General features: G+C 63.2%; 54 protein-coding genes (2 of these 54 running past the window's edge). 18 read left to right on the forward strand and 36 right to left on the reverse strand.

The window, feature by feature from the left end; translation table 11 throughout:
- Positions 1-955, reverse strand: partial view of a flavin-containing monooxygenase gene (locus CQ13_RS11185; protein ID WP_057842955.1) — the beginning only. 1,724 nt of this gene lie to the left of the window's left edge; only the first 955 of its 2,679 coding nucleotides appear in the window; it begins with the start codon at positions 953-955; its stop codon lies off the left edge, out of view.
- Positions 956-1,417: 462 nt separating this feature from the next.
- On the opposite strand from CQ13_RS11185, the gene CQ13_RS11190 reads away from it, so the two are divergent.
- The 4 genes from CQ13_RS11190 (at position 1,418) to CQ13_RS11200 (ending at position 4,453) form a co-directional block, all read left to right on the forward strand.
- A complete protein-coding gene (locus CQ13_RS11190; protein ID WP_082637417.1) occupies positions 1,418-1,879 on the forward strand; it encodes a hypothetical protein in 462 nt (153 codons plus the stop codon).
- On the forward strand, positions 1,872-3,104 hold the full coding sequence (locus CQ13_RS11195; RefSeq protein ID WP_057842956.1) for an HlyD family secretion protein: 1,233 nt from the start codon (positions 1,872-1,874) through the stop codon (positions 3,102-3,104). Before CQ13_RS11190 ends, CQ13_RS11195 begins: the two co-directional genes overlap by 8 nt.
- Positions 3,105-3,230: 126 nt before the next feature.
- Positions 3,231-3,665, forward strand: coding sequence for a DUF992 domain-containing protein (locus CQ13_RS47085; protein WP_082637418.1), 435 nt, complete (start codon positions 3,231-3,233; stop codon positions 3,663-3,665).
- A 38-nt stretch (positions 3,666-3,703) separates the two neighbouring features.
- Entirely contained in the window at positions 3,704-4,453 is a 750-nt protein-coding gene (locus CQ13_RS11200; RefSeq protein WP_057842957.1) for a carbonic anhydrase family protein, read from the forward strand.
- 65 nt (positions 4,454-4,518) lie between these two features.
- Here the strand turns inward: CQ13_RS11200 and CQ13_RS11205 are convergent, their stop codons facing one another.
- Positions 4,519-5,463 carry a LysR family transcriptional regulator gene (locus CQ13_RS11205; protein ID WP_057842958.1) on the reverse strand — a complete coding sequence of 315 codons (945 nt, stop codon included), beginning with the start codon at positions 5,461-5,463 and terminating at the stop codon, positions 4,519-4,521.
- A 227-nt stretch (positions 5,464-5,690) separates the two neighbouring features.
- On the opposite strand from CQ13_RS11205, the gene CQ13_RS11210 reads away from it, so the two are divergent.
- Positions 5,691-6,668: a Bug family tripartite tricarboxylate transporter substrate binding protein gene (locus CQ13_RS11210; protein WP_057842959.1), complete on the forward strand. Its 978-nt coding sequence runs from the start codon at positions 5,691-5,693 to the stop codon at positions 6,666-6,668.
- Between the two features lie 5 nt (positions 6,669-6,673).
- On the opposite strand, the gene CQ13_RS11215 is transcribed toward CQ13_RS11210, so the two are convergent.
- The 4 genes from CQ13_RS11215 to CQ13_RS11230 are packed head-to-tail and all read right to left on the reverse strand — an operon-like array spanning position 6,674 to position 10,825.
- Positions 6,674-7,864, reverse strand: a complete 1,191-nt coding sequence (locus CQ13_RS11215) for an ABC transporter permease (RefSeq protein ID WP_057842960.1) — start codon at positions 7,862-7,864, stop codon at positions 6,674-6,676.
- 2 nt (positions 7,865-7,866) lie between these two features.
- Positions 7,867-9,027: an ABC transporter permease gene (locus tag CQ13_RS11220; protein WP_057842961.1), complete on the reverse strand. Its 1,161-nt coding sequence runs from the start codon at positions 9,025-9,027 to the stop codon at positions 7,867-7,869.
- Positions 9,024-9,704 (reverse strand): ABC transporter ATP-binding protein, encoded by a 681-nt coding sequence (locus CQ13_RS11225; protein WP_057842962.1) that lies wholly within the window; start codon positions 9,702-9,704, stop codon positions 9,024-9,026. Before CQ13_RS11225 ends, CQ13_RS11220 begins: the two co-directional genes overlap by 4 nt.
- 47 nt (positions 9,705-9,751) lie before the next feature.
- Positions 9,752-10,825, reverse strand: a complete 1,074-nt coding sequence (locus CQ13_RS11230; protein WP_057842963.1) for an efflux RND transporter periplasmic adaptor subunit — start codon at positions 10,823-10,825, stop codon at positions 9,752-9,754.
- A 484-nt stretch (positions 10,826-11,309) separates the two neighbouring features.
- On the opposite strand from CQ13_RS11230, the gene CQ13_RS11235 reads away from it, so the two are divergent.
- Positions 11,310-12,233, forward strand: coding sequence for a DUF2066 domain-containing protein (locus CQ13_RS11235; protein WP_245309134.1), 924 nt, complete (start codon positions 11,310-11,312; stop codon positions 12,231-12,233).
- Between the two features lie 32 nt (positions 12,234-12,265).
- On the opposite strand, the gene CQ13_RS11240 is transcribed toward CQ13_RS11235, so the two are convergent.
- The 22 genes from CQ13_RS11240 to CQ13_RS42845 form a co-directional block, all read right to left on the reverse strand.
- A complete protein-coding gene (locus CQ13_RS11240) occupies positions 12,266-13,279 on the reverse strand; it encodes a zinc-dependent alcohol dehydrogenase family protein (protein WP_057842964.1) in 1,014 nt (337 codons plus the stop codon).
- A 73-nt stretch (positions 13,280-13,352) separates the two neighbouring features.
- Positions 13,353-13,979 carry an FMN-dependent NADH-azoreductase gene (locus CQ13_RS11245; protein ID WP_057842965.1) on the reverse strand — a complete coding sequence of 209 codons (627 nt, stop codon included), beginning with the start codon at positions 13,977-13,979 and terminating at the stop codon, positions 13,353-13,355.
- A gap of 13 nt (positions 13,980-13,992) precedes the next feature.
- On the reverse strand, positions 13,993-15,570 hold the full coding sequence (locus CQ13_RS11250) for an isochorismatase family protein (protein WP_057842966.1): 1,578 nt from the start codon (positions 15,568-15,570) through the stop codon (positions 13,993-13,995).
- Positions 15,571-15,589: 19 nt separating this feature from the next.
- Positions 15,590-16,438 carry an MBL fold metallo-hydrolase gene (locus CQ13_RS11255; RefSeq protein ID WP_057842967.1) on the reverse strand — a complete coding sequence of 283 codons (849 nt, stop codon included), beginning with the start codon at positions 16,436-16,438 and terminating at the stop codon, positions 15,590-15,592.
- Positions 16,439-16,483: 45 nt separating this feature from the next.
- Positions 16,484-17,374: an amidohydrolase family protein gene (locus CQ13_RS11260; protein ID WP_057842968.1), complete on the reverse strand. Its 891-nt coding sequence runs from the start codon at positions 17,372-17,374 to the stop codon at positions 16,484-16,486.
- Positions 17,371-18,489 (reverse strand): vWA domain-containing protein, encoded by a 1,119-nt coding sequence (locus tag CQ13_RS11265; RefSeq protein WP_057842969.1) that lies wholly within the window; start codon positions 18,487-18,489, stop codon positions 17,371-17,373. The genes CQ13_RS11260 and CQ13_RS11265 overlap by 4 nt, the downstream gene beginning before the upstream one ends.
- A complete protein-coding gene (locus CQ13_RS11270) occupies positions 18,486-19,367 on the reverse strand; it encodes an AAA family ATPase (RefSeq protein ID WP_057842970.1) in 882 nt (293 codons plus the stop codon). The genes CQ13_RS11265 and CQ13_RS11270 overlap by 4 nt, the downstream gene beginning before the upstream one ends.
- An 8-nt stretch (positions 19,368-19,375) precedes the next feature.
- A complete protein-coding gene (locus tag CQ13_RS11275) occupies positions 19,376-20,398 on the reverse strand; it encodes a xanthine dehydrogenase family protein molybdopterin-binding subunit (protein WP_057842971.1) in 1,023 nt (340 codons plus the stop codon).
- A gap of 2 nt (positions 20,399-20,400) precedes the next feature.
- Positions 20,401-21,984 carry a xanthine dehydrogenase family protein molybdopterin-binding subunit gene (locus CQ13_RS11280; protein WP_057842972.1) on the reverse strand — a complete coding sequence of 528 codons (1,584 nt, stop codon included), beginning with the start codon at positions 21,982-21,984 and terminating at the stop codon, positions 20,401-20,403.
- Between the two features lie 11 nt (positions 21,985-21,995).
- Complete coding sequence (locus tag CQ13_RS11285) at positions 21,996-22,475, reverse strand: (2Fe-2S)-binding protein (protein ID WP_057842973.1); 480 nt, start codon at positions 22,473-22,475, stop codon at positions 21,996-21,998.
- Between the two features lie 6 nt (positions 22,476-22,481).
- Positions 22,482-23,300, reverse strand: a complete 819-nt coding sequence (locus CQ13_RS11290; RefSeq protein ID WP_057842974.1) for an FAD binding domain-containing protein — start codon at positions 23,298-23,300, stop codon at positions 22,482-22,484.
- Positions 23,301-23,316: 16 nt separating this feature from the next.
- Positions 23,317-23,760 carry an SRPBCC family protein gene (locus CQ13_RS11295; RefSeq protein WP_057842975.1) on the reverse strand — a complete coding sequence of 148 codons (444 nt, stop codon included), beginning with the start codon at positions 23,758-23,760 and terminating at the stop codon, positions 23,317-23,319.
- Position 23,761: 1 nt separating this feature from the next.
- Positions 23,762-24,199, reverse strand: coding sequence for an SRPBCC family protein (locus CQ13_RS11300; protein WP_057842976.1), 438 nt, complete (start codon positions 24,197-24,199; stop codon positions 23,762-23,764).
- Between the two features lie 9 nt (positions 24,200-24,208).
- Positions 24,209-27,115 (reverse strand): flotillin family protein, encoded by a 2,907-nt coding sequence (locus CQ13_RS11305; RefSeq protein WP_057842977.1) that lies wholly within the window; start codon positions 27,113-27,115, stop codon positions 24,209-24,211.
- A gap of 24 nt (positions 27,116-27,139) precedes the next feature.
- Positions 27,140-27,973 carry a phosphoenolpyruvate hydrolase family protein gene (locus CQ13_RS11310; RefSeq protein WP_028347174.1) on the reverse strand — a complete coding sequence of 278 codons (834 nt, stop codon included), beginning with the start codon at positions 27,971-27,973 and terminating at the stop codon, positions 27,140-27,142.
- Between the two features lie 2 nt (positions 27,974-27,975).
- Positions 27,976-30,210 (reverse strand): ABC transporter permease, encoded by a 2,235-nt coding sequence (locus CQ13_RS11315; protein WP_057842978.1) that lies wholly within the window; start codon positions 30,208-30,210, stop codon positions 27,976-27,978.
- Entirely contained in the window at positions 30,203-30,985 is a 783-nt protein-coding gene (locus CQ13_RS11320) for an ABC transporter ATP-binding protein (RefSeq protein ID WP_057842979.1), read from the reverse strand. Before CQ13_RS11320 ends, CQ13_RS11315 begins: the two co-directional genes overlap by 8 nt.
- Positions 30,978-32,060: a branched-chain amino acid ABC transporter permease gene (locus CQ13_RS11325; protein ID WP_057842980.1), complete on the reverse strand. Its 1,083-nt coding sequence runs from the start codon at positions 32,058-32,060 to the stop codon at positions 30,978-30,980. Before CQ13_RS11325 ends, CQ13_RS11320 begins: the two co-directional genes overlap by 8 nt.
- A 1-nt stretch (position 32,061) precedes the next feature.
- On the reverse strand, positions 32,062-33,072 hold the full coding sequence (locus tag CQ13_RS11330; RefSeq protein ID WP_057842981.1) for a branched-chain amino acid ABC transporter permease: 1,011 nt from the start codon (positions 33,070-33,072) through the stop codon (positions 32,062-32,064).
- A gap of 129 nt (positions 33,073-33,201) precedes the next feature.
- Complete coding sequence (locus tag CQ13_RS11335) at positions 33,202-34,029, reverse strand: AraC family transcriptional regulator (RefSeq protein WP_057842982.1); 828 nt, start codon at positions 34,027-34,029, stop codon at positions 33,202-33,204.
- Positions 34,030-34,179: 150 nt separating this feature from the next.
- Entirely contained in the window at positions 34,180-35,430 is a 1,251-nt protein-coding gene (locus CQ13_RS11340) for an ABC transporter substrate-binding protein (protein ID WP_057842983.1), read from the reverse strand.
- Between the two features lie 280 nt (positions 35,431-35,710).
- Positions 35,711-35,869, reverse strand: coding sequence for a hypothetical protein (locus CQ13_RS42845; RefSeq protein ID WP_156433623.1), 159 nt, complete (start codon positions 35,867-35,869; stop codon positions 35,711-35,713).
- A 33-nt stretch (positions 35,870-35,902) separates the two neighbouring features.
- Here CQ13_RS42845 and CQ13_RS11345 point away from each other — a divergent pair, with 33 nt between their 5' ends.
- Positions 35,903-36,670 carry an SDR family oxidoreductase gene (locus CQ13_RS11345; RefSeq protein ID WP_057842984.1) on the forward strand — a complete coding sequence of 256 codons (768 nt, stop codon included), beginning with the start codon at positions 35,903-35,905 and terminating at the stop codon, positions 36,668-36,670.
- 134 nt (positions 36,671-36,804) lie between these two features.
- On the opposite strand, the gene CQ13_RS11350 is transcribed toward CQ13_RS11345, so the two are convergent.
- The 4 genes from CQ13_RS11350 to CQ13_RS11365 form a co-directional block, all read right to left on the reverse strand.
- A complete protein-coding gene (locus CQ13_RS11350; protein WP_057842985.1) occupies positions 36,805-37,779 on the reverse strand; it encodes a TRAP transporter substrate-binding protein in 975 nt (324 codons plus the stop codon).
- 14 nt (positions 37,780-37,793) lie between these two features.
- Entirely contained in the window at positions 37,794-39,101 is a 1,308-nt protein-coding gene (locus CQ13_RS11355; RefSeq protein WP_057842986.1) for a TRAP transporter large permease, read from the reverse strand.
- 1 nt (position 39,102) lies between these two features.
- On the reverse strand, positions 39,103-39,648 hold the full coding sequence (locus CQ13_RS11360) for a TRAP transporter small permease (RefSeq protein ID WP_057842987.1): 546 nt from the start codon (positions 39,646-39,648) through the stop codon (positions 39,103-39,105).
- A 268-nt stretch (positions 39,649-39,916) separates the two neighbouring features.
- Positions 39,917-40,888 carry a LysR substrate-binding domain-containing protein gene (locus CQ13_RS11365; RefSeq protein ID WP_057842988.1) on the reverse strand — a complete coding sequence of 324 codons (972 nt, stop codon included), beginning with the start codon at positions 40,886-40,888 and terminating at the stop codon, positions 39,917-39,919.
- Positions 40,889-41,034: 146 nt separating this feature from the next.
- Here CQ13_RS11365 and CQ13_RS11370 point away from each other — a divergent pair, with 146 nt between their 5' ends.
- From CQ13_RS11370 to cbbX, 7 genes are all read left to right on the forward strand, one after another.
- Positions 41,035-42,072 carry a class 1 fructose-bisphosphatase gene (locus tag CQ13_RS11370; RefSeq protein ID WP_057842989.1) on the forward strand — a complete coding sequence of 346 codons (1,038 nt, stop codon included), beginning with the start codon at positions 41,035-41,037 and terminating at the stop codon, positions 42,070-42,072.
- Between the two features lie 12 nt (positions 42,073-42,084).
- On the forward strand, positions 42,085-42,960 hold the full coding sequence (locus CQ13_RS11375; RefSeq protein WP_057843014.1) for a phosphoribulokinase: 876 nt from the start codon (positions 42,085-42,087) through the stop codon (positions 42,958-42,960).
- Positions 42,957-44,993: a transketolase gene (tkt, locus tag CQ13_RS11380; RefSeq protein WP_057842990.1), complete on the forward strand. Its 2,037-nt coding sequence runs from the start codon at positions 42,957-42,959 to the stop codon at positions 44,991-44,993. Before CQ13_RS11375 ends, tkt begins: the two co-directional genes overlap by 4 nt.
- Positions 44,994-45,026: 33 nt before the next feature.
- Positions 45,027-46,112, forward strand: a complete 1,086-nt coding sequence (gene fba / locus CQ13_RS11385; protein ID WP_057842991.1) for a class II fructose-bisphosphate aldolase — start codon at positions 45,027-45,029, stop codon at positions 46,110-46,112.
- Between the two features lie 55 nt (positions 46,113-46,167).
- Positions 46,168-47,628 carry a form I ribulose bisphosphate carboxylase large subunit gene (locus tag CQ13_RS11390; RefSeq protein ID WP_057843015.1) on the forward strand — a complete coding sequence of 487 codons (1,461 nt, stop codon included), beginning with the start codon at positions 46,168-46,170 and terminating at the stop codon, positions 47,626-47,628.
- Between the two features lie 12 nt (positions 47,629-47,640).
- Positions 47,641-48,060 carry a ribulose bisphosphate carboxylase small subunit gene (locus tag CQ13_RS11395; RefSeq protein ID WP_057842992.1) on the forward strand — a complete coding sequence of 140 codons (420 nt, stop codon included), beginning with the start codon at positions 47,641-47,643 and terminating at the stop codon, positions 48,058-48,060.
- 133 nt (positions 48,061-48,193) lie between these two features.
- Positions 48,194-49,108, forward strand: coding sequence for a CbbX protein (cbbX, locus tag CQ13_RS11400; RefSeq protein ID WP_245309135.1), 915 nt, complete (start codon positions 48,194-48,196; stop codon positions 49,106-49,108).
- Between the two features lie 38 nt (positions 49,109-49,146).
- Here cbbX and CQ13_RS11405 read toward each other — a convergent pair whose 3' ends face one another.
- From CQ13_RS11405 to CQ13_RS11415, 3 genes are read right to left on the reverse strand one after another with little or no spacing between them, the layout of a single operon-like run.
- Positions 49,147-50,145: an SIS domain-containing protein gene (locus CQ13_RS11405; RefSeq protein ID WP_057842993.1), complete on the reverse strand. Its 999-nt coding sequence runs from the start codon at positions 50,143-50,145 to the stop codon at positions 49,147-49,149.
- Between the two features lie 11 nt (positions 50,146-50,156).
- A complete protein-coding gene (locus CQ13_RS11410; RefSeq protein ID WP_057842994.1) occupies positions 50,157-51,113 on the reverse strand; it encodes an N-acetylmuramic acid 6-phosphate etherase in 957 nt (318 codons plus the stop codon).
- A 19-nt stretch (positions 51,114-51,132) separates the two neighbouring features.
- Positions 51,133-52,071 (reverse strand): glucosamine kinase nucleotide-binding domain-containing protein, encoded by a 939-nt coding sequence (locus tag CQ13_RS11415; RefSeq protein WP_057842995.1) that lies wholly within the window; start codon positions 52,069-52,071, stop codon positions 51,133-51,135.
- 115 nt (positions 52,072-52,186) lie between these two features.
- Between CQ13_RS11415 and nagA the strand changes: the two genes are divergently transcribed.
- Both nagA and CQ13_RS11425 read left to right on the forward strand, forming a co-directional pair.
- On the forward strand, positions 52,187-53,368 hold the full coding sequence (nagA, locus tag CQ13_RS11420; protein ID WP_057843017.1) for an N-acetylglucosamine-6-phosphate deacetylase: 1,182 nt from the start codon (positions 52,187-52,189) through the stop codon (positions 53,366-53,368).
- Entirely contained in the window at positions 53,369-54,571 is a 1,203-nt protein-coding gene (locus CQ13_RS11425) for an aspartate kinase (RefSeq protein WP_057842996.1), read from the forward strand.
- A gap of 106 nt (positions 54,572-54,677) precedes the next feature.
- Here the strand turns inward: CQ13_RS11425 and CQ13_RS11430 are convergent, their stop codons facing one another.
- A complete protein-coding gene (locus CQ13_RS11430; protein WP_057842997.1) occupies positions 54,678-55,574 on the reverse strand; it encodes a crotonase/enoyl-CoA hydratase family protein in 897 nt (298 codons plus the stop codon).
- A gap of 149 nt (positions 55,575-55,723) precedes the next feature.
- On the opposite strand from CQ13_RS11430, the gene CQ13_RS11435 reads away from it, so the two are divergent.
- Together CQ13_RS11435 and CQ13_RS11440 are read left to right on the forward strand one after the other, a co-directional pair.
- Positions 55,724-56,305: a TetR family transcriptional regulator gene (locus CQ13_RS11435; RefSeq protein WP_245309138.1), complete on the forward strand. Its 582-nt coding sequence runs from the start codon at positions 55,724-55,726 to the stop codon at positions 56,303-56,305.
- Positions 56,305-57,290, forward strand: partial view of a class I adenylate-forming enzyme family protein gene (locus tag CQ13_RS11440; RefSeq protein ID WP_057842998.1) — the 5' portion only. Its footprint extends 640 nt past the window's final position; only the first 986 of its 1,626 coding nucleotides appear in the window; the start codon lies at positions 56,305-56,307; the stop codon falls past the right edge of the window. Before CQ13_RS11435 ends, CQ13_RS11440 begins: the two co-directional genes overlap by 1 nt.

Here is a 57,290-nt window from a genome sequence, read left to right on the forward strand (position 1 = left end):
TCTCGCGGATCAGGTCGGCGAGCAGCGCATTGCCGTCGACGTCGACGCCCTGGTCGGCCCAGAGCTGGGTCAGGATGTGGACGAGATCGCCGGCGGCCCAGGCCTGCTCGAAGCGCTCGCGGCGCTCGGCATCGCTCAACTGCCAGCTCACCGCCATCTGCTGCGGATAGGGGACGCCCGCGAGCGACCACCGCGCCTGCTCGCGATAGCCGGCGCGGTCGCCCTGCAGCAGCGCGAGGCGGTCCGCCGGCGCAGGGCCGTTGTGGGCGGGAAGGGCGAAATTCGGCGTGCGCTGGAAAACGGTGAGATGCGCGGCCTGCTCGGCGAACAGCGGGATCGACTGGATGCCCGATGATCCCGTGCCGATGACGGCGATGCGCTTGCCGGCGAGCTTGACCTCTTCGTGCGGCCAGCGGCCGGTGAAATAGACCTCGCCCTTAAAATCCTTGACGCCGTCGATCTCCGGCGGCTTGGGCGCAGAGAGGCAGCCGGTCGCCATGATGTAATAGTGACAGGAAATATCAGCGCCATTGCTGGTCGTGAGCCGCCAGCGTTCGGCCGCCTCATCCCAATGCGCTGCTGTAACCTTGGTGCCAAAGCGGATGTCGCGCCGCAATTCATATCGATCGGCGACGAAACCGAGATAGCGCAGGATCTCGGGTTGCGTTGCGTATTTCTCCGACCATTGCCATGCACTCTCCAGCTCGGGATCGAAGGTGTAGCTGTAGTCGATGGTCTGGATGTCGCAGCGTGCGCCGGGGTAGCGGTTCCAGTACCAGGTGCCGCCGACGTCGCCGGCCTCTTCGATCACGACCGCCGTGAAACCCGTCTTGCGCAAGCGATGCAGGAGATAGAGGCCGGCAAACCCGGCGCCGACGACCGCGACATCGACCTGTTGTGTCGTATCGCTGTTCGTCGCTTCAGAAGAACGTGCTGCGACCGCTGCGTCTGGCATGCCACTCCTCCCGTATGTTTTATGGTTTGGAGGCTACTGCTGCGTGTTCAGTTTGTCATCAGGACATATGCAATCATTGGATGTTGATTGCAGATGCGCGTGGAAGAGGCTTCGGTCCGCGACTTTGCAACTGCTTTGTTTGAAGCAACGACTTATCCGTGACGCATGTGGCCATGCGCTTGCGTCGTCCATCCGCGCGGCCGCCGCCGAGGGGCAAATCGCTGTGCATTGTCTCACCCGCAATGCAGCATGGAAAGGGCGGTGTTCACTGTATTGCACCGGCATTAATCCTTTAGCTGCTATCTGAAGCGACGTGGCGACGACGAAATGCACCGGCGATCCTGCCTGGCGGCTGATGAAGCCGCACTGCGTGTTTCTGCCTCCCTCCCTCGAATAAGTTGTGCTATAATAAATTGCACTATTAGGATTGGTTCGACGACAGCGCTTGAGGGGGAGAGTGGCGTGAGCGAGTCAATTCATCCAAGCGCGCCCCATCATCTGCCGGGCTTCATCACTGCTCCGGGTGATACCGACATCCTCATGGTGGTGGTCGGCTTCATTCTGATCGGCGCCGTCCTGATGGTCGGCAATCTCTATCTGCGCTTACATTCGTTGCCGGAGCGAATGGCGCACAAGTCGCAAAAGCTACAATTCGAAATCGTGGCAGTGCTCGGCTTGCTCGCGCTCTTTACGCATAACCACCTCTTTTGGGTGGTCGGGCTATTGCTTGCCATGATTGATTTGCCCGATTTCGGCACGCCGCTTCGCCGGATCGCGGGATCGGTCGAGAAAATCGCGGGCGCTCCATCCGGCGGCGAAGTACCCGAGGTCGCCGACGAAGGCCGCACTCACGCGGATGCTGCTGAGGGATCGGACACGACGAAACCCCGCGCTGCCAAAAGCGAGGTGCCCAGCCATGCTTGAGCTCCTTCTCTGCTCTTTGGTGACTATCGTTCCCGACTATCTTTATCGCCGCTACAGGCAGGGAAAGCGCCTCGGTAAGGAGATCACGTTCTATTCGGTGTGGTTCGAACTGAGGTGGGGAATCGTCACCTGCCTCATGCTGACGGTGGGGCTGATTACGGTCATTTTCTATTTTCACCCGTCCACCTCTACGGCGACCCTGTTCTTCAGGACTGTCCCGATCGTTCCGGAGACGATCGGCCGGGTGTCGGAAGTTCGCGCTGAATTCAGCGCTCCCGTCAAAAAGGGTGAAGTGATCTTCAAGCTCGACAGCTCAAAGCAGGAAGCCGCAATGGAGACGGCGCGGCGGAGGATCGCTGAGGTCGATGCCGCTTTGCTGGCGGCTCAGGCGGATATTCTCAAGGCGGACGCACAGATCCAGGAGGCGAAGAGCGCCTATCAGCAGGCATCGGATGAACTGGACGTCAAGCGCGAACTCCAGAAGCGCAATCCTGGCATTGTCCCCCAGCGTGACATCGAAAAGCTGGAGGTGCTGCTCGCGGGCCGTCAAAGCGCGGTTGATGCCGCGACGGCTTCGAAACAATCGGCGATGACCAACGTGAGTGCTCTTCTACCCGCGCAGAAGGCGAGCGCGGAGGCGGCGCTGGCCGAAGCGCAGGTGGAACTTGACAAGACCTACATCCGTGCGGGTGTCGCGGGGCGCGTGGAGCAGTTCACGCTGCGCGTGGGAGACATCGTTAATCCGATGATGCGGTCTGCCGGCATTCTCATTCCCGAGGGTGCGGGACAACGGGTGCTTTCGGCGGGGTTTGGACAAATCGAAGCGCAGGTCATGAAGGTCGGGATGGTCGCCGAGGCCACGTGCATTTCAAAGCCCTGGACGATTATTCCGATGGTGGTAACGGGTGTGCAAGATTATATCGCGGCGGGGCAGTTCAGGGGCGGCGAGCAACTGGTCGACGCGCAGCAGGTGAGGGCCCCGGGCACTATCACAACGTTTCTGGAGCCCATCTATCAAGGCGGGCTCGACGGCGTCACGCCTGGAAGCAGTTGCATCGTCAACGCCTATACCAGCAACCATGACCGGATTGCTTCGAACGAGACGGGCGCATTCAAGCGGTTCACACTGCACGGCGTAGATGCGGTAGGACTTGTGCACGCGATGCTCTTGCGCATACAAGCCTTGCTGCTTCCCGTGAAAACGCTGGTATTGAGCGGACACTGAGAGCTAACCAAACGGGAGGATTGGAGCCTGCGGTTCTAGGTGAAGGCGACTGGTTTCCGGTTGGCAACACCGCTAGTCGCTCAGCTCCAATCCCCCACAACCCCGGTTCGTATTGGGGGCGCTGCGATGAAACACGCATGGTTGCTGCCCATAGCCATTCTTGTTTGTTTCGCCGTGACACCGGCCGTCGCAGAAACCGTGGTGAAAGCCGGACTGCTCACCTGCAAGATGCAGGCGCCCGTTGGATCACAGCGGCATATGCGATGTCGTTTCGAGCATGACGATCATGGACCGCCCCACATATATTCAGGCACGGCCAACGGCTCTGGTCTTGAGGCCGGAACGAGGGGGGACTCGATGGGATGGGTGGTGTTTGCGCCGACCACCTCGCTGCCACGTGGCTCGCTGAGAGGAAGTTACGTCCGAGCCGACGGAGATTCTGCAGTTGAACTAGGTAATGGAGCAAAGCTGATCGGTGTTTCGCAACGGAGGATATCGCTGCAACCGATTGCTTCCGAGCGACAGGTCGCTCTGGAGATTGGCAGGCTTGAATTGCGGTAGGCTATTGTGTCGAAGCGTTTGTGGGTGGGAGATAGCATATGCGCCAGAAGCACGGACATCCTCGGGACTGCAACTGCTTAGATCGCCGGAATTTTCTCAAGTTAGGAGGTGGCGCAAGCACTCTGGGTCTAGCCGGTGCTGGCGGCGGCTTCGTGGCTCCGGCTTATGCCGACGCGCTGACCAAGGCGCAGCGGGATAAAATGACGCCCGATCAAATCATCCAGGTCATGAAGAATGGAAACCAGCGCTTTCGCAGAGGCGAGAGGAAGGAGCGCAACTACCTTCGTGAACAGAAGGCAAGCGCCTCGGGACAATATCCTGCCGCGGCGTTGCTGACCTGTATCGATTCCCGTGCACCAGCCGAGGTGATCATGGATCTCGGAATCGGCGACATCTTCAACTGCCGCGTCGCCGGCAACGTCGAAAACGCCGATATTCTCGGCAGCCTCGAGTTTGCCTGCAAACTTGCCGGCGCGAAGGTTGTGCTCGTAATGGGTCACACCGCGTGCGGTGCGATCAAGGGCGCGATCGACAATGCCGAGTTGGGCAACCTGACCGGATTGCTGGGCAAGATCAAACCGGCAGTCGAAGCGACGAAATACGCGGGTGAGCGATCCGCGAAGAACTACGACTTCGTCAACGCTGTCGCGCGAACGAACGTCGAGATGACAGTCGCAAACATTCGGAAAGGCAGTCCGGTGCTTGCCGAGCTGGAAGCCAAAGACAGCATCGACATTGCAGGGGCTATGTACAATCTCGAAACCGGCGCGGTGGAGTTCTTGGCCTGAAGCTCGTCGCGCTTTGCGTAAATCGAGACGCCGCGCCGCGCCGAATTGTTGGACGGCGCCCTTTGCTAGGTAGTCTTCTGCCGCCCGTCCGCGCGGCGGCGCTCGATCCCGACGGCCGTCCAGTTTGGGCTGAAATCCAGCGTGAAGTCGCGAAAACTCTCCACGGCCGGCGAGAGCGATGCGCTGTGTCGTACGAACATCGCGATCTTCCATTTGACGGCCGGCTGCAGCAGCGGCAGGAACGTCAGTCCGAAGCCGCGCACCAGCGGGCCCGCCATCGAGGGGCAGATCACGGCGCCCCGTCTCACCTGCAGCATCGATAGCGCGGTATTCACCCGGTGCACCGGCACCAATTCCCTGGGCTGATGCCGCGGCGGCACATTGCTCAATACATTGATGGCAATGTTCGGCATGTAGTTGAGCAGCGGTCGGTCGCGGAGATCCTTCCAACTGACCGACTTTCCTGTCGTCAGCGGGTCATCGCTGCGCAACGCCACCCAGAGCGGGTCGGCGCAAATCTCGTGTACTTCCACCGATTGATCCGGAATGACGCCGGCCGGCCCGAAGCCGATGTCGGTAGAGCCGTTCTGCAGGCCGGCCAGCACCTCCTGGATCGGCACGTCGTCGAAGCGGACGTCCACGCCGGGATGGCTGTTGTTGTACTCGGCGATCAGCTCCGGCAGCAGCGTGCAGGATAGTGTTTCGGGGGCAGCTACACGCACCAGCCCGCGGCGGAGCTCCTTGAGGTTCGTGAGATTTTCGAGCGCCTCGTCCAGGTTCGAGAGCACGCGCCGCGCCATCGGCGCGAAGGTCTCGCCGACCGCGGACGCAGACACCTTGCGGGTGGTGCGGTCCAGGAGGCGGACGCCGACGCGGCTCTCGAGCTCCTTGATCAACCCTGAGAGCGCCGCTTGCGACAAGTGCATGGCCTTGGCGGCCTCCGAGAAGCTCGCAGCCTCCAGCACGGCCACGTACGCGCGCAACTGCCGCAAGGTCACTTCCATTGCCATGTCGCGCCTCCCACTTCGCCGTTCCTGAATTCATAGGCCAAGCTTATCAATCGGTCAAAAAATACGCATTGTTCGATAGAAGGCGGGTATCTATCGTTACGGCCTCGATCAAGAAGGGCCCGGCGATCCAGCAATGCGATCGCGCCAAAGCGGCTCGATCAAAATGGGACGGACACGCCGGGCTGCGCCGCTATTGCAGGCGGCCCTCTTAAGCCCAAGGGGCATTCATGACAGTCACACGTCGAACTCTGCTGGGGACCATCGCCGCCGCCTTCGCCGCAGGGCCGGGCTTGCCTGCGTTCGCCGAGGGCGACTGGCCATCGCGGCTGGTGCGGTTGGTGTCGCCCTACGGGGCCGGCGGGGCCAACGACATCTCGCTGCGTATTCTGGCCGAGCAGATCGGGCGCAGCCTGGGGCAACAGTTCATCGTTGAGAACAAGCCAGGCGCGGGCACGCGCATCGCCAACGAACTGGTCGCGCGCGCGGCACCGGACGGATACACCTTCCTCTATGCCGCCGCGCCATATGCCACCGCCGAGGCGCTGTTCGGAAAACTGAAATACGAGCGCAAGGACCTGCGGCCGGTGGCGATGGCCGTCATGGCGCCGATCTTTCTGATCGTCAACGCCAAGGCTGCCTTCAAGAACCTGCAGGAGCTGATCGCCCATGGCAAGGCGCAGCCCGACGGCCTGACCTTCGCCTCGCCGGGCGCGGGCTCTCAGCCGCATCTGGCGGCCGAGTTGCTGCTGAAGGACGCCGGCGTCAAGGGTCTCAACGTGCAGTACCGCGGCGATGCGATGGCCTATACGGAGTTGCTCGCCGGTCGTGTCGACGCCACGTTGACTGCGATCAGCACGGCGTTACCGCATATCCGGAGCGGCGATTTTCGCGTGCTGGGCGTGGCTTCCGCCGAGCGCAGCGCGATCTATCCTGCGGCTCCAACCTTGCGCGAGCAGGGTTATCCCAACGTGGTCGCGTCTGGATGGTTCGGCTTCATGGCGCCATCGGCCACACCGCAGCCGATCGTCGAGCGGATGCAGGAAGAGATCAATCGCGCGCTCGCCGACCCCGAGGTGAAACAGAAGCTGCTGGCCCAGGGGCTGGAAGCCCGCGCCGGCACGGCCGCCGAATTCGGCAAGTTCATCGACGATGAGACGCGCAAATGGGGCGAGGTGATCCGCGCCGCCGGCCTCAAGGGAGAGTAGGGCACTCAGTTCGCGTACAGGCCTTCGACGATCGGCAATCGCGCGGCGCGTAGCGCTGGAAACAGCCCGCCGATCAGGCCCACGATCAGTGCGAGCATCACGCCCTCGGCAATCAGCCACGGGCTCAGCTTGAAGTCGAACACTACCTGGGTGAAGTTGCCGCCAAGCGTCGAGGCCGTGACGCCATCGAAAATCAGATAGGTGGCGGCGGCCCCTAACAGCCCGCCGATCGCGGCAAGCAACAGCGATTCGGCCAGTGTTCCAACAAAGGCCGGGAAGCCGCCGAAGCCGATGGCGCGTAGCGTTGCGATTTCCGTCGCGCGGGCGGCGACCGACGAATACATGGTGTTGAGCGCTCCGGCGACAGCTCCGAGCGCCATCGCGATCGCCAGCGGCCAGCCGAGTTTCTGAATCAGGTCGGACGTTTGCGAGGCCTGTTCGGCAAAGTAACTCGCTTCGGATTTGACATCGAGCTTCAGCCGCGGATCGTTGTCGCTGTAGCTTTTGAGCTCATTCAGTGCGGCCGGTCCGGTGAGCCGCGCGCGCACGATCTGGACTATGTTGTTGCGGTTGAACAGGCTCTGGACCACGGAAAGATCGGCCCAGATCTCGGATTCGAACACGCTGCCGCCGGCCTCGAACACGCCGACGACCGTCCAGCGCGTGGCGCCGAACGATACCGTGGAGCCGAGGTCTAGTCCTTCAAATTCCCGCAGCAATGCCTTGCCGACCACCACCTCGTTGCTGCCGCGATTGAACATGCGGCCTGCGGTGATGCGAACATCCTTGCGCAACTCGGAGCCCTGTTCGCCGATCCCGCGCAGCGGCAGATTGGCCTTGGTCTTGGTCGTGCGCTTGATGCCGTCGACGACAAGATAGAGTTCCGGCGAGATAAGCGGCTTGCCGTCGCTGCCGCGCGCGATGCCGGGTCCATCCTCGATCAACCGCACCTGATCGCGGCTCACGGTGCTGTTGATCTCGGCCTGCGAGCCGGCCCGCAGCACGATGGCAATGTCGTCGGCGCCGGATCCCGCAATGGTGCGCTGGAAGCCGTTGGCCATCGCCAGGAATGCGAGCAGCACGATCACCACCAGTGCGATCGCGATCACCGTCGAGAGCGAGAGCCAGCGGCGCTGCGAGATGCTCTTGAGATTGATGGCGGTGACCGCCGCCACTTGAAGCCAAAGCGAACGCATGTCTATCCCCGTCCGAGCGCGGTTGCAATTTTGAGTCGCATGGCGTTGAGCGCCGGGATGATCCCGGTGATCAGCCCCAGCGCGATCATCAGCGCCAGCCCCTGCAGAGCTATGGTCGGTGATACGGCAAAACCGGGCACGACGTTGGCGAGGCTGTTGCGCAGCGCCATGGCGATCAGGGCCGCGATCGCCAGTCCGGGAATTCCGCCGAGCAGCGCCAGCAACACGGATTCGCCGAGCACCATCGTTAGGATTCGTGGGCCTGAAAATCCGAGCGTCTTCAATACGCCGATCTCGCGGGTGCGCTCCCGGATCGACAGCGCCATCGTGTTGCCGACGATCATCAGGATGGTGACGAAGGCGGCGCCGACCACCAGCAACACGATCAGCGCGATGTTGCCGAACTGCGCCGCAAAGGCCTTGCCGAAGGCCTTTTCAGTGTCGGTCGAGGTCTCGGCGGTGGAATTGGCGAACATCGCGTCGATTGTCTTGGCCACGCGATCGTTATTTTCGGGGGAGGTGGTCTGGAGGATCATCCAGCCGATGGTGTCTTTTCCGAAACTGCGGGTCTCGTCGAAATAGGCGTACTGGAACAGGAGGAAGTTGGTGTCGACATGCTGGGCCTTGCCCTTGATGATGCCGGCAATGGTGAGATCCCAGGTATGGCCGCCGCTCTTCTGGCTGAAGATGTTGCTATTGAGAGGAATGCGGTCGCCGATCTTCCAGCCCCATTTCTGCGCCAGGCTTTCGCCGACCACCGCGCTGCCGCGGTCCCGCATGAAGGCCTGAAGCTGCTCGAGCGGAACCTCGAACTCGCTGCGGTAGACGTCGAAATAGGTGTTCGGCTCGACCGCGAGCGCCATGATGAAGTTCTTCGGGTCCTGATAGTAGCCGCCGAACCAGTTGGCGAAGGTCACCTGCCGCACCCCTTCCACCGCGCGCACGCGGTTGAAATAGGCGATCGGCATCGGCTGGGTGAAGTTGATCTTGTTGACGGTGATCATCCGGTCCGCGGCGGCGGCATCCTCGCCGGCCGTGAAGGCACGGTAGAAACCGGCGAGCACGCCGAAGATCATGAAGGCGATCAGGATCGACACGATCATCAGGCAAGCGCGCAATTTGCGGCGGAACAGGTTTTTCCGCACCAGGTCGAAGTCGTTCACGCGGCAAGCTCCCGTTCGACGAAGCGGCCCTTGTCGAGATGCAAGACGCGTTTGGCATAGTTTGCCGCCGCGGGATCGTGGGTGACCATCACGATGGTCTTGCCGAGCTCGCCGTTGAGCAGTTGCAGGATCGATAAGATTTCGTCGGCGGATTGACGGTCGAGATCGCCGGTCGGCTCGTCGCACAGCAACAGGTTCGGGTCCGAGACGATGGCGCGCGCAATCGCCACGCGCTGCTGCTGGCCGCCCGACATTTCGCGCGGACGGTGCTTGACGCGATCGGCAAGCCCGACCACGGAAAGCGCGGTGTGAACACGCTCGGCGCGTTCTTTGCTGCGCAATTTGGTGAGCAGCAACGGCAACTCGACATTCTGCGCCGCCGTCAGCATCGGCATCAGATTATAGAACTGGAAAATGAAGCCAATATTGGCGGCTCGCCAGGCCGCCAATTCGCCCTCGGAGAGGCCGTCGATGCGATGGTCCGCCACCGCAATCTCGCCCGCGTCGACGCGATCGATGCCGCCCAGCAAGTTGAGTAGCGTCGTCTTGCCCGAACCCGATGGTCCCATGACGGCAACGAAATCGCCGCGGGGAATCGCAAGATCGAGATGGTCGAAAATCGAGATCGTCTCCTTGCCCTTGGTGAAGCGCTTGCTTACGCCGGTAAGGCGGACCATCGGGTGTTCGGCTGTCACGTTTGTCTCCTCTTTGAATCGGTCGGGAGCTAGTTCGCGGCGCTGGCGTCGGCGGAGCCGTTGGCCTTGGCTTCGCGCATAAAATTCACCTTCACCGCCATGTCGGGCAGGATGCGCGGGTCCTTCTTTTCGAAGCGAATGCGGACCTTCACCGTGGCCTTCTCGCGGTTTGCTGTCGGCACGATCGCGATGACCGAGGCGGGAATGGTCCAGTCCGGATAGGCATCCAGCACCGCATTCACGGGACCGCCAGGGGTGACGCGACCAATGAAGGCCTCGTTGACGTCGACCTCGATTTCGATCGAATCCATGTCGACGATGGTGCAGATGCCGGTGCGGGTATAGCCGCCGACCGACATTGGCGAAATCATCTCGCCGGGTTGCGCGCTGCGGTCGATGACGACGCCGGCAAACGGTGCGCGGATTTGATGCTTGTCGAGCATCGAGGCGCTGCGCTTGGCGTCGATCTTGGCGGTCTCGAGTTGCGACTGCGCCTGGCGCAATTGCGCGCTGAGCACGCCGACCCGAGCCTGCGCCTTGGTCAGATCAGCCTCGGTGGCAAAGTTCTTCTGCGACAATGTCTGTACCCGCGACATGATCCGGCTCGCATCCTCAAGATCGGCGGTGATCGCGGCGACGGCGGCGTCGGCGGTCTCGACACGCGAGCGCGCCAGTTCATAGTCCCTTTCAGCCAGCACGCTGTCGAGCCGCGCGACGACTTGCCCTTCGGCCACCGTCCTGCCTTCGTCGGTGAAGACCTCGACCACCTTGCCGGTAATCTCGGCCGCAACGGTTGCCTTACGGCGCGCCACCACATAGCCGGAGGCCGCCAGGCTGCCGGCCGCCTTGCCATTCGTTGCGCCCTGCTGAGACTGCTGCTGCGCTTGCAGCTGTGAGGCAGGCTGCGGTGCGGTTTGCGATGTACTCTCTTTGGGCTGATCCTGCCTGCGCAATTCGAAGGCGGCAAAGGCCGCAAACGCGACGACGACGCAGGCGGCAACGGCCGCCGAGATCGGCAGCCAGCGGCTCTTCGGTCGTTCCACCTTGTTGGCGCTGCGATCGATGGTCAGCGATCTCAGCAATTTGCTCTTGTCTTCGCGCATCGTTCATTTCCATCCGGCTGCTCGCTGCAGCTTCCGCGCGGCGACATCGTTCTCGCGCGGGCGGTCTCTCTTACAGCCGATCTACATGTCTCGCCATAGCAGCGGTCGAGCCCTCAGCCTTTTTCGTGAGGCGGCGACCCCAGCTCGGTTGTAGATCACGTTCAGCTCTCGCGCGCGCCAGGCGGCGCCCGTTTTTCGACGAGCGAATTGCGGAAATCTAAAGCCGAATGGCGATAGAAGCAATTCTTGGAACCAGCAAGAGTTGTATCCGTTGCGCCGCCAATTGCGGCCGTCAGCATCGCGGATCCCTGCGTGGACGCCTATGATCCTGAAATGACCTCAAACCCGGCAAAATCTTGCCGTCGGAACCCTGTCATTGGACCCAGCGTATGTTTTTCGGCGCAAAGATACATAATGCTAGGGTTGAGGGCCCACCAGCGGGAGGGCTTTCTTAAAACGCTACTTCGGGCGCTCGCATTTGCCAATGTTCCAGGACAAGAGCTTGAGGAGTCGCGGAAGCCTCATCGTGGTTGATCTGCCTATGACAAGACGCCAGCCTGTTTTGATATGGCTTGGCGCAGCCACCATCGTCAGGATGCTCCTTGCAGTAGCCGTGGTTTGGTGCGCGAGCGCGATGGCGGCGGCGGGAGCTGATCTGTATCGGGCGCAGACCGTCGTCACGGGACAGGACGAGGCCAACCGAATCATCGGCTTTGCCTTCTGTCTGGAGGACGTCCTGATCAAGGTATCCGGCGCACAGAAACTCGCAGGCGACCGTCGATTGGCGGCGTACAAATCGAACGCGAAAAGTTTCGTCAGGGCATTCAATTATCGCGACCAGTTTTTGGGTAAGCCTGTTCGTGACGAGCAGGGCACCCGTGATCGGCCCTACGATCTGACGGTCGACTTCGAGGAAAAGAAAATCAACGGCATTCTCAAGGCGCTTGGTCTCAAGCCGTGGCTTTCACATCGGCCGCGCCTGGCCGTCTTTGTCGAGATGGAGAACGGCACGAGGGACTTTATCGTCACGGTGGATGGAGCTCAGTCCGATTTGCAGCGCGACGCGTTGCTCGCAGCCGCCGACAGGCGCGGGATGAACATCGTGCTGCCCAGCATGGCTGCGTTGGCGAAGTCGGGCCTCGAAGGCGCGAAGCTCGAGACTGTGCCATCGTCGGGCCTGGCGCCGCTCGCGACCGAGCAGGGTGGGGAAGTCGCGTTGGTCGGACATCTGGTGTGGAGCGATCGCGAGCTTGGGTGGATCACGCGTTGGCGAATGGACTGGCAAGGCCGGACGCACCGCTGGCAAGTACGCCGCGTGACGTTCGATGAGGCCTTCCGACGTGGCATCGGCGGCGCGGCCCAGATTTTATCAGATAACGGCGATCCGGGCGGCCGCGCCAGACACTGACGGAATTGGCCGCGGGTTGGCGGGATGGAGCTTCACCCGATTTCGATCGCCACCTTTCCGAAATGCGCGCCGCTCTCCATGTGCGCAAAAGCGTCCTTGGTCTGATCGAAATTGAACGTTCTGTCGATCACCGGCTTCATGCCGTTGGTGGTGATCGCATCCACCATCGCCTGGAGATCCTCGACCGATCCGACGGTGACGCCCTGCAGCCGCTGCTGCTGCATGACCATCAAGGGGAGCCGCAGATCGGACGGCGGCGGCCCGGCGAGCACGCCGATAAACGCGATCGTGCCGCCGATCCTGGTCGCCCGGATCGATTCGTTCAGTGTGCCGACCCCGCCGACCTCCACGACTAGGTCGACGCCCTGACCGCTCCATTCGCGGGCTTTCTTCCCCCAGTCGGGCGCCGTCTTGTAGTTCAAGGTAAAGTCTGCACCGAGCTGCTTGAGGCGTTCGATCTTTGCATCGCTGGACGAGGTCGCGATCACGCGCGCGCCGCACATTTTGGCGAACTGGACTGCGAACAGGGACACGCCGCCGGTCCCCTGCGTCAGAACGGTTTGACCGGGCTTCACGCCGCCGAGCTTGACGATCGCGCTCCAGGCCGTGAGCCCGGCGCAGGGAAGCGCGGCGGCTTCGATGTCGCTGAGGTGCTCCGGCGTCCGGACCAGCGCGTGCTTCGGAAAGACGCGATACTCGCTCAGGACGCCGTCGACCGCGCCGCCGAGGGCCGAGCGCATTTTTGCTTCACTCGGTTCGCCGCCGATCCAGCCTTCGAAGAAACTGCCGATGACGCGGTCGCCGGCTGCGAATTCCCGCACGCCCGGGCCGACCCGCTCGACCACGCCCGCGCCATCCGAAACCGGCACGAGTGGAAATTTCTGACGCGTGCCGTACCCGCCCTTGACGGTGATGAGATCGCGATAGTTCAGCGTTGCCGCCCTGAGCCGAACCAGCACCTGGCCGTCGCCGGGCTCCGGCGCAGGCTTGTCCACGAGGGCAAGTCCATCGATTCCGCTCGGTCCCTGCAGTTCGTAGCACTTCAACGGAGATCTCCTTCGACGCGGTCCAGTAAGCGCTATATTGCCGCAAATGTTCCGGTTCCGCCAACCTCGCGAGTCAGAATCGCGCGGCCATCTCGGCCAGCCGCCGATGCGCGCCTTCGCGAGCCGCCCGGATCGGTTCTAGCGGCCCCGTCGTCGGTCCAATCGGCACGACACGCACATCGCTGACGCCGATGAACCGCAGCGCCTCACGCAGGTAGGGCGTCGCCATGTCGATGCGGCCGCGATTCATGCCGGTGACGAAGTCGCTGCCGCTTGCGAGAATGACGATTGTCGGCCGGTCCTTGAACAAAGGCAAATAGCCTTGCGCCGGGTCGAAGCGGAACGCCAGCCCGGGCTGCGTGATCACGTCGATCCATTGCTTCAGCTTATAAGGAATGCCAAAATTCCACATCGGCGTCGAGATCAGCACGCGGTCGGCGAGTGCAAAGCGGATGGCGATGCGCTCGGCGACCGCAAAGGCGTCGCGCTGTGAATCGGTGAAGGCCCGCCCATTGATGCGGGCATATTTGGCCTCCAGCACGTAGCCTTCGAATTCCGGCAGGTGATCCCGCCACAGGTTCATCACGTCGACGTCCCAGTCGGGGCGTGCCTGGCGGAAGCCGTCGACAAAGACGCGCGCGCCGGCGGAAGATTCCGAGTCCGCGCGCGGCGAGCAGCTCAGGTGAAAGAGTTTTGGCATGGCCGGGCCCTGGTCATCCCAGTCCCCGGATGACCGCGTCTGCGTTGGTGACGACGGCGACGTTCTGCATGGCAAAATTGATGGAGGCGTTGTGCCAGTCGGCGTTCATGGTTGAGCAGCAGTCTTCCGGCACGATCATGAAGTAGCCTTTGTCGGCGCCGGTGCGAGCGGTGTGCTCGACCGACATGTTGGTCCAGGCGCCGGTATTGATGATCATGTCGCGGCCGGTCGCCTTCAGGATGGTCTCCAGCCGCGTGCCTTCCCAGGCGCTCATGCGCATCTTCTCGACCACGAAATCGCCGGCACGCGGCTCAAGCCCCGGCACCGCGGCAGCACCCCAGCTTCCGCGCACCATCGCGCCGTTGTCGACCAGTCCCTCGAACAGCGGCGCGTTGAGCGTGACGCCGGGCGCGCCCGGTTCGACGATGAACCAGACATGGATGATGACGACGCCGCGCGCCCGCGCGACATCGGCAAGGCGGCGGACATTGTCGACCACCCGCTGCTGGTGCGCATGGACGGGTGAGCCGGAATCGGCGAACGCACCGCCCTCCATGATCACATCGTTCTGCAGATCCTGAATGATCATGGCGCAGCGGCGCGGATCGAGCTGCATGTCGCCGCTGGTAAATTGTGGTGAGGCGGGCTGCGCGGCACCGATATCGGGGCCGGTCGAAATCCGCCCGCTCATATAGGGCTCGTGGCGCGGCCCGGCCTTGACCGGAATCGCATAGACCGAATGCGTGGCGGTCAGATAGAGCGTGCGAAACTCGGGTCCGCCCCAGGTGAGATTGGCGACGAGTTCGGGAACGCGCACCTTGCCGAGCAACTCGCCCGCGGACGAATAGACCCAGACGCCGCCGGGCGCCGTGACCCAGACATTGCCGCGCTGATCGCACTTCATGCCGTCGGGCAGACCGGGCTCTAGCTCGGAACGGATGCCGCTGGCGAAGACGCGCGCGTTGGCGAGCGAGCCATCAGTTTCGACGTCGAAGGCGCGGATCAGCGCCTGCGTGGTGTCGTTGACGTAAAGCAGGCGCTCGTCGGGCGAAAAACAAAGTCCGTTCGGCTGATCGAACATGTGCCGATCGACCACGAGTTTCGGTGGGCCACCGCCGGGCGGCACGCGAAAAACGCCCTGAAAGCCGAGCTGGCGCGGCCGCTCGACGCCGTAGACCGGCATGCGGCCGTACCAGGGATCGCTGAAATAGATCGCGCCGCTCGAATGCACGCAGACATCGTTCGGGCTGTTGAGCTCCTGATTCTCGAAATGCGAGGCAATCACCTCGCGCCTTCCGTCGGAGCGCTCGCGGATCAATGACGAGGTGGCGTGTTCGCAGACGATCAAATTGAGCTCGACGTCATACGTCATGCCGTTGCATTTGTGGGAAGGGCGCTTGACCTCGACGACACCGCGCTTCGCATCCCATCGCCGACGCACGTCGGCCGGCATATCCGAAAACAGCAGATAATGATGGGTGGGGTGCCAGATCGGCCCCTCCGTGAATTCAAAGCCCGTACCGACCTGGCCGACCGGTGCGTAAGGATCGATCAGGGTCTCGAATTCCGGGCGCAGCGTGACGTGGGTCATCGGTCCGTCCTTTCAGCGCTCAGGCCGGAAACCAGTTGCGTTGCGGCAGGCTCTGCACCACGGGGCCGGGCACTTGGTCATGGAGCCGGCCGACCACCATGCCGCCTTCGATCTTGGCCGGCCGGTCGTGCACCGGGAGCAGGTAGCGCGAATTGCTCAGGAGCTTTTTGATGGCTGCCTTCTCCGCCCGCTTGCTGGTACCGTGATTGCCTGTCGTGCGCGGTTCCCAATCGTGAATTTCGTTGAAGGGCGTGACGATCTGGTCGTTGAAGTCGTAGATCACATCGCCGCAGATGGTGGCGATGCCGTCGGCGGTATGAACGTGGATGTTCATCGAACCTTCGGTGTGGGCGTTGGCGGCATCGCAATAGACGCCCGGCATCAGTTCGATCGGGCCGGTCACCTCGAGATCGAGGAAACGCAGCGCGCTCTTGGTGTGCAGGCGGTCGATCAGATGCTTGATATCGGGCGCCGGATATTGCGGATGCATCAACCCCGAGACGGAATATTCCAGCTCCTTGCGGTTGAGCACGACGGTGGTGTTCATCGGAAACAAATCGTCCTTGCCGGCATGATCGATGTGCAGATGGGTGTGGCAGACGAAGCGGACGTCGCCCATGCGCACGCCGTGGCGAGCGAGCTGGTTCTCGATCATGTTCTCGTGGTATTGCAGGCCACGCATGCCCAGCGTTTCCATGATCTGGTTGGAACGGTAGCCGGTGTCGATCACCACCGGATAGGGCCCGCCGACGATCAGGAAGCCGAGCGTCAGGACACGGCGGGTCCTGCCGCAATCGCGGCCGAGCACGAGAAAGCTCGATTCCAGTTCGATATCCCCATAGTCGAGGATTTTGATTTCAAGCGGCATATGTTCCCTCCCACGTTCTTTTAATCGGCGGATCCGCGTGCGCCATCATCGGTCAAGCCGGTAGACACGCGTGGCAGTCGTTCGCAGAACGGCGTCGCGCTGATCCGCGGCAAGCGAGGCTGCCGCGGCGAGATAGGCGTCGATCAGTTCGCGATAAGTCGTCCAGAGTTTTTCGATCGGAAAATTGGAGCCGAACAGGCAGCGCTCGGCGCCGAAGATTGCGACCGTCTCCGTGAGGACCTCGGTGATATGCGACGGGTCGTTGCAATGGATGAAGGTGCCGAGCCCGGAAAGTTTTGAGACGACGTTAGAACAGGCTGCAAGTCGGGTCATCCCAGCGCGCCAGGCGGATCGGCCTTGCGGCGAGAGGTCTTCCAGCATGCCGGCGTGCTGCAGGATGAAGGTCACATCGGGACACGCTTCTGCAAGGCCCGCGGCATCGGCCATCTGCGGCGCAAACACCTGCAGATCGAAGCTGAAGCCATAGTGGGCGAGATGCGTGATGTTGCGCCGGATCTTTGGATCGGCGCAGAGGTCGGGCCGCGCCGCAAAACGATAAAGCGGGTTGTCGTGCCAGTGCAGTTGCATGCGCAGGCCCCGCACAAGGGGATAGCGGGCCAAACGGTCGAGTTGCGGGCGGACATCGTCGACGTTGAAATCGGCATAGGAGACGATGGCGTGCGGCCAGCCATGGTCCTTGGCGGTCTCTTGCACCCAGGCGGTTTCGTCCTCGAAACGATCGTTGGCCCAGTTAGTCTGTACATAGACCGAACGCGTTACGCCGGAGCCGGCGAGGTCAGCAAGATATTCCTGAATTGGATAGTCGCGCCGGATCGGCTCATAGGGGCCGAAGATGCGCGGCTGCATCGGGCCGACGAGCCACGGCAGATCGACCTGGCGCCAGATATGGTGATGGGCATCGACGATTTCGGTCACGCGGCCTTCCTTTGTCCAAGCGAGAGTACATGCGAAACGATCGCAGCCGTGGATCCGCCATCGACCAGATCATCCACAAAACCGCGGATCGCGATCAGCGCTTCGGTCTGCGGCTGAAAGCCGGGACCTGACGCCAGCGGCGTCAACCAGCTCAGGCGCCAGGCGCGCCGCGATAGTTTTGCCACCGCGTCGCGCAGGGCGGAGGGATCACCGCGTTCGAGGCCGTCGGAGAGGATGACGACGGCGGCGCCGCGCGCATAGCTGCCGAACCGGGGCACCGCCAGGAACGCCTGCAGCGCGTCACCGATGCGGGTGCCGCCGTCCCAGTCGCTGACCAGATGCGCGGCAGCGAACAGCGCCTGCTCGCGGCGCTTGAGACGGAGCGCGCGGGTGACGCGGGTGAGGCGGGTGCCGAAGGTGAACACCTCGACGTGAGGGATGGCGTGCACCAGGGCGTGCGCGAGCTTCATGTTGTCGTCGGTCCGCTCCTTCATCGATCCGGAGACGTCGATCAGCAGCAGGATCTTGCGCGGCCGGGCGCGCCGCTTGAGACGGCCGAGCCGCAGCACTTCGCCATCGTTGCGCACGCTCTCGCGCAAGGTTCGCCGCAGATCGGCCCAGGGACCGCGCCGGGCGCGCCTGCGCCGGTGGCCGCGCCGCCGTGGCAGCCGCGCAGGCGCCTCGCGCGACAGTTTTCGCAAGACATCGCCGGTCGCGCCCGGCGCGAAGCCGCGTTCGACCAGCGCCTCCGCCCGGGCCGCGGCAAGCCCCGACTCGTTAGCTTCATCGGCGAGCAACGTTTCATGCTCGCCGCGTCCTTCCTCCTGCAGACGAACCACCTCCTCATCTTCGGCGCTGGCACGATCGACCGCTTCACTGCCGAGGAAATGGATATCGAACAGCCGATCGTAGGTCGCGCGCCGCTCGGGTGGCGGCGCGAGCGTTGCCAATCCAGCCTGCCGAATGGCTTCGAGGCTGCGCGGACCCAGCAACTCGATGGCGGCCAGGAACGTAGTCGTCTGTTCCGGCGCCACGGCAAAACCGTTAGCGCGCAATAGAGCGACAAAGGACACGAATACGCCGGCGGCGCGTGGCAATTGAGGTTCGTCGCTCACGCGGCAGCCTCCGCAATGAGAGCGTCGAGTCGGCCGGAGATGAAGGTGAGATCCTCCTCGTCCTTCAGCGCGACGCCAATCGAGCGTTTGAAGGCGTCCGGCCAGCGGGCGCCGCGCGCGTGCAACAACGTGGCGGCTTCGGCCCAGTCCACCGCCTCGGCGATACCTGGCGCCTTGCTCAGCGGTTCGCGTCGCAACCGGCCGACCGCGGCGACGACCGCGCGCGCGGTCGCTTCGGCGACACTGGAAGCCCGCATCATGACGATACGCGCCTCGCGCTCGGCGGTGGGATAATCGATCCAGTGATAGACGCAGCGGCGGCGCAACGCTTCGTGCAGATCGCGGGTGCGGTTCGAGGTCAGCACGACGACAGGGCGCTCGGCGGCGCGAACCGTGCCGCGCTCGGGAATCGAAATCTGGAAGTCGGAGAGGAATTCCAGCAGAAACGCCTCGAACTCCTGGTCGGCGCGGTCGATTTCGTCGATCAGGAGGACGGTGGAGTCGGGCGCGCGCAAGGCGGCCAGCATCGGCCGCTCGATCAGAAAAGTCTCGCCATAGATGTCGATGCTCTCTTCCCCGGCCTGGCGGATCGCGAGCATCTGGCGCGGGTAGTTCCATTCGTAGAGCGCGGCTGATGCGTCGATGCCCTCGTAGCATTGTAGCCGGATCAGGCGGCGGCCGAGCACGGCGGCGATGGCTTTTGCAGCTTCGGTCTTGCCGACACCCGGCGCGCCTTCGAGCAGCAACGGCTTGCCGAGCGCAAGCGCCAGATAGGCCGCCGTCGCAAGGCCCTCGTCGGCGAGGTAGTACGCCGTCCGCAGCGCCCGTTCGAGCGCCTCCGGGCTGTCGATGCCGACGATGTTGCCGCGGACCGTCATGCCTGACCTCAGCGCCTCGCTTGCGGCCGCGCGCCGCCCTGCGCCTTGATCGCCCGCAAAACTTTTTCGGGCGTGATCGGCAATTCATCCATCCGCACGCCGACCGCGTTGAAGATGGCGTTGGCGACCGCCGGCAGCACGGGGTTGGCGCACATCTCGCCCGGTCCCTTGGCGCCGAACGGGCCGTCGGCCGCAGGACGTTCCAGCACCGCGATATCGTGCGGGCAGATGTCGCCGGGGCCGGGCATCAGATACTCAACGAAATCGCGCGGACCATGCGCCGGGTCGGGATAATAAGGCTCGGGTGTTTCAAACAGCGCGTGGCTGATCCCCATCCACGCGCCGCCGACGAGCTGCTGCTCCACCAACCGCGGATTGAGCGCGCGTCCCAACTCATACGCGCTGTCCATGCGCACCATCGCGACCTCGCCGGTCTCGTCGTCGACCTCGACCTCGGCGACCAGGCAGGCGTGCGCATAGCAAGTCGCAGGTGACATTTCGCCGGTTTCGGGGTTCACCTCGGATAGCGGCACCAGAAAGATGCCGCGGCCTGAGATCGTTTTGCCTTGCTTGAATTGCGCGGCGATCGCGACATCCTTGGTGGAGATCGAGCGGTGCGGCGCGCCCTTGACGTGGATGGTGCCGCGCCCGTCGGTCTCGAGATCGGCGGCGTTGACCTCCAATTCCTCCGCAGCAGCTTCCATCATGACGCCGCGCGCCTCTTTCGCCGCCGCCATCACTGCATTACCGACCCGATGCGTGCCGCGCGAGGCGAACGAGCCCATGCAGTGTGGCCCGGTGTCGGAGTCAGCGGTATCGACATAGACGTCCTCGACCGGCACGCCGAGCGTTTCCGCGCAGATCTGCCGCGTCACCGATTTCATGCCCTGGCCGAGGTCGATCGACGACAGCGACACCGTGAACTTGCCGCTGGGGTTGGAATGCACCAGCGCCTGGCTGGGATCGCCACCGAGGTTCATGCCGATCGGATAGTTGATCGAGGCGATGCCGCGTCCGCGATGCTTTGCCATGGTCAACGTCTCCTGGTGCCGAAGACGGAAGAGAAACGGGTGGCGCCATGCGACGGCGACGGAGCCGGTGGGCGCGGGGGAGACGGCGTCGGCGTAGGCGGTGGGGGCTGGATCGTGGCAGGCGGCGCGCGATCGTAGGTGGTGCGCTGCTGCGAAACTGCGGCGCCTTGCGGCGCGGGTTCGAGCGGCGTCGGCGATACTGCCGCGCGGCTGCCGCCGCCATCCTTGCGCGACGACATGCGCCTCATCTCCTCGCGCAGCGGCCACTTGGCCTTCTCGGCGGCGACCTGTACGCATTCGATCAATGCGGTGTTCTTGGCCTCGCGCCGGTGTGCCTTCATGTCGCCGTCGCGATAGGCGTTGAGGATGCGGAACTCCATCGGGTCGATGCCGACGAGATGCGCGAGCTTGTCCATCTGACATTCGAGCGCAAAGTCCATTGCCGTGACGCCGAAACCGCGCATGGCGGTAGCAGGCGTCCGGTTGGTGAATACGCAATACACGTCGCCATGGACGTTCGGAATCGTGTAAGGGCCGGGCAGGTGGGCCACGCATTTGACGACGGCGTAGCTTGAAAGCCGAGTATAGGCGCCGCTGTCGAAATAGGCGCGGATCTTCCGCGCGACGATACGACCGTCGCGCATCACGCCGTCCTTGATGTAGATGCGCTCGGCGCCGCGCGGCGAGCCGAACTGCATCTCCTCTTCGCGGCCGAGCTGATAGCGCACCGGGCGCCCGGTCAGCATCGCGCCGAGAATGGCAAGCGGCTCCGTGAGGGTGTCGACCTTGCCACCGAACCCGCCGCCGACGGTCCCGCCGATGAAGTGGAAGGTGTTGGAGGGTACGTCGAGGATCTTGGCGCAGGTATCGAGCGAGAAGAACAGCGCCTGCGTTGAGGTATAGACGACATAGCGGCCGTTGGTATCGGGGGCTGCGATCGAGCCGTTGGTCTCGGTCGGTGCATGCTCGATCGGCGACATCTGATAGTGCTGCTCGAGCACATGGTCGGCCTCGGCAAAGCCGCGCTCGACGTCGCCGAAGCGCAGTTTTTGGTGATCGTAGACGTCGTGGTAGACAAACGTGTTCTTGGGATAGGTCTCGTTGACGACGGGCGCGCCGGGTTTCAGGGCTCCCTCGACGTCGAACACCGCGGGCAGCGGCTCGTAGTCGACGCGCACTTTCGCTATCGCCTCATAGGCTTCACGCGGGCTGTCGGCAACAACGGCGACGATCGGCTCGCCCTTGTAGCGCACCTTGTCGACCGCGAGCGAAGGCTCGTCGTCCTTGCCGAAATTGATCAGACTAAGCAGGGTGTTGAGATTACGCGGCACGTCCGCCCCGCGAATGATGCGCCGCACGCCGGCCGAACGTTCCGCTTCCATCGTATCGATGCGGCGCAGGCGGGCATGCGCGTGTGGGCTGCGCAGTACCTTCAGATGGAGCATACCCTGCAGCTTATGGTCGTCGAAATAGGTCGAAGTGCCCGTGACATGGCCGAGCATGTCCTGGCGCTGCGTGCCTCTCCCGATCTCTTTCAAATTGTCGTCGCGCTCGTCGGCGAAGATGTCCTTGCGCAGTTCCAGCATAGCGGTGTCCTTTAGGCGCGGGCACGCCCGCCCGATGCGGCGGCGAGCACGGCGTTGATGATCGGCTCGTAGCCGGTGCAGCGGCAGATATTGCCGGAGATCGCCTCGATGACCTCGGCGCGGCTCGGCGACGGATTGCGATCGAGGAGCGCTTTCGCCGCCATCAGCATGCCCGGCGTGCAGTAGCCGCACTGGGCCGCGAACTGCTCCATGAAAGCGCGCTGCAGCGGATGCAGGTTGGGACCGTCCTTCAGCCCGTCGAGCGTTTCGACGGCGCGACCGTTCACGGTTTCCGCCAGCGTCAGGCAGGAGAGATGCAGCTCGCCGTCGATCAGCACGCTGCAGGCGCCGCAACCGCCCTGGCCGCAGCCAAATTTTGGCGTCATGTCGCCGATTGATTCGCGGAGCGCGACCAGCAGATTGACGCCGCCGTCGACGAATAGCGCGACGTCGCGGCCATTGTGACGAAATTGCAGGGCGGTCTTGGTCATGAAGGCTTACTCCAGGCCGGACAACAGGCGGCGAAGATGAACGCCGACGATCTCGCGGCGATACCAGGCGCTGCCAAGGGCGTTATCTGTGGGTGACACACCTTCGGCGGCTACCGCTGCCGCAGCGTTGATCGCCGCATCGTCAAGCGAACGTCCCTCCAGCGCGCGCTCGGCGGCCCTGGCACGAATTTGCGTCGCGGCCATCGAGCCGAGCGCGATGCGCGCACCTGAAATGCGGCCACCGCTGGAAGGCAGGTGCGCCGCCAGCGTGATCACCGAACCGCCCTTCGGTTTGATACGGGCGATCTTGCGATAGCGGAAGGCGTCGGCACTTGCAGGCCGCTGACACGCGATTGCCAGCACCAGCGCGCCGCTCTGCCGTTCGCGAGATTGCAGGAATTCCTCGATAGGCATGTCGCGGGCGCCAAGACCGCCCTGGACGGAGACGGTCGCGTCGAGCGCAAGCAGGGCGACGGTGAAGTCGCCGTAGGGGCTGGGCGCGAACAGATTGCCGCCCACCGTGCCCATGTTGCGCACGGCCGGCCCGCCGATCGAACGCGCCGGCGCGTGCAGAAAGGCGAGTTCGCGCTCGGCCAGAATTCTCGCAAAGGTGACGCCGGCGCCGATCGTGACGCGCGAGCTTGCGACGTCGATGCGGGTCAGCGCCCGGTCGGTCGCGCGCACGACGGTGGAGATCGAGACATCGCCCTCGTTGAGGGCGCGCATGACGAGCGTGCCGCCGCCGAGATAGCGCGCGCTGCGGTCGGACGACAATGCCGACGCCGCCTCGCCAAAATTCGCGAATGTCTTCACCGTGACGGGCATGGCTTCGCCTCCGCTTTCATGCGGCCTCCTTCAGGTGCCTTCGAATGGCGTCGAAGCCGGCTTGATAGATCTGTTCGGCGACCATCTGCGTCAGCCGCTCGGCATCGGCGGGCCGCGCGATGAACCTGGATTCCCAATGCCAAAACGTGCGGTCGCCGTCGGTGACCGGAAGCAGGCGGACATGGGCGACATAATTGAACATCGGGATCGGCGTATCGAGCAGGCAGTAGCTGAAGGTCTGTTCGAGGTCCGAAAGCGCCAGCAGTTGCTCGCGCAGCTCCGAGCCGTCCTGCAATTTGAAGCGCCGCACGCAGCCGATCTTGTCGGCGGCCTGTGCGCGCTCGATTGTGCTGGTGGCGACCTCAGGATGCCAGCGGTCGTGGCCGTTGAAATCGCGCAGCACATTCCACACCGCGATTGTCGGCGCGTCGAGGATCGTGCTTTTGACGATATGCGGCACGCTAGCCTCCGAAGGCGCGCTTGAGCGCATCAAAACCGCCCTGGAACACGCCGGTTCCGATGTTGCTGACGAGTTCGTTCTCACGCTCGGGAGCGCAGTCGAACTCGGCCGTCCATTCCAGAAAGGTCTGATCGCCGTCGGTCACGGGCGTCAGCCGCAGGGTAGCTACGTAGTTCTCCACGCCCATCGGGGACTCCAGGATGGAGTAGGTGCAGAACATGTCGTAGTCGGAGAGCCCGAGCAGCTTTTCGCGGATACGATCGCCGTTGCGCAGGCGAAAATCCCGCACGCATCCGATCTTGTCCGCGGGCTCGCCGCCCTCGATGCGGCTCTCCGCAATCGCGGGATGCCAGTTCGGCAACCCGTTGAAGTCGCGCACGCGCGCCCAGACGCGGTCGTTGCGGGCGTTGACGACAGTGGAAACGTAGACCCGGGCCATGACGCGTGCTCATCCTTTCTTGCGCGGTCCGCGTTCAGGGGCGGGTTCGCCGGGGCCGGGGACCGCAGGAGGCGCCTCGGACTTGCCTTCAGGCTTCCCTTGGCCGCCCTTACGCGCGGACTCCCTGATGCCCTGCATATCGCGCGCTTCGCGAATGAGGCCGGGCATCTTGGCAAGGCTTCCGCCCTCGACGCCGATGTCGGAAAGGATCGAATCAATCAGCGGCGCCTGCACCCGGTAGCGCAGCGCCGAGTCGATCACCTCGTCGGTGGCGCTGCGGCCGCCATTGCCGCCGCCACCGCCGTTAAGCCCGTCCACCTGAAGGATGCGGATGCCCTCGATCTTCTCCATCGGCTTGACGCTCTCGCGCACGATGCCCTCGATACGATCAAGCAGCTTGCGGCGGAACAGCGAGTAGCGCGCCTGGTCGGTAAGCACGTTCTCGGCTTCGTTGAGCAGCCGCTGCGCCTCGGCTTCGACCGCGGCGCGCACGCGTTCGGCGTCGGCAGCGATACGGGTTTCCTCGGCCCGCTTCTCCGCCAGTAGCACCTCGACGGTCTTTTGCCGTTTGGCGATCTCGCTTTCGCGGGCGGTGACGACGCGCTCGGCCGCTTCGGTCGCCCGCACCCGCGCATCCTCGGCGGCCACCTTGGCGGCAGACTCTTCCAGCGATTTCTGGTACAGAGCGATCGCCTTCTCCATCAGCGCCGTTTCGACGTCCTTCTCGCGATTGACCTCGAGTTTCCGCAAGTCCCGCTCGCGGCCGATACGGGCTTCGTCGAGGCCGCGGTCGGCGGCGATGCGCGCCCGCTCGACTTCCTCGCGGGAAGCGATCTCGGCTTCCTGCAGCGCCTGGACACGGCCGACTTCAAGCTGCTCGATCGCGCGCCGGCGTGCCAGCCGGGCGGCCTCCAGCGCCTGTTCACGCGAGACGTCTGTGGTCTCGACTTCCTTGCGCGCGTTGATCTCGGCCTGCTTGACCTGGCGATCGGCGTCGATGCGCTCGGAGCGCTTGGCGGCGAGCGCAATCACGCGCTCCTCGTCGGCGATCTCGACCGCTTTCTTCTGATCGATATTGAGCACCTCGCGGGTCTTCGACGAGGCGATACGTTCGGCTTCGAGCGCCAGCTCGATCTCGACGCGGCGCCGCTCGATGGCGTCACGCCGCTTGAGTTCGGCGGCTTCGATGGCTTCGGTACGCTCGATCTCGAGCCCCCTGGTTTCTCTTTCGGCCCGAATACGCTGCGCGGCGACGACCTTCTCCTGAGAGATGCGGGCGGCCTCGATCGCTTCGCGCGAGGCGATATCGGCCTCCTCGACGGCGCGGTTGCGCGCGATTTCGAGCGACCGAACGCGCTCTTCCTGCGCGATGCGGGAGGCTTCGGTTGCCTCTCGCGCCGAGATACCTGCGACCTCGAGCGCTTGGTTGCGCTCGATTTCCAGCTTGCGCGTGGTGTGCTCGGCGGCGATCCGCTCGGCTGCGAGTGTCCGTTCGCGCGCGATCCGTGCGGCTTCCACGGCTTTGTGCGCCTCGATCTCCGCTTCCTGGATGGTACGAACCTGCTGGATCTCCAGCGAGCGGGTCCGCTCGTCGGAGGCAATGCGTTCGACGTTGACGATCGTTGTCTGGGCGATGCGCGCTTTTTCGGTCGCCTCGCGCGCCGCGATCTCGGCTTCCTCGACCGCGCGGGTCCGCTCGATCTCGCGCCGGCGGGTTTCTTCTTCGTTGGCGATCCGCGCGTCGGTGACGGCGCGGTCCTGCTGGATGCGCGCCTTCTCGATCGCTTCGCGTGCCGTGATCTCGGCTTCCTCGACCGTCCGCGTGCGCTCGATGTCGCGCTGCCGCACCTCTCGCTCCGAGGCAATGCGGGCGGTATCGACCGCGCGCTGATTGGCGATCTTGGCTTTTTCGATCTCCTCGCGCGCCAGCAGTTCCTTTTCCTCGACGGCGCGGGTGCGCTCGATCTCGCGGTGGCGCGTCTCGCGCTCGGAGAAGATGCGGGCTTCGGCGATCGCCTGTTCGTTGGCGATGCGTGCCTTTTCGATCGCCTCGCGGGCGGCGATCTGCGCCTGTTCGGCCTCGGTCTCGCGAAGGGCGCGCTCGCGCGCCACCTCGGTGCGCTGCAGCGCGCGGCGCATCTCGATGTCGCGTTCCTGTTCGAGGCGGGCGGTCTCGCTCTCGCGCTCGATCTCCAGCGCCTGGCGCTCGGCATCGAGGTTGCGGGTGCGGATCTTGATCATAGAATCCTGTTCGATGTCGTTGCGCAGCTTGCGCTTGGCCTCGATGTCCTCCATCAGGCGGGTGAGGCCCTCGGCGTCGAACCGGTTGGATGGGTTGAAATATTCGAGATCGGTCTGATCGAGATCGGTGATGGCGACCGACTCCAGCTCAAGCCCGTTCTGGGCGAGCGCTTCGGCTGCGGCGGCCTTGAGCCGCGTGACGTATTCGCCGCGCTGCTCGTGCATCTGCTCCATGGTCATTTCGGCGGCCACTGAACGTATGGCCGAGACGAACTTGCCGGAAAGCAGGGCGTGCAACTGCTCCGGCTCGAGCGTGCGCCGCCCGAGGGTGGCGGCGGCGATCGCGACGGCTTCACGGGTCGGCTGCACGCGCACGTAAAAATCGGCCTCGATGTCGATACGCATGCGGTCGCGGGTGATCACGGCGTCGTGCTTGGCCCGCACGATGCCCATCGGCAGCACGTTCATGTTGACGGGCGTGTAGTCGTGAATGAACGGCAGCACGAAGGCGCCGCCGTTGATCACCACGCGCTCGCCCAAGAGACCGGTACGGACGAAGGACACTTCCTTCGACGATCGGTGGTAGAGCCAGTTCACGATATAGACAACAATGGCGATCACGATGATCGCGACGATCAGCCAGAGGATCAATTCGCCAATCAGGGTCCCCGACATCTCTTCCTCCCTTTGGTCTCGGCGTTACCGCGCGCCGATCGCCTTGAATTTACGAACCTGTTCGGTGAGCGCCCGCTCCACCGGCAGGCGCTCCATCGAGGAGGCGCCGTAGAAGCCGTGGCACTTGCGCGTATGTTTCATGATGAAGTCGGCGTCGGCGGGCTCGGCTATCGGACCGCCATGGGCCAGAACCAAAATGTCCGGATTGACACTGAGGGCGGCTGCCGCCCAGGTGTCGATCTGTTCCGGGCAGTCCTCGAGCTTCGGCGCGGTATGCGCACCGATCGCGCCGCCGGTGGTGAGGCCGAGATGACAGACGATGATGTCGGCGCCCGCGATCGCCATTGCCGCGGCTTCGCTCTCGCTGAACACATAGGGTGTCGTCAGCATGTCCTTGTCGCGCGCCTTGGCGATCATGTCGATCTCCAGCGCATAGGACATTCCGGTTTCCTCGAGATTGGCGCGGAATACGCCGTCGATCAGGCCGACGGTCGGAAAGTTCTGTACGCCGGCAAAGCCGAGCGCCTTCAACTGATCGAGAAAACTGTCCATGTCGCGGAACGGATCGGTGCCGTTGACGCCCGCCAATACCGGCGTCCGGGTGACGACGGGGAGCACTTCGCCAGCCATCTCCAGCACGATCGCGTTGGCGTCGCCATAGGGCATCAGGCCGGCGAGGGAGCCGCGTCCTGCCATGCGGTAGCGGCCGGAATTGTAGATCACGATCAGGTCGACGCCGCCCGCTTCCTCGCATTTGGCCGATAGGCCGGTGCCCGCGCCGCCGCCGACGATCGGCTCGCCCTTGGCGGCCATGTTGCGAAACTTCTTCAGGATGGCTGAACGTTCGAACTTCGCCATGGTCACCTCGCGACTTTCCGACGTGTCCCCGGGCGTCCGACCAGAGGACGGAGCGCGTTGACGATGGCGGATGCAAATTCGGGTTCGTTGATGTGGCGCCTGATGCGGATGAGCTGGCGGTTGCCGGTCTGGCGCACGCTGCGTTCCAGCGCTGTAAACAGCGCCGCGTCGGCTTCCGGATCCCAGAACGGCTGGCCAGGGTCGTCGAGCGCGGAGACGCCGCCTTCCGGCAGGAAGAAGCGCACCGGCCCGTCCATCCGGTTCAGTCTTTCGCCGATCCAGCGCCCGATGCGGTCGTTCTCTTCCGGCGTGGTGCGCATCAAGGTCACCTGCGGATTGTGAACGTGGAATTTGCGCTGGCGGTAGCGTTCGGGAATGCTGTCGGGCGCGCCGAAATTGACCATGTCGAGCGCGCCGGCCGAGCCGATGAAGGGGACGCGGCTGCGGATGATCGCGCCAAAGCGGTCGTCGGTTGCCGGGAACATGCCGCCCATCAGGAGATCGCAGACTTCCGTCGTCGTGAGATCGACGACGGCCGCCAGCATTCCGGAATCGACCAGCTTTTCCATCGAGCGGCCGCCGACGCCGGTGGCGTGGAAGACGAGGCACTCGAAATCGCTGCGCAGATCGGCCGTAATCTTCTGCACGGCCGGTGTCGTCACGCCAAACATGGTGATGCCGACAGCGGGCAACGCAATCCGCGCGTTACGCTCGGCCGCGCCTTGATTTTCGAGACGCGCCTTCACCATGCCGGCGATGGCGTTGGCGCCGTTGGCGAGCACGGCACGCGAGATCGAGTTGAGGCCCTGCACGTCGGTGACCGAATACATCATCGTGATATCGGCGGGTCCGACATAAGGGCCGACGTCTCCCGATGCGACGGATGAGATGATGAGTTTCGGCACGCCGACGGGAAGGCCGCGCATGCCCGGCGCGACCAGCGAGGCGCCGCCGGAGCCGCCCGCCGAAATGATGCCTGCGACATTGCCCTGACGGCGCAGCCAATTGGCGAAGGCATCGGCCATCGCAGTCACCGACGCGCCGCGATCGGAGCCGAACACGCTCGACCCGCCGCGGCCATGGTTGAGCGCAATTTCCTGGGCAGAGACGTCGCAGGTGGAGAGCTTGCCGCTGGTGGACACGTCGATCAGGCGCGTCCGCAAACCGTGTCCGGCGATCACGTCGCGGATGAAGCGCAGCTCCTCGCCCTTGGTGTCGAGGGTGCCAACGACGAGAACGACCGGTGGCCCGGCCGCGGTTTGAACGACGGCACCGGCTTGGCGCTTCTGCCGTGCGGCGTCTTCAATCCGGTTGATGCCCGTCGAAAGCGTGCGCGCGGCTGCCTCGATGCGCGCAATCGGTGCCGGCTGCGACCAGCGCGTCGGCAGCGTGGGATTGGAGATATAGATCCGGATTGGCGCCGTGCTCGGGGCGCGCGGTGGGGAGGGGCGCGCCTTCTCCGCGCTTGCATCGGTGGCTTCAATATCCGTTTCCGGCTCGGCGTGGACACCAACGACTCCAACACCGAGTAGACGTTGTTGCAACTCGCGGTCGGCGGCAAGGCGCGCGGAGTCGATGATGCGATTGATGCGGCCATTGACCATGATCGCGACGTTCTTCGAAATCGCCGTGGCGACGCCGATATTCTGCTCGATCACCAGCACCGACATCTCGCCGTCTTCGGCAAGCCGCACCAGCATTTCCTCGACCTGGGCGACGATAACGGGCGCAAGGCCTTCGGTCGGCTCGTCCATGATGAGGAGATGCGGATTGGTCAGAAGCGCGCGCGAGATCGCCAGCATCTGCTGTTCGCCGCCCGAGAGCTGGGCGCCGCCATGGTCCTTGCGCTCGGCAAGGCGGGGAAATGTCTCGTAGATGCGATCGATGGTCCAGGCGCCGCGCCGCATCCCGGCCGCCAGCCGCAGATGTTCGTCCACGCTGAGCGACCGCCACAGCCGTCGCCCTTGCGGAACGTAGCCGACACCTGCTTGCGCGATCCGCGCCGGGCTGAAGCGGGTGATGTCTTCGCCGCGGACGCGAACCGAACCACCGCTCGCCCGCAGCAAGCCCATGATGGTCTTGCACAGCGTGGTCTTGCCCATGCCGTTGCGGCCGACTACCGAGAACACGCCGGAATCCAGCGTCAACTCGACGCCCTGCAGCGCATGGGAATGGCCGTAGTAAACGTCGAGGCCCCGGACTTCGAGGGCAGGCGGTGAACGGCGGAAATCACTCATGGCCGGCCCCCAGATAGAGTTCCTGCACCTCCGGGTCGGCTTCTATCTCGTGCGGCAGGCCTTCCTTGAAGACACGGCCGTTGTGCATCATCGTGACGCTTTCGACGACGCGAAGCGCGACATCCATGTCGTGCTCGATGATGATGTAGCCGATATGGGCCGGCAGCGACGTCAGGATATCGATCAGTTCGCGCCGTTCGGTGGGGGAGAGGCCCGCGGCCGGTTCGTCGAACAGGATGAAGCGCGGCGCGCCGGCGAGCGCGAGCGCGATCTCGAGCTGCCGCTGCTGGCCATGGGCGAGTTCCGCGACCCGCTGCTCCCTGACCGATGCCAGATGCACCGCCTGGATCAGCGCCTCTGTCGCATGCATGAGGGCATCGTTCGCTCCCGGGCGCAGCGGAGAAAACCGTCCGCGAGAAACGCCGCGGCAAGCGAGGTAGACGTTGTCCCTCACGGTAAGGCCGGGGAACAGTGCTGATATCTGGTACGTGCGGCGCAAGCCGCGCCTGATACGCTCATAGGGCGGGAAGTGGGTAATGTCCTCGCCGAAGAAGCGGATGGTGCCGGAGGACGGCGGAAAGTCCCCGGTCACGCAATTGAACAGCGTGGTCTTGCCGGCGCCGTTGGAGCCGAGCACGGCGCGGCGTTCGCCCGGGCGAACGGTGATGGTAACGTCGGTCAGCGCCGCGAGCGCGCCGAACAGCCGCGTCACGCCGCGCAGCTCCAGCGCAGCGCCGGCGCCGACAGTCGAGAAGCGTGGCGCGGCGCTAACCATGGCCGTGGCCTCCGCCCGCGCGTTTATCGACGGCCGCCGCGCCGCGGCGCCACCGCTCCCATAGCCCGATCACGCCATCCGATGACCAGAACACGATGGCGAGGAAGCCGAGGCCGATCAGCAGCCGGAAGCGGTTGCCGTCGAGCCCGAACTTGACCAATAGATCGAGCGCAAAGGTACGCAGGATGACGAAGATGAAGGCGCCGATGAAGGGCCCGATGGGGCGGGTGATGCCGCCGACCACGGCTATGATCAGGATGTCGATGCAGGCGCCGACGCTGACCGAGCCGGGCGAAATCTGCCGGTAGTTCCAGACCTGCAGGATGCCGCCGAGTGCGGCGATGAAGGCCGCAAACGCGTAGGCTGCCACACGGTGCGCGTTGACGTTAAAGCCGAGGGCGGCCATGCGGCGGGGATTGTCGCGCACGCCCTGCAGCGCGAGGCCGAAAGGCGCGCGCGAGACATATTGAACGGCGAAGTAGCAAAACGCCGCGACGCCCAGCGTGACGTAATAGAAGGGAATATCGGAGCGCCAGTCGATGCCCCAGAAGCGCGGCGTGGCGATGGTATTGATGCCGGTGTGGCCGCCGAAGATCGGCCAGTTCTGGTTGGTGAAATAGTAGAAGGCCGCGCCGATCGCGAGCGTGATCATGATGGTGTAGATGCCCTCGGTGCGCACCGCGAGCGCGCCACCGAGCGTGCCGAAGGCAGTGGCCAGAATGAGCGCCATCGGCGTTGCGAGCCACCACGGCCAGCCGAGGCTGATATTGGTGTTGGCGCTCATGCCGAACACCGCGACCATGTAGGCGGCAAAGCCGGCGACGGTGAGCTGCATCAGGCTGACCATGCCGCCATAGCCCGCCAGGAACATCAGGCTGAGCGCCACGGTCCCGAGGATCAGCGTCGTGGCAAAGATCTCGATCAGGAAGAAGCCATTGGCGATGAACGGCATGATCAAGAGGATCACGGCCACCAGCCAGACAGCCGGCTTGTTGAATTCCGGCCACGCCAACAACGCCGCGCGCAGTTTTGCCGGCTGACTGGTCTGAGGATGAGCGCCCTGGAGCAACGACATGTCAGCGCCTCGCAAGGAGGCCCTGCGGCCGCAGCGCCAGCACCAGCACCATGATGAGGAAGGTCACGACGATCGCATAAGTCGGGATGTAGACGGAGCCGAGCTGCTCGGCGAGGCCGATGATGACGGCGCCCAGCGCCGCGCCCGGGATCGATCCCATGCCGCCGACGATGACGACGACGAGGGAAGCCAGCAGAAAGCGGGTATCCTCGCCGGGCGAAAGCGACTGAAAGGTTCCGCCGACGACGCCCGCGATGCCGGCAAGCCCCGCGCCAAGCGCGAACACGGCAACGAAGACGAGCTGGATCGGCACGCCGGTCGCCGCGAGCATGTCGCGGTCATCGACGCCGGCGCGCACCATCATGCCGACGCGGGTTCGGTTGAGCGCCAGCCACATCGCGATGCCGATCACGATCGCCGCGACCAGGATCACGAGCCGCACCAGCGGATAACGCAAATAGACCGCCTCACCCGACGATTTGATCGCGGTAACCAGCGGCAATTCGATCGGACCGACCAGCCAGCTCGGCGTCTGGATCTGATAGAAGTCACCACCGAAGGCCCACAGCATCAGATCGGCAAACACGATCGAGAGACCGATCGTGACCATGGTCTGGCGCAGATCCTGCCCTTCCATGCGGCGGAAGACCGCGATCTGCAGGACGATGCCGACCAGCGCCACACCGAAAAATGCGATGATGAAGCCGAGGATCCAGGAACCGGTCCAGGCGCTGATGGCGTAACCGATGTAGCCGCCGAACAGATAAAGCGAGCCATGCGCCAGATTGACATTGCGCATCAGGCCGAAGATGAGCGTGAAGCCGCTGGCCACCAGGAAGTAAAGGCTGCCGAGCGTGATGCCGTTGAATAGGGCGTTGAGAAAGACCCGCTTCCTGCCGATCGCCTCTTCGAGGCCGGGCGGCCAGACGGCAAGGATCAGCCACAACAGCACCGCAACCGCGATCAGCAGGATCAGCGCCCATGCCGGATGGCGTTCGATGAATCGTATCACGGTAGCAGCCCGGCCGTCGCCATACCGTCCTCCCAGACGCCGCGGCCGTTTCGGCTCGCGTTTTGGGGCATCCTAACGGCGCCGCGGACCTTGCACTTGATTGTCAGTATCTTTTCGCACCAGGTGCGCTCAGGGGTGCAAGACTTTGGCGGCGCGGCGGTATTCAGTCGGCGCCATCCCGACATTGGCCGCGAAGAAGCGGGTGAAACCGCTCTGGGAGGAGAAGCCGAGATCGAAGCCGATATCGGCGATCGGCACTTCGGTCGCTACCAGAGCGTCCAGCGCCTGTTCCATGATCAGTGTATTGAGATAGAGATTTGGCGTAACGCCGGTCTGGGTGCGGAACAGCCGGTAGAAGTGCGGGCGCGACAGCCCGGAGGCCCGCGCGATCGAATCCAGCTCGATCTCGGCGCCCGGGCTTTCCGACATCAGCTTGATGGATTTGCGGACGCGAAAGTCGGTGACGGCGGTGGCGGTGCGTGTCTCCTGCACCGGCTCGGACGTCTGCCAGCTTTCGTCATAACAACTGTCGATCAACTGCCTGAGTTCGCAATCGAGGCTGCTCAACGAAGGCGCGCCGCACACCAGCGCGGCAGAGCGGCGAATATGCCTGTCGAGCGTGGCCGTACGCTTGAAGCAGGTGCGGCCGAATCGCAGGCTGTGGCCGCGGGCCGCATCGGGGGCGAACCATTCGGCGTTAACGTAAAGCACGAAGAAGATCGCCCCGTTCTCCATGTCCGTTGGGACAAAGTTGTGCGGTTCCCAAGGGTTGACGGCAACGATGGAGTCTTCCGCAAGCAACCATCGCTCGTCGCACACGTCGATGCGCGCTGGCGTTCCACCGACATGAAAAATCAGGTGCCCTTCGCGATGCGCGTGCATGTTGAAGGGGCGGTTCAACTGATAGACCGTCGCGCGACCGAACCGGCCGTGGAAGACGGCGAGAGCCTTGCTCATGCCTTCCCTCCCGCGGGATGTTCTTGTCTTTTCAACGAGCGTTCAACATCCGCCGCGAGAATGCAAGGGAAGATCAAGGGAAGATCAAGGGAAGATCACGTCCAGCGCGGGCCCCGGCGTACCCGGGGCCCGTTCGCAAATGCGAAGAACTCAGTACTTCTTGCACTCCGGAACCGTTCGGCTCGGCACCCCGATCTTGGAGAATACCGCCGGATCGTAGCCCAGCGTCTGGTTCACGTTCGGAATGACCTTCACCACCTTGCTGAACAACGCGCCCTTGCCGTCGTCCACCACCTCGGTGACGAAGTTGGTTCCGATGGCCTGGCGGTTGGAGTCGAGCTTGATCTTGCCGTTGGGCGCGTCGAGCTCGATCTTGGCGAGGGCTTCCTTGAGCTTGGCCTGGTTGTTGCTGAGGTCGCCATTGGCCTGACGCAGTGCGAGGATCAGCGCCATCGTCGAGTTGTAGTAGTTGGTGGCGAGCAGCGACGGGCTCGGGAACCGCTTGTTCGGCGGGAAGGCATCCTGATAGGCCTTCACGAATTTCTGCCAGCCCGCATCCTCCCACGTATCGGCCTGGCCACTCGCCGCGATGGTGCCGATCAGCGCATTCTTGGCGTTGCCCTTGGCGGAGAGGATGGTCTGGTCGACCATGATCGAGCCGCCCATCAGATGCGCCTTGCCGCCAGCCTGCTGATACTGGTTCAGGAAGTTGACGGCATCGGCGCCGCCAAGGCCGAGATAGATCGCGTCGACGTCGTCGGGCAGGGCGGCAATAACGGAGGCAAAGTCCTTCGTACCTAGCGGCACCCATTGCCGGTTGGTGACCTGTCCGCCGGCGCCGCAGAACTCCAGCACAAGTCCGAACACCTGGGTGTAGATGAACGAATAGTCGTCGCCCACCGTTGCGATCTTTCGGTAACCCTTGGTTTCGTAAGCGTATTTGCCGAGGCCCACCTGCCACTGGGCGCCGTCCATGTTGTAGCGGAAGAAGTTCGGCGCCGGATCGACATAAGTGGTTTCCTGCGCGCCGGAAGCGGCATTCACAAAGGTCAGCTCGGGGCGCGTCTTGGCAAAATTCTTGACCGCGATGCCTTCGTCTCCGGACAAGGGCGAGAGCAGGATCTGGACCTTGTCCTGTTCGATCAGCTTGCGCACGGCGCGGACGGCGGAGTCCGGCGTGGCATCCGTCGAAGCGATGATGAACTCGATTTCCTTGTCGCCGACCTTCTTGCCGAGCGTGTTAATCGCCGTTTGGTGCCCGCGGATTCCGTCCTCGCCGAGCACCGTATAGGTGCCTTCGAGGGTCGCGGTGACGCCAACCTTGATCTTCTCTTGAGCTAAGGCGGCGCCGGAAAGCAACAGGCTGCTCAGCGCGACCAGTCCCGCACAGCTTTTAAACATCGAACCCCTCCCTTGTATCGCCAGTTTTTGTATAGGTCGTTCCGTAATCGTCATGCCCTTCACAATGCATTGCGACCGGGACCGCCGGGAGAAAACTAGCCGATGACTGGGGCGACGCGCGCAGCTTCGCCTGCTGCAACTTGACCGGTAGTCTCATTTTGCATGCTGCGCCGCGACGAGATTTGCGGCGATTCAGGGCGCAAGGTCACTGGCAGGTTTGAAGACGGCTGTGAGAACGCACGAGGCCTTATCGAGTCGAGGCTGGCGAAGCCGGCGGAGCCTAGCCGGCCCGCCCCCAGCCACGGAGCCAAAGCGCAGATGCGACGATGCCCCCGGAAACGATCGATCCCGCGGCAACGGCAACGTCGCCGGTACGCTCGCCATCCCGGATGATCTGCCGTTTTAGCTTGACCGCGGTGTGCGGTATTTCTACGTCCATCCGACCCACCTGCACGCATGGAGAAGGTCCGCCGTGGCATTTGAACTGTTCAATCTGGCCGGCAAACGAGCGCTCGTCACAGGATCATCCCAGGGGATCGGCCTCGCCATCGCGCGAGGGCTCGCCGAGCATGGCGCCTCCGTGGTGCTGAATGGACGGGAGCGCAGCAAGCTTGAAGCCGCCGCCGCGAGCTTGATCGCAGCCGGGCACAAGGTTGCGGTCGCCGGTTTCGATGTCACCGTCGCCGAGGATGTCCGCGAAGGCGTTGCCACGATCGAGCGGACGTTCGGAGTAATCGATATTCTCGTCAACAACGCCGGCATGCAGTTTCGCGCGCCGCTTGAGGATTTTCCGGCGGAGAAGTGGGAGCAATTGCTCAGGACCAATGTCTCGAGCGCCTTCTACGTCGGCCAGGCTGTCGCGCGCCACATGATCCCGCGCGGAAAGGGCAAGATCATCAACATCGCGTCGGTTCAGAGCGAGTTGGCCCGCCCGGGCATTGCCCCGTACACCGCCACCAAGGGGGCGATCAAGAACCTGACGCGCGGCATGTGCGCCGATTGGGCCAGGCACGGGCTGCAGATCAATGCCATCGCGCCGGGTTACTTCAAGACCCCGCTCAATCAAGCGCTGGTCGACGATCCCCAGTTTTCAGCGTGGCTGGAGAAGCGGACGCCGGCCTCGCGCTGGGGCAACGTGGACGAACTGATCGGCGCCGCCGTCTTTCTGTCGGGAGATGCCTCGTCCTTCGTCAACGGGCATACGCTCTACGTCGACGGCGGCATCACGACCTGTCTATAACTGTTGGACGCAAGCGTGGCCAAAAACTGCGGCGGCTCCGGCGGCTGCGGCATTCGGGTAAGCGGGCCTCGTCCGCGAAATGGCAGCGTCCGGCAATCAACGCCGGACGCTGCGAGCGCGCGATAATTCTGGCCTTACTTCTTGTAGGCGGCGATCACGGCTTCACCATCGGCACCCGTCTTCTTGAGCCAATCGGCCGTCAACTGCTCGCCGATCTTCTCGAGGCCGGACTTCAGCGCCGGAGGTGGCGGCAGCACTTTCATCTTGTTGGCCTGAAGCTGTTCGAGATACCACTTCGCCTTTTCCTCCGCGAGCTTCCAGCCGCGCTCTTCGGCGACCGCCGCTGCCTTCACGATCGCGTCCTGCGTCGGCTTGTCGAGCGCGTCGAAAGCGGCCTTGTTCACGAAGGTGACGTTCTTCGGGATCCAGGCCTGCGTATCGTAAAAATGCGTCATGGTTTCCCAGGACTTGCTGTCGTAGCCAGTGGAGCCCGAGGTCATGAACGCGTTTACGACGCCGGTGGCCAGCGCCTGCGGCAGTTCCGCCGCCTGGATGGTGACGGGCTGCGCGCCGACAAGTTCGGCGATGCGCGAGGTGCCGACGTTATAGGCGCGCCACTTCAAGCCTTTCATATCCTCGATCGTGTTGAGGTCCTTCTTGGCATAAATGCCCTGCGGACCCCACGGCACCGCGAACAGAAGCATCAGTCCTTGCGAGGCGAGCTTCTTTTCGATGGCGGGTTTCGAGGCGAGCCACAGCTTCTTGGCTGCCGGATAGCTCGTCGCCAGGAAGGGGATCACGTCGATGCCGAACATCGGATCTTCGTTCTCATGAAGCGAAATCAGAACCTCGCCCGCTTGCGCCTGGCCGGTTGCGACCGCGCGCTTGATTTCCGGCGCCTTGAACAGCGACGCGGCAGGGTGCACGGTGATCTGCAGCTTGTTGCCGGTGGCATCGGCAACATCCTTGGCGAACGCGATCAGATTCACCGAATGCGGATTGTCCGCCGGATAGGCCGCCGGAAGATTCCATTTTGTCTGCGCAATTGCTGGAACGGCAAGCGCCGCGACGCAGGCGGCCAATGCGCACGTCTTTATAAGTCTGAACATGACAATACCTTTCTCTAGCCAGGGAACGCGATCCGCGGCAGCAGCATCACGATATCAGGAAAGACCGTGATGATGGCAACCGCCAGAACGAGCAAAAAGAAGAACGGCAGGGCCGCCTTGGCGACCGTATTGGAATCCTTGCCGCTCATGGTCTGCAGGACGAACAGATTGAAGCCGACCGGCGGAGACACTTCCGCCATTTCCACCACCAATATGAGGAAAATGCCGAACCACACGAGATCGAAGCCGGCCTGCTTCACCATCGGAATGACGATGGCGGTCGTCAGCACGATCATGGAAATGCCGTCGAGTGCCGCGCCGAGCACGACGTACATGACCGTCAGCGCCGCGATCAGCGCATAGGGGCTGAGCTCGAGGCCGTTCACCCAGTTCGCGAGCGCCAACGGGATGCCGGTATAGGCCATCGACGTGCCCATGTAGGAGGCGCCCGCCAGGATCAGCAGGATCATGCAATTGACCCGCGTCGCGCCCATGACGCTCGCCCAGAACGATTGCCAGGTCAGCGCGCCCTGCCACCATGCAATCGCCAGCGACCCCAACACGCCCCAGGCCGCGCATTCGGTCGCCGTCGCCCAGCCCATCAAGAGCGACAGGAAGACGAAAGCGATCAGCAGCAGGCAAGGAATGAGATTGAGCGACTCGGCAATGCGCCTGCGAAAGCTCATGGACGGTTCGGCCGGCGGCGTGTTTTTCGGATTGGCGAGCGACCAAATCGCGATGTAGCCGGAATAGAGCGCCATCACCAACATGCCCGGCAGAAACCCGGCGAGAAAAACCTGAATGATGGAGACGTTCGCCTGCACGGCGTAGACCACCATCGTGATCGACGGCGGGATGAGAATGCCGAGCGTGCCCGCACCGGCCAGTGAGCCGAGGCTCAAGCCTTCGTCATAGCCGCGCTTCTTCAATTCGGGCAGGGCGATCTTGGCAACCGTGGCGCAGGTCGCGGCTGATGATCCCGACACCGAACCGAATACCCCGCAGGCGAGCACATTGACGTGCATGAGCCGGCCCGGCAGCCAGTTCAGCCACGGCGCAAACCCGCGGAACATTTCCTCCGACAGGCGCGTGCGGAACAGAATTTCGCCCATCCAGATGAAGAGCGGCAGCGCGGCGAGCGACCAGGATGCGCTGTTGCCCCACACCGTCGTCGCCAGCACGCTGCCCGCCGGAATGCCACCGGCGGCGAATTGCATGCCGGCCCATCCTGTCGCCATCAGGGCGACGGCGATCCAGACGCCGGCGCCGAGCAGCAGCGCCAGGAATCCGAGCAAGATGGCGGCGATGGAAAGCAGCTCCATCTCAGACCCCGCTCTGCATGGCACGCTCGACGATTTCCTTGGCGCTCTGCGGTTTCGGTAATTCGTAGCGCGGCGCAAAGCCGCGCAGCACATGGATCAACTCATCCACGAAGGCGATGAAAAGAACCGCGAGGCCGCCGCTATAGCCGAGCTGCGGAATCCACAACGGCACCGCGATGACGCCTTGCGAAATATCGGAAAATTTCCACGACTGCCAGGTCATGATCACGGCATGCCAGGCGAAGAAGCCGATGAAGCCGACACCGATCAGGAGGGCTGCGATCTCGACATAATGGCGCACATTATCGTTGAGGCGGTCGATCAACAGGCCGACACGGATCATCTCGCCGTGCTTGAACGTATGCGCGAGCCCGAGGAAAGCGGTCGCCGCCATGCACCAGGAGATGAAATCGTCGCCCGCCGGAATATTGATGCCAAACGGCCGGCCGCCCGACAGCAGCAGCATCAGGACAAAAATCGCAATGAGGAAAAGTCCGGCAAGATAGCCGGAGAAAAGGTAGAGCCGATCGAGAAACACGCGGATCATAATAAGTCCTTACCCCCTCGCACGCATATTGCCGGGAAGCAATAGACGTACCATTTTCGGTCATTCCTTCTGAAAGGGCCTGTCGATCCGCGTCCCGCCAACGCGACCGAAATCAGCCTTCTAAGGGGATAGGTTTTCGGAGTTGTTGGGGACAGTCAAGGCGGGGCGAGGCAAATCCTGCGACTCTTTCTGCGGATACCGTTCCGATCGCGGCCGGACCTTGGCTCTAGTCCTTTTCTCGTGCCAAGCGAGGTGAAAGAAGAGCGCGTCAGCCGCGCCTGGCACGGCCTGACGGCCGGGTGAGCCGCAGCCTATGATGGGTGCGGGGTAGAAACTGCTTGCCCTTGGCGCTGAGGAAATCGAGCATCGCCTGCGCCGGCGGCAGCAACACCTTGTCCTTGCGTGCAAGCGCGAACCACTGCCGCACGATCGGCAGGCCATCGACGTCCAGGGTGACCAGGCGCCGTTCGTCGAGCTCGGTCGCGACCGTGTGCGCAGAGAGGAAGGCGATGCCCAGGCCTGCGATTACCGCCTGCTTGATGGTTTCGTTGCTGCTCATGGCGAGGCCGATCTTGGGGCGGATGCCCGACGTCTCGAACAATTGCTCCATCAACCCGCGCGTTCCGGATCCCGGCTCGCGCGTCAGGAAGGTTTCGCCGACGAGCTCGCGCAGCGCGACGCGGGTTTTTCGTGCCAGCCGATGCGCGGTCGGCGCGATGATGACGTGGGGATGATCGCCGATCAGGTGGACGTTCATGTCGATATCGGCGGGCGGGCGGCCCATGATCGCGAAGTCGAGATCGTAGCCGCGTAGCGCCTCGCCTATCTCCTGGCGGTTGCCGATCGAGAGCGTGATTTCGACGTCCGGATAGAGCTTCGAGAATCCGGAGATCATGAACGGCACGAAATATTTCGCGGTCGAGACCGCGCCGATCGAGATGCGGCCCGCGGTCTTTCCCGCCATCATCTCCAACGTGGTCTCGCAGTCGGTGATCGCCGCCTCGATCCGCTCGGCGAGCGCCAATACCTCCCGCCCGGCATCCGTCAGCAGCATGCCGTCGCCGGTGCGCTGGATCAGCGGCAATCCTGCGACCGCCTGCAGGTTGCGTAGCTGCAACGTCACCGCGGGCTGCGTCAGGTATAGCTGCTTCGACGCGGCGGTAACCGACCGGTGCTTCTGAACGGCGGCCAGCGCGCGCAATTGGCGGATGGTCAATTCGCGCAACAACCGGCCGGCCATGGGCACGTCTCCATTATAATAAAAACTTTGCTCAGGCCAAAGATAACAAAATTTCCCTAATTCGGCAAACTGCGCTTGCTTAAGAGCGCGGGTCGCCAATCGGCGGACGCTTCGACAGCGCCGAGAGAGCGCACCGGGAGACGGCCATGGACGAACGCGTGACGCTGCGTTCACATCTCGAGAAGCCTGTTGCGCAGATCCCGTATGGCGCGGCGGTCGGTGCGGTGATCGAGGCCATTGCCGCCGCGGCAATCGAACTCGCCGCGCTGATTGCGAATGGGCCGCTCGCTGATATCACCGGGCAGGATGGCGGCATTAACTCCGACGGCGATCGGCAGAAAGACATCGACATCGTCGCCGACGAGATGATGCGCCGCGCGCTGCGCGGCGCGCCGGTGGCGGCGGTCCTTTCCGAGGAAGCGGCGCTGCCGGAAACCTTGCGGCCCGAGGCGCACCTCTGTGTTGCGATCGATCCGCTCGACGGATCGGCCAATCTCGAAAACAACATCTCGATCGGCACCATCTTTTCGATCCGCCCGAGAGGCAACGACATCCTTTCGACTTTCTTTGAGCCCGGCACGGCGCAATGCGCGGCAGGCTTTTTCGTCTACGGTCCACAAACCACGCTCGTCCTCGCGCTCAACGCCCGTGTCGATATCTTCATTCTCGACAGGCGCGCGGGAGAATTTCTGCTGATCCGGAAGGCCGTGCAGGTCGCACGCGATACGCCGGAGTTCGCCATCAACGCGTCCAATCGCCGGCACTGGCATGGTCCCGTTCGCGCCTACATCGATGAATGTCTCGCCGGTAGCAGCGGTGGCGGCGAGGCGGATTTCAACATGCGCTGGATCGGTTCGCTGGTTGCGGAATCGTTTCGCATTCTGGCGCGCGGCGGCGTGTTTCTCTATCCGGCCGATGCCCGCCCCAGCTATCGCGAAGGGAGGGTTCGCCTGCTGTACGAAGCCCATCCGATGGCGCTGGTAATGGAATGGGCGGGCGGCGCGGCCTCGACCGGACGGCGGCGAATTCTGGAGCTTGGCGCGAGAACGCCGCACCAGCGGGTGCCGCTGATCATGGGTTCTATGCGTGGCGTGCGCGACATCGCTGCCATTCACGAAAGAATCGAGCCGATGTTCGACAATAGCGATGCGCCGCTGTTCGCGCGGCGCGGCCTGTTCCGCTGACGGGGCATCATGATGTCACGGGCTCATCCCATCATATCGATTACGGGTTCGTCGGGCGCCGGCACCACGTCGGTGAAGAAGACGTTCGAGCAGATCTTCCGCCGCGAAAAGGTGGTTGCGGCCTACATCGAAGGCGATGCCTTCCATCGCTACAATCGTTTCGAGATGCGCACCAAAATGCTGGAGGAGGCCGAGCGCGGCAACAAGCATTTCAGCCATTTCAGTCCGGAAACCAATTTGTTCGAAGAGCTCGAAAAAGTGTTTCGCGACTACGGTGAATCCGGCACCGGAATGACGCGTCATTACGTCCACGACGACGAAGAGGCGAAGCTGTACGGCGCCAAACCGGGAACATTCACCGAATGGGACCAACTGCCGGCAGGCTCCGACCTGCTGTTTTACGAAGGGTTGCACGGCGCGGTCGTGACGGAGAAGGTTAACGTGGCGCAGCATGCCGATCTCAAGATCGGCGTCGTGCCGGTGATCAACCTGGAATGGATCCAGAAGTTGCATCGCGATCGTCGCGACCGCGGCTATACCGCTGAGGCGGTGACCGACACCATCCTGCGGCGAATGCCGGATTACGTGAACTACATCTGTCCGCAGTTCGCCGAGACCGACATCAATTTCCAGCGCGTGCCGACCGTCGATACGTCGAACCCGTTCATCGCGCGATGGATTCCGACGCCCGATGAATCGATGGTGGTGATCCGTCTCAAGAATCCGCGCGGCATCGATTTTCCCTATCTGCTGTCGATGATTCCGCACAGCTTCATGTCGCGCGCCAATTCGATCGTGATCCACGGGGCAAAGCTCGACCTGGCGATGCAGCTCATCCTCACCCCACTGATCCTGCAACTGATGGAACGCAAGAGGCGCACGATATGAACGCTCCCGCTCTGTCCCGCATAGCCAGCCGCCCGGATCTGTCACACGCAGAGATGGCCAATGCGATCCGCTTCCTGGCGATCGACGCCGTTGAAAAGGCGAAGTCCGGTCATCCGGGCATGCCGATGGGCATGGCTGACGTCGCGGCCGTCCTGTTTTCGCGCTTCCTCAAATTCGATCCCTCGGACCCGGCGTGGCCGGATCGCGACCGCTTCGTGTTGTCGGCCGGCCATGGCTCGATGCTGCTGTATGCGGTTCTGCACCTGACGGGATACGAAGGCATGACGCTGAACGAACTCAGGGCCTTCCGCCAATGGGGGTCGAAGACACCGGGACACCCCGAGTATGGCCATACGGCGGGCGTCGAGACGACCACCGGACCTCTCGGGCAGGGCATTGCCACGGCCGTCGGTATGGCGCTGGCCGAGCGGCTGATGAACGCCCGCTTCGGCGACGACTGCGTCGATCATTTCACCTACGTAATCGCGGGCGACGGTTGCCTGATGGAGGGGATCAGCCACGAGGCGATCTCGCTGGCCGGGCATCTCAGGCTCAATCGTCTGATCGTGCTGTTCGATGACAACGAAATCTCGATCGACGGCGCCACGTCGCTGTCATGTTCGGATGATCAGCTCGCACGGTTCAAGGCGGCGGGGTGGTCGGCCAGCCGAATCGACGGCCACGATCCCGAAGCGATCGCGGCCGCGATCGAGCGGGCGCGCAACAGCGACCGGCCGTCACTGATTGCCTGCCGCACCATCATCGGCTTCGGCGCGCCGAACCGTCAGGGAACCGAGAAGGTCCATGGCGCGCCGCTGGGTGGCGAAGAAGCCGCCAAAGCCCGCGATGCGCTGAACTGGCCGCACGCGCCGTTCGAGATCCCGGAAGCCGTGCTTGCGCAGTGGCGTCAAGCAGGCCGCCGCGGGCATGCCGCGCGCCGCTGCTGGATCGAACGGACCAAGCGTCTGAGTTCGGATTCCCGTTCGCCATTCCACGATGCGCTGAATCGCAACCTGCCGTGCAGCTATGCGCAAGCAATGACAAAGCTGCGCGATGACTTCGCGAATGAGCGACCGAATATTGCCACCCGGCAGGCGTCGCAGCGCGTGATCGATGCAATCGCCGAGGCACTGCCCAATCTGCTCGGTGGTTCGGCGGATCTCACGCATTCCAACCTGACGCGGGCCAGGACCCAGCGGCCGGTACAGCCTGGCTCCTTTGCAGGCAGCTATATTCACTATGGCGTCCGCGAGCACGCCATGGCGGCGGCGATGAACGGCATCGCGCTGCATGGCGGCTTCATCCCCTATGGCGGTACGTTCCTCAGCTTTGCCGATTACAGCCGTCCGGCGATCCGGCTGGCGGCGCTGATGAACGTTCGCGTCATCCATGTGATGACGCACGACTCCATCGGACTGGGCGAGGATGGCCCCACTCATCAGCCGGTCGAACATCTGACATCGCTTCGGGCGATCCCCAATCTGCTGGTGTTCCGACCGGGTGATGCCATCGAGACCGCCGAGGCGTGGGACTGCGCGCTACGGGCGCAGGCCAGTCCGTCCGTGCTGTGTCTGTCGCGGCAAGCGCTGCCTGGCTTCCGCGAAGGCGGTAGTGACAATCTGGTCGCGCACGGCGCCTATGTCGTCGTTGAACCGGCGGGCGGACGCGACGTCACGCTGATCGCGACCGGATCGGAAGTCTCGATCGTCATCGAGGCTGCGAAGACGCTCGCAAAGGATGATGTCCGCGCGGCCGTCGTCTCAGCCCCGTGCTTCGAGCTGTTTCGTCAGCAGTCGCACGAGTACCGGGCGGAGGTCCTAGGAGACGCCCCGCGGATCGGGGTCGAAGCCGCGATCGAGGGCGACTGGGCGCGCTGGCTCGGCGACGGCGGCGAATTCGTCGGTATGACCGGCTTTGGCGCATCAGCGCCGGCGGAAACGCTCTATCGCGAATTCGGCATTACCGCGAGTGCCGTCGCCATGGCGGCGATGCGCTGCATCGCGCGGTCAAGGATGGCGGCAACCTGGGCATGACGATCACACGAGAGCAATGAGACGGAGACTCCGATGGCGCTGATAACGCTGAGGCAATTGCTGGATCATGCCGCCGAGCGTGGCTATGGCGTGCCGGCATTCAACATCAACAACATGGAGCAGGGCCTTGCGATCATGGAAGCGGCCGCTGCCGTCGATGCGCCGGTCATCATCCAGGCCTCGCGGGGCGCGCGGTCTTACGCCAACGATATCATGCTGGCGAAGATGATCGATGCGCTGGAAGAGATGTATCCGCAGATCCCGCTCTGCCTGCACCAGGATCACGGCAACGAGGAAGCGACCTGCGCCACCGCGCTGCAGCACGGCTTCACTTCGGTGATGATGGACGGCTCGCTGATGGCCGATGCCAAGACCCCGGCGAGTTACCAGTACAACGTCGACATCACCCGCCGCGTGGTTGACATGGCGCACTGGATCGGCGCCTCGGTCGAAGGCGAACTGGGCGTGCTCGGCTCGCTGGAGCATGGCGGCGGCGAGCAGGAGGACGGCCATGGCGTCGAAGGCGAGGTCAGCCACGACCAGTTGCTGACCGATCCGGATCAGGCGGTCGACTTCGTTCGCGCCACCAGGGTCGATGCGCTGGCGATTGCGATGGGGACCTCGCATGGCGCCTACAAATTCTCGCGCAAGCCGGACGGTGACATTCTTGCCATGAGGGTGGTCGAGGAAATCCATCACCGGCTGCCCAACACGCATCTGGTGATGCACGGCTCGTCCTCGGTGCCGCAGCCGCTGCAGGACGCATTCAACCAGTTCGGCGGCGAGATGCCGCAGACCTGGGGCGTGCCGGTCGAGGAAATCGTCCGCGGCATCAAGCACGGTGTCCGAAAAGTCAATATCGATACCGACTGCCGGTTGGCGATGACCGCGGCGTTCCGCAAGGTCGCAACGCAGAGCCGGAGCGAGTTCGACCCGCGCAAATTTCTGAAACCGGCGATGGATGGCTTGCGCGATCTTTGCCGCGAGCGCTTCGAGCAATTCGGCACGGCGGGGCATGCGTCCCACATCAAGGCCATCCCATTGGCCGAGATGGCGCGACGCTACCGTTCGGGTGCACTCGATCCACAAATCGGAGGAATAGCCGATGCCGCCGAATGAGCTGACGACGCGTTCGATCCCCGGCCAACCCCGCACACTATCCCAGGAGAGCGATATGAACATGCACTCGATGACTGTCCGCGGCAAGGATCGCTATAAATCCGGTGTCCTCGAATACAGAAAGATGGGCTATTGGGAGCCCGACTACGAGCCCAAGGACACCGACATCATCGCGCTGTTCCGCGTCACGCCGCAGGACGGGGTCGATCCGATCGAGGCGTCGGCGGCGGTCGCCGGCGAATCCTCGACCGCGACCTGGACCGTGGTGTGGACCGACCGGTTGACGGCGGCGGAGAAATACCGCGCCAAATGTTTCCGCGTCGATCCCGTGCCGAATTCGCCGGGGCAGTATTTTGCCTATATCGCCTACGATCTCGACCTGTTCGAGCCCGGATCGATCGCCAATCTGTCGGCCTCGATCATCGGCAACGTGTTCGGCTTCAAGCCGCTGAAGGCATTGCGGCTCGAGGACATGCGGCTGCCGGTGGCCTACGTGAAGACGTTCCAGGGGCCTGCGACAGGCATCGTGGTCGAGCGCGAGCGCATGGACAAGTTTGGCCGGCCGCTGCTCGGCGCCACGGTGAAGCCGAAGCTCGGTCTATCCGGGCGCAACTACGGGCGCGTGGTGTATGAGGCCCTGAAGGGCGGGCTCGACTTCACCAAGGACGACGAGAACATCAACTCGCAGCCGTTCATGCATTGGCGCGAGCGGTTTCTCTATTGCATGGAGGCCGTCAACAAGGCGCAGGCAGCGACCGGCGAGATCAAGGGCACCTATCTCAACGTCACCGCCGGCACGATGGAGGACATGTACGAGCGCGCTGAGTTTGCCAAGGAGCTCGGCTCGGTCATCATCATGATCGATCTGGTGATCGGCTACACCGCGATCCAGTCGATGGCCAAATGGGCGCGCCGCAATGATATGATCCTGCATCTGCATCGTGCCGGGCATTCCACCTATACGCGGCAGCGCAATCACGGGGTCTCGTTCCGGGTGATCGCGAAATGGATGCGGCTCGCGGGCGTCGATCATATCCATGCCGGCACCGTGGTCGGCAAGCTCGAAGGCGATCCGGCGACCACGCGCGGCTACTACGATATCTGCCGCGAAGACTACAATCCGATTCGGTTGGAGCACGGCGTGTTCTTCGACCAGCATTGGGCGAGCCTCAACAAGCTGATGCCGGTCGCATCCGGCGGCATTCACGCCGGGCAGATGCATCAACTGCTCGATCATCTCGGCGAAGACGTCATCCTGCAGTTTGGCGGCGGCACGATCGGTCATCCGATGGGCATCCAGGCCGGCGCGACCGCCAACCGTGTAGCGCTGGAAGCTATGATTCTCGCGCGCAATGAAGGCCGCGACTATCTGCACGAGGGCCCTGAGATTCTCGCCAAGGCCGCAGAGACCTGCACGCCGCTGAAATCGGCGCTGGAGGTCTGGAAGGACGTCACCTTCAACTACGAATCGACCGACATGCCCGACTACGTCCCCACGCCCTCTGTCGCAATGTAAGGAGCGGAAATCATGCGCGTTACCCAAGGCTGCTTCTCGTTTCTGCCCGATCTCACCGACGAGCAGATCTCGCGCCAGGTGCAGTATTGCCTGGAGAATGGCTGGGCGGTGAACATCGAATTTACCGACGACCCGCACCCCCGCAACAATCTCTGGGAGATGTGGGGATTACCGATGTTCGACCTCCGCGACGCCGCCGGCGTGATGATGGAGCTCAACCAATGCCGCAAGGTATATGGTAACAGCTACATCCGCCTGTCGGCGTTCGATTCCAGTCACGGCTGGGAATCGGTCCGGCTGTCCTTCATCGTCAACCGACCGAAGGAGGAACCCGGCTTCCGGCTCGAGCGGCATGAAGTTGCCGGCCGCAACATCCGCTATACGACCAGATCATACGCCGCCGACCGTCCGGAGGGCAGGCGCTACGGTTAGTCACTGGTTCGGTCCGACAGACGAGTTCTCCCTGATCGTGCCTTTGTCTGCCGGATGCACTGCTCCGTCGCTGTGGAAAGCGGCGACGGAGTTTTTTCATACCGCGCATGCATTGGGTCGAGGTTTTTGCCAGATGGACATGGATACCGCCGACATGACGGACACGGTCAACCTCCGCGAGGAGCTCGAAGCCGTCGGCATTGAGGAAATCCTCACGCAGCTCGACCGCGAGTTGATCGGACTCGTGCCCGTCAAAACCCGTATCCGCGAAATCGCATCGCTCTTGCTGATCGAACGTATCCGCAAGCGGCTTAATCTGACGTCGGAGGTGCCGACATTGCATATGTCGTTCACCGGCAATCCTGGCACCGGCAAGACCACCGTGGCGCTGCGGATCGCGAGCATTCTCCACAGGCTCGGTTTCGTGCGTCGTGGCCAGGTAGTGTCGGTTACCCGCGATGAGCTGGTTGGACAATATATCGGCCACACCGCGCCCAAGACCAAGGAGGTGCTGAAGAAGGCGATGGGCGGCGTGCTTTTCATCGACGAAGCCTATTATCTCCACCGGCCCGACAACGAACGCGATTACGGTCAGGAAGCGATCGAGATACTGCTGCAGGTGATGGAATCCCAGCGCGAGGATCTGGTGGTGATTCTCGCCGGCTACGGCGATCGAATGGATAAATTCTTCGCCAGCAATCCCGGCTTCCGCTCCCGCATCGCCCATCACATCGATTTTCCGGACTATTCCGAGCCCGAATTGCTTGCCATCGCCGAGCTGATACTACGCGACATGAACTACAAATTCAGCGCCGACGCGCGTGAAGCGTTCATCCGCTACATCACGCTGCGCAAGACCCAGCCGCTGTTCTCCAACGCGCGCTCCATCCGAAACGCGCTCGACCGCATGCGGCTGCGCCAGGCCAATCGTCTCGTCGCCGATCTCGATCGTGTGCTGACGGCTGACGACATCATGTCGCTGGAGGCGTCAGACGTGCTCGCCAGCCGGGTCTTTCTGAAGGACAAGCCGACGGCTGGTTCCGCGTGAAGCGAGCTTTCGGTCGCCAGCCAGCGATCGGTCGGCTGTCAAAACGTCTCGGTAATCTTGCTCAGGCGAGGGGGACGATCGGGATCAAATCCGCAGGCGCGCGCTGTCTGCTCGATCATCCGATAGGCCGGAACAAGCATGGTGATCGGGTCGGTGGCGGGGTCATCCTCGGCCAACCAGGGCAGCGAGCCATGCGGTCCGCCGCATAGATGCAGCGCGATCTTTTGCTCACGCAATTCTTCCGCGAGCGCGTCCACCGTCGCCGCCGTTTCATCCATGAGGCGCATCATGATAACCGGCGTGCGCGATGATAACGCGGCGCGCGGCCCATGCTGCAGCTCGGCGGCGCTCAGACCAATGGAAGGCAGGCGCAGGATTTCCGAAAGTTTGAGCGCGATCTCCCGCGCCGAACCGAGGCCCAGGCCCCGCGCCGCCACAAACACGGCTGATGCCTTGGCTAGATCATCGGCAATCTCGGACCAGTCGAGCGCCATCGCGCGGTGCAGGCGCTCGGGCAGCCTGTCGAGGGCCGACCGCAGCGCACGATCTTCCGCCAGTTCGGCAACAAGTCCGGCGCCAGCAGCCATCGAGCCAATCACGGTCTTGGTCGCCGCTACGGAATGCTCTTGGCCGGCTTCGATCGGAACGACGAACTCTGCTTCGTCAGCCACCGGCGAGGGCGTCGCATTGACGATGGCGATGGTGCGGGCCCCTGCGGCGCGCGCCGACCTTGTCGCCGCGACAAGATCCGGGCTGCGCCCGGATTGCGAGATCACGATGAACAGCGCATGGCGCAGCATCAAGGGCGTGCGAAACGCCGTGATCACCGAAGGAGCGCTGGCCGAAACGGCGAGGCGAAGCCGCGTCTCGACAAGGTATCTCAAGAAAACCCCGGCATGCCCAGAGCTTCCCCGGCCGCACACAACGCACAGGGGGGCAGAGCCAATCCCGATTTGCTGTGCGATGTTGCGCGTGGCGGGGCGGTTACCAACGATTTTGGCGACAACGTCCGCGCTTTCCCCGATTTCGCTCGCCATCGCAGATGTCGTCACGGCTCAACCGCTCCGCCTTGCTTGCGCGGCGCCGCTTCCTTGGGATGCCGGTTGCGATCCTTGGCGAGATCTTTGGCGAGCTCGGCAAACACGCGCCGAAGGTTGCCGTCACAGCTTTTCAAAATGGTCTCGGCATCAACCCTGTCGAGACCCAACGCCAGAAGGCCTGCTGTCTTGATGTCTCCCTCGGCCTGCTCAAGCGAGCGTGCCGCGTGCGACGGATCACAGTGCGCGATTTGCGCCACCATGGCCTCGGCGCGCCGCTTCAGCTTGGCATTGGTCGGCTGCATGTTCACCATCATGCCGCGATACACCCGGCCAAGGCGCAGCATGATGCCCGAGGAGATCAGGTTGAGCACAATCTTCTGCGCAGTGCCCGCCTTCATCCGCGTGGAGCCGGCGATCAGCTCGCGGCCGGTCTCGATCAAGATCGGAAACTTTGCCGATTCCAGCAAGGCGGTGTCGGGATTGTTGGCGACACCGATCGTGACTGCACCGAAAGAGCCTGCCTGCTGCAACGCCGCGACCGTGAATGGCGTTGTCCCGCTGGCGGCGACGGCGATCACCACGTCGTACGCTGTGAGCCGCGCGGCATTGATCTGCGTGACCGCATCATCGACATCATCCTCCGCGCCCTCGATGCTGCTGACGAACGCGCTGTCTCCGCCGGCGACGATGAAGCGGATGCGCTCGTTGGGCCAGGCGAAGGTCGGCATCAGCTCGGCACCGTCCTGGACCGCCACGCGGCCCGAAGTGCCGGCGCCGGCATACACAATGCGTCCGTGATCGCCCAGCGCCGCCTTGGCCGCTTCGGTTGCTGCAGTAATCCCGGGAAGGGCATGGCCGATCGCCGCGACCGCCGCAAGCTGGCCCTCCCACATCGCTTCCATCGCTGACGTCAGCGGCCATGCATCAAGATCGGCAAAGCGGGGATCGACTTCTTCGGTGGCCATATCGTTGATCCATGTGCCGTCAAACGCGGAACTTTGAAGCCTGTTCCTGGTCAGCTTCTCTCTTGGGTAGTTCTCTCTCAGGCAGTTCAAGCCGCCCTCGCGCAACCAGCAACGCGCCGGCCGCGGCGTCGGCATCGGGACACCTCAGGCGGGCGCGCAGGTCAGGCGTCAGCCAGGGCGTAATGGCATCCGCGAGCCCGCCCACCAGCGAGAGCCGCTCTATTCCTCTCGCCAGAAACAGATCGAGCAGATCGCCAATGGCATCGGCCGCGCGTTCCACAATGCGACGGCCGACCGGATCGCCCTGATTGGCGTGCCGGATCACGATCGGCGCGAACGCAGCGTAGTCTGTGGCCCTGGCTTCTTCAGACCAAGCCACCGCCTGATAAGGATCATGATCGAATGCGCCAAGCACCTCTGACAGCAATGGGGTCAGCTCGCCGCGGCGATCTGCGGCCCGCAACGCCAGGCGAACAACCTGCAGGCCGATGTCGGCACCGCTGCCTTCGTCCGACACGGGAAAGCCGTAACCGGCGAGACGGATTTCGCGGCCGTCGATCAGGCCGACACCCACCGAGCCTGTACCGGCCACCACGATGGCCCCGTCCGCGCCGCTATGGGCGCCGAGACAGGCCGCCAGGCCGTCGCTGATGAAGATGACGGACGCAAAGGGATGCGCGATCTTGTTGAGCGCCGCTTCCGCGCCCCGGCGACCAAGACCGGCAAGGCCAATTCCGGCGTGCATCCGCGCGAAACCCTCGCGCGTCAGTCCGGCCTGTGCGGCTGCCGCCTCGGTGGCCTCCATGATGGACCGCCAGGCCTTCTCGAAGCCAATCCGCGTCGTGGCAGGCCCCGAGCTTGCTGCACCGAGTACCCTGCCGTTCTCGTCCTCGATCCGGGCGCGGCAGCGGGTTCCGCCGCCATCAATGCCGAGATACGTGGTATCTTTTGTTCCCATGGAAAGTTAACGCGAAGGTTTCGCTCCGGGTCCTCCCAAAGCGCCTTGGTGTACATATGAAGTCTTGCACGGGACTCGTCTCACGAGTCCGTGACTGCCACTTGGATCAATGCTGATGGGCCACGCTGGTTCTTCCTCTCTCACCATTGCCGCGCAGCACATCTTTGATGGCGCCGAGATGCGCGGGCCGGGGTCGGTCAGGATTTCGGAGGGGCGGATTGAAAGCGTCACCAGCGGCGAGTCGGAGGCGCGCGCCTCAATCCGTCTTCCCGCAGACGCGATCCTTGCACCCGGATTCATCGACATCCAGGTAAACGGAGGCGGGGGCGTTCTTCTCAACGACCAGCCGACGGAGGCTGGCGTTCGACGCATCGTCGAGGCGCACCGCAAGGCGGGGACCACGGGCTGCCTGCCGACCCTCATCACCGATCGCAGCGAGGTCATCGAGCGATTGGCTGCAGTCGCCCAGGCCTGTCTGAAGATTCCCGGCGTTCTCGGCTATCATCTGGAAGGACCGGCCCTCAACAGGTCTCGCAAGGGCATTCATCCGGAAGCGGAGATACGCGTGCCCGATCGGCGCGATCTCGCCGCGATCAAAAGTTTTGGGGGCCGCGGCCGCTCCATTGTGACCTTGGCCCCGGAATGCGTGCCCGCGTCCATGATCGATGAATTGATCGGCGCCGGATTGCGTATCGCGGCCGGCCACAGCGACGCCACCGCAGCCGAAATCGGGCAGGCGGTCGATCGCGGTATCTCGGGGGTCACCCATCTGTTCAATGCCATGTCGCAGTTGAATGCCCGGGAGCCGGGTTTGGTGGGCGCGGCGCTGGGGGATGACCGGCTGTTTGCAGGGATCATCTGTGACGGCATCCACGTTGACCGCGCCGGTTTGCGTGTTGCTTTCCGCTGCAAGGGGCGCGATCGATTGATGCTGGTCACCGATGCCATGCCGCTGGCGGGCACGACCGATCGGCAATTCATGCTGCAAGGAAGGCAGATCACTTTGCACGAAAATCGCCTGACTGGCCCCGACGGCACACTCGCGGGCGCTCACCTCACCATGATCGAGGCGGTGCGCAACGCTGTGGCGCTGCTCGGAATCTCCCTTGTCGATGCCCTCATCATGGCGTCTGGGACGCCCGCGGCATTTCTGGGCCTTGAGTCCGAGCTTGGACGGATCGCGCCCGGATACCGCGCGGATCTTGTCGCCTTCAATCCGAACTTCGAAGTCGTCGGCACATGGATTGGCGGTGTCGGTTCGATGGGCGAGACGAGCGAGGCTTCTCACCGAGGTTAGATGCGCAACCATCCCATCATCGTGCAAAAATATGGCGGTGTCTGCCTGGAAACACCGGAGAAAATTCGCGCGGTTGCGCGCAGTCTCGCCGACCTGCATGGCCGTGGTCATCGTGTCGTGGCGATCGTCTCCGCCATGGGCAAGACCACCGACCAACTGATCCAGATGGCCTATCAGGTAAGCCCGACGCCCAATCGCCGTGAACTCGACATGCTGCTAACGACCGGCGAGCGCATCAGCATGTCCCTGATGAGCATGGCGCTTTCCGATCTCGGCGTGCCCGCGATCAGCTTCACCGGCAGCCAGGCTGGCGTGATGACCGACGGCTCCCACTCCTCCGCACGCATTCTGGATGTACGGCCCATTCGGGTGCGTGAGGAACTTGATCGCGGACGCGTCGTGGTGCTGGCAGGATTTCAAGGCGTGAACCCGGTGACCAGGGAAATCACCACGCTTGGCCGGGGCGGCAGCGACACTACGGCCGTTGCGATGGCTGCGGCGCTGAAGGCCGAACGCTGTGAAATCATCAAAGAGGTCGACGGAATTTGTTCGGCCGATCCGCGCATCGTGCCGGATGCAAGGCCCCTGCGGCGGGTCGACTTCGCATCCCTGTCCGAGATGTGCTTCTGGGGCGCAAAGATCCTGCATTTTCGCAGCGTAGAGCTGGCGCAAAGTCAGGATGTGCCTCTGGTTCTCACGCAGTGGGGTGGCGTTGAACACAGCACGCAAGTGACGAAAGAGGTTTCAGACATGGAAAACGGGAAGGTTCTGGCCGTCAACTCGATGGCTCGCGTTGAGCACGTGGAAATCGATTGCAAAGATCTCAATCACGGGTTCGAGAAATTCGCGCAGCATCTCAAGCAAAACAGTCTGTCCTGGCCGCAGCTCCTCGCCTCGAGCTTCATCGCGGGAAAAGCCAGCATGACCGTGGCCTGTGACGCAGAGTGGCTCGACGCCCTGTTGCGCACGCTGGAGGCAAGCGAGGATCTGCGCCAGCAACGCGAGGCTTCAAGCTCGGTGAGTCTCACCTGCTTCGGCGGTGTTTCGTCGGAATTGCCTTTCATGGCATTGCAGGTTCTCGGACATCACGGAATCGTCCCCGACAAGTACGTGTTGTCGCCGCATTCGGTCAGTCTGTTTGTCCCTGTAGAGAGCAGAGAGGCCGCGGTTAAGGCGTTGCATTCGCTTGTCCAGCAAACATAGGTTCGAGAAGCGGCGGGGCGGCAGCGGGGGCTGCCATCGTGAAATTTCGTCGTCTCGAGGTGAAGGCGATACGTTCTCGGTGACTGAGTGATATCAACTAGCGCTATCAGGCCCCTTTTTGGAGACGTTCGATTTCGGCCCGCGCTTCGGCTCCCTCCGGTATGGGCCGGCCGCTATCTCGCCATTCAATGGCGGCCTTGAAGCCGTTCTGTTGGGCGTAGCGTCTGAACCAGAGTCCCTCGGGGTTGTGCCGCGATATTCCGTCAAACAGCGTGGCAAGCATCTGAGTCTGTTCGAGCCCCATGTTCAGCATCACCTGATTCACGACGGTTTTATGCATCGCAAGGTGGCTTTTGGGAACACCGGCAATCCGCTCGGCGAGCTTTCTCGTTACACTCTCCAGTTCGCCGATCGGAACCGCGTCGTTAACCAGGCCCCAGACGGCGGCTTTTCGGCCGTCGATGATGTTTCCGGTAAACATAAGCTCTTTCGCGCGCGTTGCTCCGAGCTTGAACGTCCACATGGCGGTCGTCGGACATCCCCACACGCGGGTCGGCATATATCCAATGCGAGCATCCTCCGCCATTATGATGAGATCGCAGCACAGAGCGATATCGCTGCCTCCCGCAACCGCAGCTCCGTGAATCTTCGCGATGGTTGGTTTTGAGCATCGCCAAAGACTCATGAAGTCCTCGGTGTTGCGCTTCATCGCGGCGTAATCGACCATGGGGTCCCAGGGAATGCTTTCCTGCTGGCAGGGATGCTCGATAGTGCTCTCGGCATAGGCCACGAGGTCGTAACCACCGCAAAACCCTTTTCCCGCTCCCTCCACAATGATGACGTGAATATCATCATTCTCCTGCGCCCATTCCACGGCTTTCCGTATCTCACCCGGCATCTCGTCGGTTATGGCGTTGAACCGGTCGGGCCGGTTGAGGACGAGACGGGCGATCCTCGGTGAATCGAGGTCCGCTGAAATCTTCAACGTGGAAAAATCCGGCATTGCAGCCTCCCGTTTTGAGCAGCAGTCAACGTTGACTGTACCAGCCGGCGTGCTACAGTCAACGCTGACTGTCGGGGGCGATGATGTCCAAAGAGCCACACCCTTCCAAAGACGCGCGAACGTCCAGCCTTTCCACGCGCGAGAGGCTCATGGATGCAGCCGTGGAATGCCTTATCGAGCGAGGCGTGGCTGGCACCACCACGCTCGCGGTTCAGCGCAAGGCGGGAGTCAGCCGGGGCGCCTTGCTCCATCATTTCCCAAGCCGCGCCACGCTGTTGGCCGCGAGCGTAGCTGAACTGGTCAAGCGCAACGAACGGGCCGTGCTGCATTCGCGCGCGGAGCTGCGAGCATCTGGCGATAAGCTGGAAACGGCAATTCGCTCACTCGCCTTTGCCGCCCGACAACCTGCCTACCTGGCCGAACTGGAGCTGTGGGCGGTCGCCAGAACCGACAACGTGTTGAAGCAAGCGCTGATCGCGGCGGAACGCGTCGCCAAGCGCGACCTTGAGCGGGTTTATACGTCGCTTTTTGGGGATTGGGCGAACTCAGAGACTTACGACGACGTTGTTTCGTTGACGCTGCATTTAGTCAGAGGGTTGGCAGTCTCGGAGAACATCCGCGTATCCATCCAGCGGCGCGAACGGCTTATTGTGGCCTGGACTTCAGCAGTTCGAATGATGCTTCGGCAGGGGGCACCAAATAAAGACAGCAAACGGGCAGGACAGTATTGATGAACCAGGTGGTACTGCAAAGATCATATTGGCCTGCAGATGGGTCGCGAAATGTCCAAGACATCAGCATTGGCGAAGCATTGGCGCAAGCTGCTAACGCCGTACCCGATCGCCTTGCATTGGTGGAAGTCGTTCCATCATCCATGCAATCGCCTGTAAAGGCTGCACAGACCGGTCGGGAGTGGACGTTCCATCAACTTCACAGCGATGCCCGGCGTTGCGCGAGCTGGCTTTCGGCTCGGTTTTCGAAAGGCGATCGGGTCTGTATTTGGGCGCCAAACGTACCAGAATGGATCGTGCTTCAGTATGGCGCCGCGTTATCAGGACTCGTACTGGTGACAGCAAATCCGGCCCTGAAACCATCCGAACTGAGATATGTAATCGAGCAGTCGCGAAGCCGGGCCATATTTCACCTGGAGCAGTTCCGCGGAGTCGATACCGGGTCCGTCGCCCGCCAGATGGAGGAAGTCGGTATCCAGCGATATTCCTTTGACGGCTGGCTGGAGGAGGTGCGGGGCACAACGGAAGCGGTTTTACCGGATGTTGATTCAGGACTGCCTGCGCAAATTCAATACACGTCTGGCACAACAGGGCAGCCGAAGGGGGCGCTATTGCGCCATCGGGCGCTTGTCACCAATGCGAGCTATGTTGCCGTGAGGGCCGGATTGGACGGCAGTGTGCTGGTCAGCCCGATGCCGTTGTTTCATACGGCAGGCTCAGTCATGAGCGTATTAGGCAGCGTGACCACCCGCTCGACGCTGATACTTCCGCTGCTTTTTGAGCCTTCTCTTGTTTTGGATGCAATCGCGACATGGCGGGCGCAAGTCGTGTTCGGCGTCCCAACGATGCTCCTCGCGATGATCGAGCAATTAAAGTCGGCCCCCCGCGATCTTACCTCCTTGCGAGCGGCGCTTTCAGGTGGTGCGCCGGTTCCACCGGAGCTTCACAGACGGGTCCGTGAGGCGCTTAAGACGCCACTCATGAC

It is taken from the genome of Bradyrhizobium retamae, from assembly GCF_001440415.1.
GTDB classification, from domain to species: Bacteria; Pseudomonadota; Alphaproteobacteria; order Rhizobiales; family Xanthobacteraceae; genus Bradyrhizobium; species Bradyrhizobium retamae.

Coding starts and splice junctions, on each gene's coding strand:
- CQ13_RS11350 (WP_057842985.1), bottom strand. CDS start 37,779: ATGTTCAGACTTATAAAGACGTGCGCATTGGCCGCCTGCGTCGCGGCG.
- CQ13_RS11285 (WP_057842973.1), bottom strand. CDS start 22,475: ATGACCAAGACCGCCCTGCAATTTCGTCACAATGGCCGCGACGTCGCG.
- CQ13_RS11245 (WP_057842965.1), bottom strand. CDS start 13,979: ATGCCAAAACTCTTTCACCTGAGCTGCTCGCCGCGCGCGGACTCGGAA.
- CQ13_RS11305 (WP_057842977.1), bottom strand. CDS start 27,115: ATGTCGGGGACCCTGATTGGCGAATTGATCCTCTGGCTGATCGTCGCG.
- CQ13_RS11370 (WP_057842989.1), top strand. CDS start 41,035: ATGGACGAACGCGTGACGCTGCGTTCACATCTCGAGAAGCCTGTTGCG.
- CQ13_RS11235 (WP_245309134.1), top strand. CDS start 11,310: ATGTTCCAGGACAAGAGCTTGAGGAGTCGCGGAAGCCTCATCGTGGTT.
- fba (WP_057842991.1), top strand. CDS start 45,027: ATGGCGCTGATAACGCTGAGGCAATTGCTGGATCATGCCGCCGAGCGT.
- CQ13_RS11310 (WP_028347174.1), bottom strand. CDS start 27,973: ATGGCGAAGTTCGAACGTTCAGCCATCCTGAAGAAGTTTCGCAACATG.
- CQ13_RS11205 (WP_057842958.1), bottom strand. CDS start 5,463: ATGGCAATGGAAGTGACCTTGCGGCAGTTGCGCGCGTACGTGGCCGTG.
- CQ13_RS11210 (WP_057842959.1), top strand. CDS start 5,691: ATGACAGTCACACGTCGAACTCTGCTGGGGACCATCGCCGCCGCCTTC.
- CQ13_RS11405 (WP_057842993.1), bottom strand. CDS start 50,145: ATGGCGAGCGAAATCGGGGAAAGCGCGGACGTTGTCGCCAAAATCGTT.
- CQ13_RS11335 (WP_057842982.1), bottom strand. CDS start 34,029: ATGAGCAAGGCTCTCGCCGTCTTCCACGGCCGGTTCGGTCGCGCGACG.
- CQ13_RS11355 (WP_057842986.1), bottom strand. CDS start 39,101: ATGGAGCTGCTTTCCATCGCCGCCATCTTGCTCGGATTCCTGGCGCTG.
- CQ13_RS11410 (WP_057842994.1), bottom strand. CDS start 51,113: ATGGCCACCGAAGAAGTCGATCCCCGCTTTGCCGATCTTGATGCATGG.
- CQ13_RS11315 (WP_057842978.1), bottom strand. CDS start 30,210: ATGAGTGATTTCCGCCGTTCACCGCCTGCCCTCGAAGTCCGGGGCCTC.
- CQ13_RS11275 (WP_057842971.1), bottom strand. CDS start 20,398: ATGGCAAAGCATCGCGGACGCGGCATCGCCTCGATCAACTATCCGATC.
- CQ13_RS11435 (WP_245309138.1), top strand. CDS start 55,724: ATGGATGCAGCCGTGGAATGCCTTATCGAGCGAGGCGTGGCTGGCACC.
- CQ13_RS42845 (WP_156433623.1), bottom strand. CDS start 35,869: ATGGACGTAGAAATACCGCACACCGCGGTCAAGCTAAAACGGCAGATC.
- CQ13_RS11300 (WP_057842976.1), bottom strand. CDS start 24,199: ATGGCCCGGGTCTACGTTTCCACTGTCGTCAACGCCCGCAACGACCGC.
- CQ13_RS11270 (WP_057842970.1), bottom strand. CDS start 19,367: ATGACGGTCCGCGGCAACATCGTCGGCATCGACAGCCCGGAGGCGCTC.
- nagA (WP_057843017.1), top strand. CDS start 52,187: ATGGGCCACGCTGGTTCTTCCTCTCTCACCATTGCCGCGCAGCACATC.
- CQ13_RS11255 (WP_057842967.1), bottom strand. CDS start 16,438: ATGCCGCTTGAAATCAAAATCCTCGACTATGGGGATATCGAACTGGAA.
- CQ13_RS11415 (WP_057842995.1), bottom strand. CDS start 52,071: ATGGGAACAAAAGATACCACGTATCTCGGCATTGATGGCGGCGGAACC.
- CQ13_RS11360 (WP_057842987.1), bottom strand. CDS start 39,648: ATGATCCGCGTGTTTCTCGATCGGCTCTACCTTTTCTCCGGCTATCTT.
- CQ13_RS11230 (WP_057842963.1), bottom strand. CDS start 10,825: ATGCGCGAAGACAAGAGCAAATTGCTGAGATCGCTGACCATCGATCGC.
- CQ13_RS11280 (WP_057842972.1), bottom strand. CDS start 21,984: ATGCTGGAACTGCGCAAGGACATCTTCGCCGACGAGCGCGACGACAAT.
- CQ13_RS11365 (WP_057842988.1), bottom strand. CDS start 40,888: ATGGCCGGCCGGTTGTTGCGCGAATTGACCATCCGCCAATTGCGCGCG.
- CQ13_RS11320 (WP_057842979.1), bottom strand. CDS start 30,985: ATGGTTAGCGCCGCGCCACGCTTCTCGACTGTCGGCGCCGGCGCTGCG.
- CQ13_RS11430 (WP_057842997.1), bottom strand. CDS start 55,574: ATGCCGGATTTTTCCACGTTGAAGATTTCAGCGGACCTCGATTCACCG.
- CQ13_RS11325 (WP_057842980.1), bottom strand. CDS start 32,060: ATGTCGTTGCTCCAGGGCGCTCATCCTCAGACCAGTCAGCCGGCAAAA.
- CQ13_RS11200 (WP_057842957.1), top strand. CDS start 3,704: ATGCGCCAGAAGCACGGACATCCTCGGGACTGCAACTGCTTAGATCGC.
- cbbX (WP_245309135.1), top strand. CDS start 48,194: ATGGACATGGATACCGCCGACATGACGGACACGGTCAACCTCCGCGAG.
- CQ13_RS11395 (WP_057842992.1), top strand. CDS start 47,641: ATGCGCGTTACCCAAGGCTGCTTCTCGTTTCTGCCCGATCTCACCGAC.
- CQ13_RS11195 (WP_057842956.1), top strand. CDS start 1,872: ATGCTTGAGCTCCTTCTCTGCTCTTTGGTGACTATCGTTCCCGACTAT.
- tkt (WP_057842990.1), top strand. CDS start 42,957: ATGAACGCTCCCGCTCTGTCCCGCATAGCCAGCCGCCCGGATCTGTCA.
- CQ13_RS11390 (WP_057843015.1), top strand. CDS start 46,168: ATGAACATGCACTCGATGACTGTCCGCGGCAAGGATCGCTATAAATCC.
- CQ13_RS11425 (WP_057842996.1), top strand. CDS start 53,369: ATGCGCAACCATCCCATCATCGTGCAAAAATATGGCGGTGTCTGCCTG.
- CQ13_RS47085 (WP_082637418.1), top strand. CDS start 3,231: ATGAAACACGCATGGTTGCTGCCCATAGCCATTCTTGTTTGTTTCGCC.
- CQ13_RS11215 (WP_057842960.1), bottom strand. CDS start 7,864: ATGCGTTCGCTTTGGCTTCAAGTGGCGGCGGTCACCGCCATCAATCTC.
- CQ13_RS11225 (WP_057842962.1), bottom strand. CDS start 9,704: ATGGTCCGCCTTACCGGCGTAAGCAAGCGCTTCACCAAGGGCAAGGAG.
- CQ13_RS11290 (WP_057842974.1), bottom strand. CDS start 23,300: ATGCCCGTCACGGTGAAGACATTCGCGAATTTTGGCGAGGCGGCGTCG.
- CQ13_RS11250 (WP_057842966.1), bottom strand. CDS start 15,570: ATGACCCACGTCACGCTGCGCCCGGAATTCGAGACCCTGATCGATCCT.
- CQ13_RS11340 (WP_057842983.1), bottom strand. CDS start 35,430: ATGTTTAAAAGCTGTGCGGGACTGGTCGCGCTGAGCAGCCTGTTGCTT.
- CQ13_RS11375 (WP_057843014.1), top strand. CDS start 42,085: ATGTCACGGGCTCATCCCATCATATCGATTACGGGTTCGTCGGGCGCC.